Origin of the sequence: Chryseobacterium sp. CP-77, from assembly GCF_036362765.1 — a bacterium.
Taxonomy (GTDB): Bacteria; Bacteroidota; Bacteroidia; order Flavobacteriales; family Weeksellaceae; genus Chryseobacterium; species Chryseobacterium cupriresistens.
Genome location: NZ_CP143637.1, coordinates 1,211,102 through 1,268,772 on the forward strand (window position 1 = coordinate 1,211,102; position 57,671 = coordinate 1,268,772).

58 protein-coding genes and 3 tRNA genes (2 of these 61 running past the window's edge) are annotated in these 57,671 nt (G+C 36.4%); 28 read left to right on the forward strand and 33 right to left on the reverse strand.

Annotation, left to right across the window (positions count from 1 at the left end):
* Nucleotides 1-268: the 5' portion of a hypothetical protein gene (locus V0410_RS05370; RefSeq protein WP_330746616.1), read on the reverse strand. The gene continues 17 nt to the left of window position 1, outside the view; the window shows 268 of its 285 coding nt (coding positions 1-268); the start codon lies at nt 266-268; its stop codon lies beyond the left edge, outside the window.
* Between the two features lie 145 nt (nt 269-413).
* Here V0410_RS05370 and V0410_RS05375 point away from each other — a divergent pair, with 145 nt between their 5' ends.
* A complete protein-coding gene (locus V0410_RS05375) occupies nt 414-806 on the forward strand; it encodes a helix-turn-helix domain-containing protein (protein ID WP_330746617.1) in 393 nt (130 codons plus the stop codon).
* A 32-nt stretch (nt 807-838) separates the two neighbouring features.
* Here V0410_RS05375 and V0410_RS05380 read toward each other — a convergent pair whose 3' ends face one another.
* Nucleotides 839-1,663 (reverse strand): CvfB family protein, encoded by an 825-nt coding sequence (locus V0410_RS05380; RefSeq protein ID WP_202838803.1) that lies wholly within the window; start codon nt 1,661-1,663, stop codon nt 839-841.
* 134 nt (nt 1,664-1,797) lie between these two features.
* Here V0410_RS05380 and V0410_RS05385 point away from each other — a divergent pair, with 134 nt between their 5' ends.
* A complete protein-coding gene (locus V0410_RS05385) occupies nt 1,798-2,244 on the forward strand; it encodes a hypothetical protein (protein ID WP_330746618.1) in 447 nt (148 codons plus the stop codon).
* Between the two features lie 139 nt (nt 2,245-2,383).
* Here the strand turns inward: V0410_RS05385 and lpdA are convergent, their stop codons facing one another.
* From lpdA to recQ, 6 genes are all read right to left on the reverse strand, one after another.
* Complete coding sequence (lpdA, locus tag V0410_RS05390; RefSeq protein ID WP_047429636.1) at nt 2,384-3,787, reverse strand: dihydrolipoyl dehydrogenase; 1,404 nt, start codon at nt 3,785-3,787, stop codon at nt 2,384-2,386.
* Between the two features lie 121 nt (nt 3,788-3,908).
* On the reverse strand, nt 3,909-4,235 hold the full coding sequence (locus V0410_RS05395; RefSeq protein WP_330746619.1) for a hypothetical protein: 327 nt from the start codon (nt 4,233-4,235) through the stop codon (nt 3,909-3,911).
* A 65-nt stretch (nt 4,236-4,300) separates the two neighbouring features.
* Complete coding sequence (locus V0410_RS05400; RefSeq protein WP_330746620.1) at nt 4,301-4,648, reverse strand: hypothetical protein; 348 nt, start codon at nt 4,646-4,648, stop codon at nt 4,301-4,303.
* Between the two features lie 76 nt (nt 4,649-4,724).
* Nucleotides 4,725-5,807, reverse strand: coding sequence for a glycosyltransferase (locus tag V0410_RS05405; RefSeq protein ID WP_330746621.1), 1,083 nt, complete (start codon nt 5,805-5,807; stop codon nt 4,725-4,727).
* Nucleotides 5,808-5,817: 10 nt separating this feature from the next.
* Entirely contained in the window at nt 5,818-6,372 is a 555-nt protein-coding gene (locus V0410_RS05410; RefSeq protein WP_330746622.1) for a hypothetical protein, read from the reverse strand.
* Nucleotide 6,373: 1 nt separating this feature from the next.
* Nucleotides 6,374-8,578, reverse strand: coding sequence for a DNA helicase RecQ (gene recQ / locus V0410_RS05415; protein ID WP_202838796.1), 2,205 nt, complete (start codon nt 8,576-8,578; stop codon nt 6,374-6,376).
* Between the two features lie 158 nt (nt 8,579-8,736).
* On the opposite strand from recQ, the gene V0410_RS05420 reads away from it, so the two are divergent.
* The 5 genes from V0410_RS05420 (at nt 8,737) to V0410_RS05440 (ending at nt 17,600) form a co-directional block, all read left to right on the forward strand.
* On the forward strand, nt 8,737-9,696 hold the full coding sequence (locus tag V0410_RS05420; RefSeq protein WP_330746623.1) for a KpsF/GutQ family sugar-phosphate isomerase: 960 nt from the start codon (nt 8,737-8,739) through the stop codon (nt 9,694-9,696).
* Nucleotides 9,697-9,826: 130 nt separating this feature from the next.
* A complete protein-coding gene (gene tatC, locus V0410_RS05425) occupies nt 9,827-10,654 on the forward strand; it encodes a twin-arginine translocase subunit TatC (protein ID WP_330746624.1) in 828 nt (275 codons plus the stop codon).
* A 227-nt stretch (nt 10,655-10,881) separates the two neighbouring features.
* Nucleotides 10,882-13,842, forward strand: a complete 2,961-nt coding sequence (locus V0410_RS05430) for a reprolysin-like metallopeptidase (RefSeq protein WP_330746625.1) — start codon at nt 10,882-10,884, stop codon at nt 13,840-13,842.
* Between the two features lie 135 nt (nt 13,843-13,977).
* The gene (locus V0410_RS05435) at nt 13,978-15,609 is read left to right on the forward strand and encodes a M1 family metallopeptidase (protein ID WP_330746626.1); all 1,632 of its coding nucleotides are present in this window, start codon (nt 13,978-13,980) and stop codon (nt 15,607-15,609) included.
* Between the two features lie 134 nt (nt 15,610-15,743).
* Nucleotides 15,744-17,600, forward strand: a complete 1,857-nt coding sequence (locus tag V0410_RS05440) for a M61 family metallopeptidase (protein ID WP_330746627.1) — start codon at nt 15,744-15,746, stop codon at nt 17,598-17,600.
* A 139-nt stretch (nt 17,601-17,739) separates the two neighbouring features.
* Here V0410_RS05440 and V0410_RS05445 read toward each other — a convergent pair whose 3' ends face one another.
* The 4 genes from V0410_RS05445 to pepE all read right to left on the reverse strand — a co-directional run bounded on the left by V0410_RS05445 (nt 17,740) and on the right by pepE (nt 21,929).
* Nucleotides 17,740-18,909: a sensor histidine kinase gene (locus V0410_RS05445; protein WP_330746628.1), complete on the reverse strand. Its 1,170-nt coding sequence runs from the start codon at nt 18,907-18,909 to the stop codon at nt 17,740-17,742.
* A 6-nt stretch (nt 18,910-18,915) separates the two neighbouring features.
* Nucleotides 18,916-20,289: a D-alanyl-D-alanine carboxypeptidase/D-alanyl-D-alanine endopeptidase gene (dacB, locus tag V0410_RS05450; protein WP_330746629.1), complete on the reverse strand. Its 1,374-nt coding sequence runs from the start codon at nt 20,287-20,289 to the stop codon at nt 18,916-18,918.
* Between the two features lie 96 nt (nt 20,290-20,385).
* The gene (locus tag V0410_RS05455; RefSeq protein WP_330746630.1) at nt 20,386-21,237 is read right to left on the reverse strand and encodes a hypothetical protein; all 852 of its coding nucleotides are present in this window, start codon (nt 21,235-21,237) and stop codon (nt 20,386-20,388) included.
* The gene (gene pepE, locus V0410_RS05460; RefSeq protein WP_330746631.1) at nt 21,237-21,929 is read right to left on the reverse strand and encodes a dipeptidase PepE; all 693 of its coding nucleotides are present in this window, start codon (nt 21,927-21,929) and stop codon (nt 21,237-21,239) included. The genes V0410_RS05455 and pepE overlap by 1 nt, the downstream gene beginning before the upstream one ends.
* A 194-nt stretch (nt 21,930-22,123) precedes the next feature.
* Here pepE and V0410_RS05465 point away from each other — a divergent pair, with 194 nt between their 5' ends.
* Entirely contained in the window at nt 22,124-22,654 is a 531-nt protein-coding gene (locus tag V0410_RS05465) for a tetratricopeptide repeat protein (RefSeq protein ID WP_330746632.1), read from the forward strand.
* A gap of 332 nt (nt 22,655-22,986) precedes the next feature.
* Here V0410_RS05465 and V0410_RS05470 read toward each other — a convergent pair whose 3' ends face one another.
* The gene (locus tag V0410_RS05470) at nt 22,987-23,475 is read right to left on the reverse strand and encodes a YdeI/OmpD-associated family protein (RefSeq protein ID WP_330746633.1); all 489 of its coding nucleotides are present in this window, start codon (nt 23,473-23,475) and stop codon (nt 22,987-22,989) included.
* Nucleotides 23,476-23,753: 278 nt separating this feature from the next.
* On the opposite strand from V0410_RS05470, the gene fsa reads away from it, so the two are divergent.
* Nucleotides 23,754-24,407 carry a fructose-6-phosphate aldolase gene (gene fsa / locus V0410_RS05475; RefSeq protein ID WP_002978975.1) on the forward strand — a complete coding sequence of 218 codons (654 nt, stop codon included), beginning with the start codon at nt 23,754-23,756 and terminating at the stop codon, nt 24,405-24,407.
* A 62-nt stretch (nt 24,408-24,469) separates the two neighbouring features.
* Here the strand turns inward: fsa and V0410_RS05480 are convergent.
* The 5 genes from V0410_RS05480 to V0410_RS05500 all read right to left on the reverse strand — a co-directional run bounded on the left by V0410_RS05480 (nt 24,470) and on the right by V0410_RS05500 (nt 29,827).
* A protein-coding gene (locus tag V0410_RS05480; protein ID WP_330746536.1) for an IS3 family transposase occupies nt 24,470-25,722 on the reverse strand; the annotation gives its coding sequence in 2 pieces (ribosomal slippage) (nt 24,470-25,395 and nt 25,395-25,722; 1,254 coding nt in all).
* 109 nt (nt 25,723-25,831) lie between these two features.
* Nucleotides 25,832-26,398 carry a sugar O-acetyltransferase gene (locus tag V0410_RS05485; RefSeq protein WP_330746634.1) on the reverse strand — a complete coding sequence of 189 codons (567 nt, stop codon included), beginning with the start codon at nt 26,396-26,398 and terminating at the stop codon, nt 25,832-25,834.
* 190 nt (nt 26,399-26,588) lie between these two features.
* Nucleotides 26,589-27,491: a GLPGLI family protein gene (locus V0410_RS05490; RefSeq protein ID WP_330746635.1), complete on the reverse strand. Its 903-nt coding sequence runs from the start codon at nt 27,489-27,491 to the stop codon at nt 26,589-26,591.
* A 57-nt stretch (nt 27,492-27,548) separates the two neighbouring features.
* Nucleotides 27,549-29,456, reverse strand: coding sequence for a M56 family metallopeptidase (locus V0410_RS05495; RefSeq protein ID WP_330746636.1), 1,908 nt, complete (start codon nt 29,454-29,456; stop codon nt 27,549-27,551).
* Nucleotides 29,457-29,461: 5 nt separating this feature from the next.
* Nucleotides 29,462-29,827: a BlaI/MecI/CopY family transcriptional regulator gene (locus V0410_RS05500; RefSeq protein ID WP_202838784.1), complete on the reverse strand. Its 366-nt coding sequence runs from the start codon at nt 29,825-29,827 to the stop codon at nt 29,462-29,464.
* Nucleotides 29,828-30,161: 334 nt separating this feature from the next.
* Between V0410_RS05500 and V0410_RS05505 the strand changes: the two genes are divergently transcribed.
* Nucleotides 30,162-30,743: a hypothetical protein gene (locus V0410_RS05505; protein ID WP_227943778.1), complete on the forward strand. Its 582-nt coding sequence runs from the start codon at nt 30,162-30,164 to the stop codon at nt 30,741-30,743.
* A 346-nt stretch (nt 30,744-31,089) separates the two neighbouring features.
* Here V0410_RS05505 and V0410_RS05510 read toward each other — a convergent pair whose 3' ends face one another.
* Entirely contained in the window at nt 31,090-31,536 is a 447-nt protein-coding gene (locus tag V0410_RS05510) for a GNAT family N-acetyltransferase (RefSeq protein ID WP_330746637.1), read from the reverse strand.
* Nucleotides 31,537-31,720: 184 nt separating this feature from the next.
* Here V0410_RS05510 and V0410_RS05515 point away from each other — a divergent pair, with 184 nt between their 5' ends.
* From V0410_RS05515 to V0410_RS05530, 4 genes are all read left to right on the forward strand, one after another.
* Entirely contained in the window at nt 31,721-32,434 is a 714-nt protein-coding gene (locus tag V0410_RS05515) for a 2OG-Fe(II) oxygenase (RefSeq protein WP_330746638.1), read from the forward strand.
* 18 nt (nt 32,435-32,452) lie between these two features.
* Nucleotides 32,453-32,701 (forward strand): Ada metal-binding domain-containing protein, encoded by a 249-nt coding sequence (locus V0410_RS05520; RefSeq protein ID WP_330746639.1) that lies wholly within the window; start codon nt 32,453-32,455, stop codon nt 32,699-32,701.
* A gap of 304 nt (nt 32,702-33,005) precedes the next feature.
* On the forward strand, nt 33,006-33,287 hold the full coding sequence (locus V0410_RS05525) for a hypothetical protein (RefSeq protein WP_110010973.1): 282 nt from the start codon (nt 33,006-33,008) through the stop codon (nt 33,285-33,287).
* 75 nt (nt 33,288-33,362) lie between these two features.
* Nucleotides 33,363-34,214: a GLPGLI family protein gene (locus V0410_RS05530; RefSeq protein WP_330746640.1), complete on the forward strand. Its 852-nt coding sequence runs from the start codon at nt 33,363-33,365 to the stop codon at nt 34,212-34,214.
* Between the two features lie 155 nt (nt 34,215-34,369).
* Here V0410_RS05530 and V0410_RS05535 read toward each other — a convergent pair.
* The 3 genes from V0410_RS05535 to V0410_RS05545 form a co-directional block, all read right to left on the reverse strand.
* Nucleotides 34,370-34,442: transfer RNA gene (locus V0410_RS05535), tRNA-Met, on the reverse strand.
* 38 nt (nt 34,443-34,480) lie between these two features.
* Nucleotides 34,481-34,553, reverse strand: a tRNA-Met gene (locus V0410_RS05540).
* Between the two features lie 38 nt (nt 34,554-34,591).
* Nucleotides 34,592-34,664, reverse strand: a tRNA-Met gene (locus V0410_RS05545).
* Nucleotides 34,665-34,765: 101 nt separating this feature from the next.
* Between V0410_RS05545 and V0410_RS05550 the strand changes: the two genes are divergently transcribed.
* The 8 genes from V0410_RS05550 (at nt 34,766) to V0410_RS05585 (ending at nt 41,795) form a co-directional block, all read left to right on the forward strand.
* Nucleotides 34,766-35,377: an L-threonylcarbamoyladenylate synthase gene (locus V0410_RS05550; RefSeq protein WP_202838779.1), complete on the forward strand. Its 612-nt coding sequence runs from the start codon at nt 34,766-34,768 to the stop codon at nt 35,375-35,377.
* Between the two features lie 34 nt (nt 35,378-35,411).
* Nucleotides 35,412-36,116: a CPBP family intramembrane glutamic endopeptidase gene (locus V0410_RS05555; RefSeq protein WP_330746641.1), complete on the forward strand. Its 705-nt coding sequence runs from the start codon at nt 35,412-35,414 to the stop codon at nt 36,114-36,116.
* 4 nt (nt 36,117-36,120) lie between these two features.
* The gene (yaaA, locus tag V0410_RS05560; RefSeq protein WP_330746642.1) at nt 36,121-36,879 is read left to right on the forward strand and encodes a peroxide stress protein YaaA; all 759 of its coding nucleotides are present in this window, start codon (nt 36,121-36,123) and stop codon (nt 36,877-36,879) included.
* Complete coding sequence (gene prmC, locus V0410_RS05565; RefSeq protein WP_330746643.1) at nt 36,880-37,728, forward strand: peptide chain release factor N(5)-glutamine methyltransferase; 849 nt, start codon at nt 36,880-36,882, stop codon at nt 37,726-37,728.
* 29 nt (nt 37,729-37,757) lie between these two features.
* Nucleotides 37,758-38,780 (forward strand): serine hydrolase domain-containing protein, encoded by a 1,023-nt coding sequence (locus V0410_RS05570; RefSeq protein WP_330746644.1) that lies wholly within the window; start codon nt 37,758-37,760, stop codon nt 38,778-38,780.
* A gap of 2 nt (nt 38,781-38,782) precedes the next feature.
* On the forward strand, nt 38,783-39,142 hold the full coding sequence (locus V0410_RS05575) for a DUF4180 domain-containing protein (protein ID WP_330746645.1): 360 nt from the start codon (nt 38,783-38,785) through the stop codon (nt 39,140-39,142).
* Between the two features lie 531 nt (nt 39,143-39,673).
* A complete protein-coding gene (locus V0410_RS05580) occupies nt 39,674-40,246 on the forward strand; it encodes a hypothetical protein (protein ID WP_330746646.1) in 573 nt (190 codons plus the stop codon).
* A 7-nt stretch (nt 40,247-40,253) separates the two neighbouring features.
* Nucleotides 40,254-41,795 carry a lectin-like domain-containing protein gene (locus V0410_RS05585; protein WP_330746647.1) on the forward strand — a complete coding sequence of 514 codons (1,542 nt, stop codon included), beginning with the start codon at nt 40,254-40,256 and terminating at the stop codon, nt 41,793-41,795.
* 14 nt (nt 41,796-41,809) lie between these two features.
* Here V0410_RS05585 and V0410_RS05590 read toward each other — a convergent pair whose 3' ends face one another.
* From V0410_RS05590 to V0410_RS05625, 8 genes are all read right to left on the reverse strand, one after another.
* Complete coding sequence (locus V0410_RS05590) at nt 41,810-42,799, reverse strand: NAD-dependent epimerase/dehydratase family protein (RefSeq protein ID WP_330746648.1); 990 nt, start codon at nt 42,797-42,799, stop codon at nt 41,810-41,812.
* Entirely contained in the window at nt 42,796-43,581 is a 786-nt protein-coding gene (locus V0410_RS05595; RefSeq protein ID WP_330746649.1) for an SDR family NAD(P)-dependent oxidoreductase, read from the reverse strand. Before V0410_RS05595 ends, V0410_RS05590 begins: the two co-directional genes overlap by 4 nt.
* A gap of 159 nt (nt 43,582-43,740) precedes the next feature.
* Nucleotides 43,741-44,829, reverse strand: a complete 1,089-nt coding sequence (locus V0410_RS05600; protein ID WP_330746650.1) for a helix-turn-helix domain-containing protein — start codon at nt 44,827-44,829, stop codon at nt 43,741-43,743.
* A 30-nt stretch (nt 44,830-44,859) separates the two neighbouring features.
* Entirely contained in the window at nt 44,860-45,501 is a 642-nt protein-coding gene (locus V0410_RS05605) for a rhomboid family intramembrane serine protease (RefSeq protein WP_137905634.1), read from the reverse strand.
* Nucleotides 45,502-45,538: 37 nt separating this feature from the next.
* Nucleotides 45,539-48,130, reverse strand: a complete 2,592-nt coding sequence (locus tag V0410_RS05610) for a DNA gyrase/topoisomerase IV subunit A (RefSeq protein WP_410493551.1) — start codon at nt 48,128-48,130, stop codon at nt 45,539-45,541.
* Nucleotides 48,105-48,611: a hypothetical protein gene (locus V0410_RS05615; RefSeq protein WP_330746651.1), complete on the reverse strand. Its 507-nt coding sequence runs from the start codon at nt 48,609-48,611 to the stop codon at nt 48,105-48,107. Before V0410_RS05615 ends, V0410_RS05610 begins: the two co-directional genes overlap by 26 nt.
* Before the next feature lie 107 nt (nt 48,612-48,718).
* The gene (locus V0410_RS05620; RefSeq protein ID WP_227943794.1) at nt 48,719-50,605 is read right to left on the reverse strand and encodes a DNA topoisomerase IV subunit B; all 1,887 of its coding nucleotides are present in this window, start codon (nt 50,603-50,605) and stop codon (nt 48,719-48,721) included.
* Between the two features lie 316 nt (nt 50,606-50,921).
* Complete coding sequence (locus V0410_RS05625) at nt 50,922-51,473, reverse strand: DUF2867 domain-containing protein (protein ID WP_330746652.1); 552 nt, start codon at nt 51,471-51,473, stop codon at nt 50,922-50,924.
* Nucleotides 51,474-51,695: 222 nt separating this feature from the next.
* On the opposite strand from V0410_RS05625, the gene V0410_RS05630 reads away from it, so the two are divergent.
* A complete protein-coding gene (locus V0410_RS05630; protein ID WP_330746653.1) occupies nt 51,696-52,844 on the forward strand; it encodes a methionine aminotransferase in 1,149 nt (382 codons plus the stop codon).
* A gap of 451 nt (nt 52,845-53,295) precedes the next feature.
* Nucleotides 53,296-53,472, forward strand: coding sequence for a hypothetical protein (locus V0410_RS05635; protein ID WP_330746654.1), 177 nt, complete (start codon nt 53,296-53,298; stop codon nt 53,470-53,472).
* Between the two features lie 88 nt (nt 53,473-53,560).
* Here the strand turns inward: V0410_RS05635 and V0410_RS05640 are convergent, their stop codons facing one another.
* The gene (locus tag V0410_RS05640; protein ID WP_330746655.1) at nt 53,561-54,325 is read right to left on the reverse strand and encodes an SDR family NAD(P)-dependent oxidoreductase; all 765 of its coding nucleotides are present in this window, start codon (nt 54,323-54,325) and stop codon (nt 53,561-53,563) included.
* 89 nt (nt 54,326-54,414) lie between these two features.
* Nucleotides 54,415-55,353, reverse strand: coding sequence for a helix-turn-helix domain-containing protein (locus tag V0410_RS05645; RefSeq protein ID WP_330746656.1), 939 nt, complete (start codon nt 55,351-55,353; stop codon nt 54,415-54,417).
* Between the two features lie 279 nt (nt 55,354-55,632).
* On the opposite strand from V0410_RS05645, the gene V0410_RS05650 reads away from it, so the two are divergent.
* The 4 genes from V0410_RS05650 to V0410_RS05665 are packed head-to-tail and all read left to right on the forward strand — an operon-like array spanning nt 55,633 to nt 56,532.
* On the forward strand, nt 55,633-55,821 hold the full coding sequence (locus tag V0410_RS05650; RefSeq protein WP_330746657.1) for a hypothetical protein: 189 nt from the start codon (nt 55,633-55,635) through the stop codon (nt 55,819-55,821).
* Nucleotides 55,822-55,848: 27 nt separating this feature from the next.
* Complete coding sequence (locus V0410_RS05655) at nt 55,849-56,040, forward strand: hypothetical protein (protein WP_330746658.1); 192 nt, start codon at nt 55,849-55,851, stop codon at nt 56,038-56,040.
* Between the two features lie 54 nt (nt 56,041-56,094).
* Nucleotides 56,095-56,253: a hypothetical protein gene (locus V0410_RS05660; RefSeq protein ID WP_330746659.1), complete on the forward strand. Its 159-nt coding sequence runs from the start codon at nt 56,095-56,097 to the stop codon at nt 56,251-56,253.
* A gap of 33 nt (nt 56,254-56,286) precedes the next feature.
* Nucleotides 56,287-56,532: a bacteriocin gene (locus V0410_RS05665; RefSeq protein WP_330746660.1), complete on the forward strand. Its 246-nt coding sequence runs from the start codon at nt 56,287-56,289 to the stop codon at nt 56,530-56,532.
* A 159-nt stretch (nt 56,533-56,691) separates the two neighbouring features.
* Here V0410_RS05665 and ychF read toward each other — a convergent pair whose 3' ends face one another.
* On the reverse strand, nt 56,692-57,671 hold the 3' portion of the coding sequence (gene ychF, locus V0410_RS05670; protein ID WP_202838764.1) for a redox-regulated ATPase YchF. The gene runs 112 nt beyond the window's last position; the window shows 980 of its 1,092 coding nt (coding positions 113-1,092); the start codon falls outside the window, past its right edge; its stop codon occupies nt 56,692-56,694.

A 57,671-nucleotide genomic window follows, 5' to 3' on the forward strand; every position in this document is an offset into this window, starting at 1 on the left:
GGCTAACTTCAGCATTGTCACATTCATAACTTATCTCCATTGACCCTTGATACTCTAATTCTCCATCAACTTCATCAAAAAAAGCATGAATATCCGTACAAGTTGCTTTTAATAAATCTTCTTCAATAGAATTGATTTGATGAGCTTTTACAACTTGCTTTACTTCTTTTGCTGTTGTAGTTTTTACTTCATTTTTTTGCACATTATCTTTGGCGAAGCCTAAAGTCGCTCCTGTGAATAATAACGCAGTAAATAATTTTTTTTTCATAAAATGAATTTTAATTTGTAATAATTTAATACACTAAAAAAACATTTGTGCACTTGTGTTTTTCATAATCTAAACTAAACATATTGCTCAATGCAGAGAAATACTTTTAGTGAAAAATCTATACTTTTGAGAAAAATAAATACAAATGATGGAAATTGAAAAAATTATTGAGAAAATTGCCCAACAAAGGAGTAAAAAAGGCTATACTTTTGAAAACATGGCTGATGAGTTAGACATAACTCCAGCAGCTTACCGTAAAATAGAGACAGGCGAAACCAAACTAAGTGTAGAAAGATTAATAAAAATTTCTAAAATTCTTGAAGAAGACTTATTTAACTTTCTAAATGTCAATAGAAATACAACCCATAGTCTGACTAATGAAGGCAACAGTAGTTGTGGTTATGCTGAAGCTATTAATAATGACTACAAAGAGATAATTAAAGATATTAAAGAAGCCTATGACAAACTCATCCAGTCAAAAGACGACCAGATAGTCATGCTAAAAGAACAAATTTCATTTTTGAAAGAAAAAAAATAAAAACGGACAGAAATTTCTGCCCGTTTTTTGTTTTATAATAATTTGATTTTATCGTCTGAGATATCGATGATCTTATCTTTATAAAGTCCTCCGATTGCTTTCTTGAAGTTTTTCTTACTCATCTGAAGCTCATCTTTAATCTCTTCAGGAGAAGATTTATCGGATACATACAAAAGTCCGTAATTTTCTTCCAGTTTGTTCAGAATCTTTTGTTTGAACTCATCAATATTTTCAAAACCTTCCGGCTGTAAAGAAACATCTATTTTACCGTCTTCACGGATCGCTTTGATGTATCCTGTTTCTTCTGACAATGGATACAGCTTTTTGAAAACATCGGAAGCATAGATCAAACCAATGTATTTTTTGTTGATGATCACATTCCAGCCCAGTTCACTTTCGTTCATCATAATCAGATCTACTTTGTCTCCTTTTTTGAACGGAAGATCATCATACTGAGGATTTCTTTTGAATTTTGTAGTACCTGTAATCAGTTCCATATCTTCATCTACATAGATATATACCAGATATCTTTTTCCTTCGATGATTTTGGTTTTCTGCTGTTTGTAAGGAATAAATAAATCTTTAATGATTCCCCAATCCATAAAAGCTCCGCTAGGAAGGCTTTGTACACAGCTCATTACTGCAAATTCACCTACTTCAGCCAAAGGAATTTCAGTGGTTGCTTTTAATTTATCGTCATCCTGATATACAAAAACTTCAACTTCTTCACCTGTTTCTTTTTCTTCCTGAATAAAGATTTTAGGCAGAAAAGCCTTCTCACCGGATTCATCTACGAGGATCCATCCTGAATTAATTTTTTCTGAAATTGTTAAAGTTTGAGTTTTTCCGAGTTGCATTGATGATAAAATTAGCTGACAAAGGTACGGAAATTTGAAGATGCTAACCTAGTCAATGCTATTATAATTCTTTAAAGGTCCATCTTCATCTTTTGTAAAGCCTCTGAAACCTTTATATTTGAACAAAAATAATCATGAGAAAATTGATAATACTACCTCTTATTTTTTTAACGTTTTTTTCAAATGCTCAGCTGCTGGAAAAAACAGCATTGGGTATTTCCTATCGTTATACCGGAAGAAATGTTCTTCAGGCAGGATTGGAATACAGATTAGGAAATAATTATGTAGGTTCTATTATCCTTGGCCCTTCTTTACTTTATACCCATGTTAATGATAAAGATAAATTTATTCCTGAGATCAATGTCAATATTCTTCGTGCCGGGCTTTTGATCGGAGTCTCTGCTAATCCCTATTCATTGGAACCGAGAATAGGTTTTTCCTTATTTAATGCGGTATTTCTCAATACAGGATATGCTTTTCCCATTCATAAAGAAAAATATTTTAAAGGGATAACCTTTGGGATCCAGTTCAACATTGCACCAAAAGATTCTAAGTTTTATGACCATCTGAAAATGATGTAAACAGTTATTGGCTTATAGATGATTTTTTTTTCCAAACCAGGTTTCGTTCTTTACAGCAAAAATCTATAAAAAAGGCTGTCTCCAAAAGAAACAGCCTTTAATTTTAAATATTTAAATGATTAAATCTTTTAATCAGATATTACATATGAATAGGTCTTTTTGCTGTAGCATCCAATGCAGCTTCTTTGATAGCTTCTGCATAGGTTGGGTGAGCGTGAGAACTTCTTGCGATGTCTTCAGCGCTTGCACGGAACTCCATAGCAATTACTCCTTCTGCAATAAGGTCAGCAGCTCTTGCTCCTACGATGTGCATTCCTAAAACCTCATCAGTTTTTTCGTCTGCAATAATCTTCACAAGACCGTCGATATCACCACTTGCACGGCTTCTACCTAAAGCTCTCATCGGGAAAGATCCTACTTTGTAAGCAACACCTTCTTCTTTTAGCTGCTCTTCAGTTTTACCAACTCCAGCAACTTCCGGCCATGTGTACACAACACCAGGAATCAGGTTATAGTTGATGTGAGGTTTTTGTCCTGCCAATGTTTCAGCAACGAAAACTCCTTCTTCTTCAGCTTTGTGAGCAAGCATAGCCCCTTTGATAACGTCACCGATCGCATAGATATTAGCAACATTAGTCTGCAGGTGATCGTTTACTTTTACTCTTCCTCTTTCGTCAAGCTCTACACCTGCCTTTTCAAGACCAAGACCGTCTGTGTAAGGTTTTCTACCTACAGAAACCAAACAGTAATCTCCTTCTACAACTACTTCTTCACCTTTTTTATCTTTAGCCGTGATCTTTACAGTATCTCCGTTTCTTTCAACTGCAGAAACCGCAGTAGAAAGCATAAACTTCATTCCTTGTTTTTTAAGAACTTTAGTCAATTCTTTGCTTAAAGCTCCATCCATTCCAGGGATGATTTTATCCATAAATTCAACAACCGTTACCTGAGCTCCCAATCTTAGGTATACAGAACCTAGTTCAAGACCAATAACTCCACCTCCGATTACAACTAAATGCTTAGGAATTTCTTTAAGGTTTAAAGCTTCCGTAGAAGTAATCACTCTTTCTTTGTCTAAAGAGATGAAAGGCAGTGTAGATGGTTTAGAACCTGTTGCAATAATGGTATATTTAGACTCGATCGTTTCTGAAGAACCGTCGTTTTTAGTCACTTTAATCTGAGTAGCAGATTCGAAGCTTCCTACTCCTTCAAAAACAGTAATCTGATTTTTGTTCATCAGGTAGCTGATTCCGTCAGTATTCTGCTTGATCACTTCGTTTTTACGTTCGATCATTCTGGCAATATCCGCTTGCGGCTCGTTGATGATGATTCCGTGACCTGCAAAATTATGTTTTGCATTTTCGAAATGCTCAGAGCTGTCAAGAAGTGCTTTTGACGGAATACATCCAACGTTAAGACAAGTTCCGCCTAAAGTTGAATATTTTTCAATAATTGCTGTTTTGAAACCTAACTGTGCTGCACGGATTGCAGCAACATAACCACCGGGACCGGAACCTATTACGGTAACATCGAATTGACTCATGTTATTGTATGAATTTGTTTATTATTATCTATCTTAATTCTCACAAATTTACATATAAATTACCAAGCACCAAAGTGAGTTTTATCAATTTTATTGAATTTCATATTTTAAAAAATAACTTTTATCTATTGGCTTTTATCCAGATAATCACCGCCAAAAAAATTAGAATCATTCCCATTTTAATCCCTCCCAAAACCATCATTATTATCCCTGAAAAAATAACTATGATTCCTGCTATATATAACATGATACTGATAACAGAACGATATTTATTTTTTTTCTTTAACATCTCCTGCTTATCAGTATGGATACCTTTCATTACTTCATCTACAACTTGTTGGTTGTAGCCTTCCTGAAGAATTAACCGATAAATATATTTTTCACTATAATTTTCGGCTACATAGCTATTATATTTATTAAATATTTCTCTTTTTAATTCGTCATTCATGGTTAAATATGGTTAATTGGTAAAGTAAATTTCTATTTTTTTCTACATATTTTGTTAAAGAGCTGCTAATCCAACCTCAGACTTCCTTGTCCAATGGTTCCCGTACTTTCAAAAAATGAGCCTCCATAGACATACCATTCAAGGCTTTCCAGATATTCCACAGCGTTTTCAGGAGTAATGTGAGGGCGGTCTTTTTTCGAAACAATGCCTTTGTACCATCTTCCTGATTTGGAATAATGCTCATATTCCACAAAATAATGAATCCAGATTCTCTGGCACAATTTGCACTGTTGGATAGACACTTCTCCATATCTTCCGTTGGTATGATCGGTCCCTAATTCTGAACTCCTGAACTCCGTATAATGGAAATCAGGTTTCTCACAGGCACATCCTAATTTTTGGATTTTATTCATGAATAAAATGGGTTTTCAGATAAAATTGACAGCCCCAAAAGTAAGAAATTAACAGTCTATAAAGCAAATGGAGTCATCAGGGTTTGATCAGATCCAATAAGACCTTTTCATATTTATCCAGAATAATATTTTTTGAGAACCTTGATTTAATGGAATTTTTTACAGCATCCCGATTATAATTGCCCTGAAGTATCCTTACAATCTCCTGGGCAAACCTGTCATGATTCTCAATATCTGCAATCTCTCCGTTTATATTATGCTGGATAATCTCGTTGATTCCACCGGGACAGTTATTGGCTAGGGAATAAGTTCCGCAGGCACCAGCTTCCAGAAGAACGTTGGGGAACCCTTCGTATCGTGAAGAAAGCACAAATAAGTCCGCATATTTAAGATACTGGTAGGGATTTTCCTGTCTGCCATGGAAAATCACCTTTTTTAATCCTAAAAGTTCCTTTGTCTGAAGCAGAAGATCTTTGTCTTTTCCATCACCCAGAATATGAAGCATAATATTTTCATTCTTCAGTCTTGAAAAAACCTTCAGCAGGTTATCAAACCCTTTTCTGGAAGACAGATTCCCAATGGCCACTACATTTTTATAATTGTATTTGAAGCATTCGGGTTTTAAAGACAAGGCCATTTTATCTTCAATGAAATCAAAGTCTACAGGATTATTGATCTTGACAATTTTTTTCTTTTTAATATTAAAATTATCGACAAGATCTTTCATCATATCATCGCTTTGAGCAATGATTTTCTGATAGTTGTTGTAAAAATTATAGAAAAACTTAATCTCTTTGCGGGTTACATGCTGGGTGACAACATTAGTTTCCCTCGCAATAAATTTCGTTCTTGGAAACAGTTTTATAAACAGGGATAAATAAGCATTTACCTCACCAAAACCTGAAAAGACTATATCCGGTTTTCTTCTGTAGATCTCTCCTAAAATAGGTCTTAATGAATGTCTTATTCTTTCAGTATTGATATCGATAATTTCAACATCTTTTTTCAGAAAATTCAAATATCCGCCTTGTTTACGTAACAGCAAAATCTTAGGCTCGAACCGATCTCTGGAAAGATGATTCGCTATTGTGGTAACAATCCTTTCTGCACCCCCGGTTTCTAAGTCCGGCAGAATAAATATGACAGATATTTTTTTCATCAATGTAAAGTTAGTAAAAAGTTTTGTTAACCTTTAATCCCATTTCGTTAAATAAAGGAATAATTTCGTTAATATTTTCAACACTTAGAAAGGCATATTTATCTTCAGTAAAATTAACACCTCTTCTTTTAAAAAAAGAAAAACTCTCATCATCTTTACCCAAAAAAGTCTCAGGTTCACCAAAAATAATATTACCAAAATGTTTAGTATTCATTTCGGCATTTACTTCCTTTATTTCATTCAATTCCTTATACTTTACAATCTTCCCATTTGCCTTTTCAACAATAGCTATTCTTTGATTTGTAATGACATAATAATTGTTTTTCAGTCTCCAATACTTTACAATCCATCTGAAAAAAGCAACATATAAAGCATTACAAAAAACACCAAATCCTATTATTGAAAAAAGCCAAAAGCTGGAATTTAAACTACTTGTAATGAAAAACATACCTATTGCAAGGTAGAATATAGAAAAAGCTATCCTCAACTTTTCTGTCATATTAAAAAAGAAACTCTTCTTAGGAAGAATTTCTTTTAAAATTATTTCGTTATTGTTTAGAATCATTTTAGTTCGCTACGTCACTGATGAATTTAATTCTCAACATTCGCACTTCTTCATCAGACAGCTCATCCCCGAATTCGTCCAGCAAAACTTTCATGCTGTCGCTTTCAGATTCGTTCATGAATTCCATGAATCCGTCTACAATGTCTTCATCAAAGTTGTCTTCAATATAATAATCGATATTGAGTTTGGTTCCCTGGTAAACGATCCTTTCCATCTCTTTCAGGAGTTCATCCATAGAAAGGTTCTTAGCTCTTGCTATATCTTCAAGATCAATCTTTTTATCAGTGCTCTGGATAATGAAAACTTTATGGCTGGATTTATTGGCCACCTGCTTCAATACCATATCCTGAGTACGTTCGATATTGTTATCTTCTACGTATGTTTTGATGTAGTCTGCGAATTCTTTACCGTATTTTTTGGCTTTTCCTTCTCCTACACCATAGATTTTGGTGATCTCATCTACTGTAATCGGATACTGAACCGTCATATCCTCCAAACTTGGGTCCATAAATACGGTGTATGGTGGAATTCCATGTTTTTTGGCTACTTTCTTTCTTAATTCTTTCAACAGGTTAAAAAGATTCTGATCCAGACCACCTCCGGCCTGCTGCTGTACCTGATCACTCTCAGCTTTCGCCTGGGTAAGATCAAATTCTCTGTCTTCAGCAATTAAAAAAGTATCTTTAGATTTGCCATTCAGAACACTTTTCCCTTTCTCTGTAATTTTTAAAACCCCATAGGTTTCAATATCTTTCTGTAAAAAATTCTGAACAGTCGCCTGTCTTAAAATTGTTTTCCAGTAGTTATCTTTTTCATCCTTTCCAAAGCCAAAGTGAGAACTTTGTTCAAGCTTATAGGATTTCGTCACCGCATTTTCTTTTCCTACAATGACGGATATCAGATCTTTTGATTTGAACTTTTCGCCTGTGTCTCTAATAAGCTCCAACGCCTTTTTTAAATCGGCAGTAGCATCTTTCAATTTTGGTGGATTGGATGAGTTGTCACACATCTTTGCTCCGTCTCCGTTCACAGGATCGAAACTTTCTCCAAAATAGTACAGGATATATTGTCTTCTGCTCATGGAAGTTTCGGCATAGCCTACCACTTCATTCAGAAGCTGTAATCCGATTTCTCTTTCTGAAACAGGCTTCTGAGCCAGGAATTTTTCCAGTTTTTCGATATCCTTCGGATCATAGAATGCCAGGCAGTGGCCTTCTCCTCCGTCTCTTCCAGCTCTTCCTGTTTCCTGGTAATAACTTTCCAGTGATTTCGGGAAGTCGTAATGGATCACAAAACGTACATCCGGTTTATCAATTCCCATCCCGAAGGCAATGGTGGCTACAATAACATCTACCTCTTCCATCAGGAATTTATCCTGATTCGCTACTCTCACTTTTTGGTCAAGACCGGCATGATAAGGCAGAGCGTTGATTCCGTTCACCTGCAGAAGCTGGGCAAATTCTTCCACTTTTCTACGGCTCAGGCAGTATACAATTCCTGATTTTCCTTTATGCTGATTGATAAATTTTACGATTTCCTTATCTACATTGATTTTAGGACATACTTCGTAATAGAGATTAGGACGGTTAAAGCTTTCTTTAAACACCAATGCATTGGTCATTCCTAAAGTTTTCTGGATATCATCCTGAACCTTAGGAGTAGCAGTAGCCGTTAAAGCAATCACCGGTACATTGGCGATTTTGTCTATAATCTGTTTCAGATTTCTGTATTCCGGTCTGAAATCATGTCCCCACTCTGAAATACAGTGAGCCTCGTCGATAGCAAAGAAAGAAATTTTCACTTCTTTCAAAAAATCCAGGTAATCATCTTTAATTAATGATTCAGGAGCTACATACAGAAGCTTGGTTTTGCCGCTTTTGATATCGTCAAAAACCTGTTTGGTCTGCGTTTTGTTTAATGATGAATTCAGTACATGTGCTACCCCATCATCAGATGAAAGGCCGTTCACGGCATCTACCTGATTTTTCATCAACGCTATCAGGGGCGAAACTACTATTGCCGTTCCTTCCGAAATAAGAGCCGGAAGCTGGTAACATAATGATTTTCCGCCACCTGTAGGCATTAAAACAAATATATCCTTCCCATTCAATAGGTTATCTATAATCTGTTCCTGCTGGCCCTTAAATGTAGAAAACCCAAAATACTTTTTCAATTCGCCTGATAAATTGGCTTTTTTTGCGCTCATCTAATTTTCTATTGCTAAATTTGCATCTCACCCAAAGTTATAAAAATTCTGCTTAAAATAAAAGCGAACGAATTTATAAAAAATAAAATTTATATTAAATATTCTTTTTAAAATATAACATTTTTTAGGAACTTTTTTGTATACCTTATCATCGTAAAATGGATAGAACCAACATTATATCAATTGCAAAAAGCACTTTAGAAATAGAAATTTCTGAACTTGAAAAATTAAAAAACAGAATTGATGACGAATTTGCCCGTGCAGTAGAGATCATTCATTCAGCAAAAGGGAAGCTCATTGTTGTAGGAATCGGAAAATCGGCACATGTGGGTAACAAAATTGTTGCTACATTAAACTCAACAGGTACGCCTTCACAGTTTTTACATGCTTCGGAAGCGATTCATGGTGATCTTGGAGTTATTCAGAAACAGGACGTGGTTTTGTGTATCTCGAATTCAGGAAATTCTCCGGAAATTGCCAATCTGGTTCCTTATTTAAAAGATTACTCTTCTTCTTTAATTGGAATGACCGGAAACAGATCCAGTAAACTGGCAGAATTTTCCGAAGTTATTCTGGATACTCATGTTGATATCGAAGCCTGCCCGAATAAGCTGGCTCCCACCAGCTCTACTACAATACAAATGGCATTGGGCGATGCGCTGGCTGTTGCTTTAATGGAACTGAATGATTTCAAAGCGAATGATTTTGCCAAATTCCACCCGGGAGGAAGTTTAGGAAAAAACCTGACATCAAAAGTAGAACAGTTCCTTTCTTCCCAAAAGCCTCAGGTTACGGAAGATTCTTCAATAAGAGATGTCATTATTTCCATCAGTGCTTCAAGCCACGGAATCACGGTGGTAACGAATGGAGACCAGATTATTGGCGTTATTACAGACGGAGATTTAAGAAGAATGCTGATGAAAGGAGAAGATATTGGTAAGGTGTCAGCTAAAGATATCATGTCTGCCCGTCCGAGAACAATTGAAAAAGGTGCTTTGGCCAAAGAAGCCATGAAAATTCTGAAAGAAAATAACATTGGTCAGCTTGTTGTTACAGAAAACGGGAAGTATTTCGGAATTATCGATCTGCATAAACTGTTAGACGAAGGGATTAATTAGAACTTATAAATCAGAGCAGATGTTAAACTGAGGGATGATTTTGCAGATTACAAGTAAAATCTAACTAATCATTCACAGACTCTTGCTTCTGTCATTTTTTTTATAAATTTGCGCTTTAAAATTTTATTCTGTGAGTGAAGGTAAAGACATGTCCTTTCTTGGGCATATAGGAGAATTAAGAGGGCACCTGATCCGATCGATTATTGCTATCATAGTTGCCGCTTTTGTGGTAGGCTTTAACATCAACTGGATTATGGACCATATCTTTTTTGGGCCTACCAGAAATGATTTCCCTACCTTCAGACTTGTTAATCATTTTTCAAGAATGATTTTAGGTGAAGACAGTATTCATCTTCCAAAGGACTTTCCTGTTCGCGTACAAAGATTGTATCAGCAGTTTAATGTCATGATGGCTGTTTCAATTTTTGGCGGGATGGTAGCGGCATTTCCTTATATTGTATGGGAACTGTGGCGTTTTATCAGTCCGGCTTTACATCCGAGAGAGAAAAAAAATTCTATTTATATTATTAATGCGGTATGGATGCTTTTTATGACCGGAGTTTTATGCGGTTATTTTTTAATCCTTCCGTTTGCAGTCAATTTCGGGGTTATTTTTAAAATCTCAGATATTATTGTTCCCCTTTATGATTTAAGTGATTATACCACATTATTTTTACAGGTGGTTTTGGGTATGGGTGTTATTTTCCTTTTCCCGATTCTGATCTATTTCCTTACCAGCATCGGAATTCTTACGCCTACGTTCATGAAAACTTACCGTCGCCACGCTATTGTTTTAATTATGGTAGTAGCTGCAATCATTACTCCGGCAGACGTTTTAAGTATGCTGATGGCTGCATTCCCGCTGTTGATTTTATATGAATTCAGCATCATGATGTGTACGTTCACTTATAAAAAAGTACAGAAAAACAACGCAAATCTTCCTGCAGTACAGAAATAAACAGTGTTTTTTACTCATAAAAGCATAAGCGCTACTATTCAGTTGAATAGTAGCGCTTATTTTAGATAAAAATATTAATCTTAATTAGATTTATTCTTAATTTAATTAAAAACAACAATAAAATTCAACCAACAATATAAAGTTTGGAATAATTAACACAGTTATATCAACATTTCTTTTAAAAAAATACGCTATCTTTAAAAACTTTAACAACAATCAATAAAAATATGAAAAAGAAAATTATTTTCGTCTGTGCACTGGCTTTAAGTCTGGGCGGTTTGCAGGCACAACGCTGGGAACCTGTCTCGGAAAAAATTACCCCGATAAGAAAGGAAGTAAAGGTAGAATATGCCTACAAATTTGACCTTTCTGCATTAAGAAATCAACTAAAGGATGCTCCTGAAGCAGGAAAAGGTGGAAACGCTGTAATCGTTTCTATCCCTACAGCAGATGGAAGAATTGAAAGGTTTTCGGTTTACAGTTCACCCGTAGTTGAAAAATCTATGGCAGACCGATACGAATTGGGAGCATATGCCGGTATCGGGTTAGATAATCCACATAAACAAATCCGGTTCAGTACAGCACCTAATGATTTCCAATCTATGACATTCGATACTGATTCAGGAAAATACGAATTCATAGAACCTATTAATAAAGAAAAGGATGTATACGGAGTCTTTTTCAAATCCAACAAATCCCATGAAGACCCTTTCGAATGCAGAACTGCTGAGCCTGAGAAGGCAAAGAAAGAAATGAATAAGCTGCTTAAAACAAAAAACGTTTTAAAGGGTTTAGGGAGCGCTAATAAAAGTAACGAGCAAAAATACAGAACCTACAGAATTGCGATCTCCGTAAACGGTGAATACACGCAACTTGCCGGAAGTGTTCCTGCAGCAGCAGCCCGTATTAACGCTACAATGAACCGTGTAAATGGTGTTTTTGAAAAAGACTTCGGAATCCATATGATTGTGCAGGATCTTCCACAGCTCATATTTCCCAATCCCGCTACGGATCCTTATTCGGATGTAATAACCAATACAAATGGTACCTATAGTGCTCCCGCAGCATGGAACCTTCAGCTTCAGCAAACTCTTACCAATACCGCTGGTGTAGGTAACGCAGCCTATGATATAGGACATTTCTTTGGCCACAGAGGTGGCGGCGGAAGTGCCGGAGATGTAGGAAATGTCTGCAGAAACCCTGCAAACAACAATGATGCTACTTCTAAAGGAGCAGGAATAACTTCTCCTTCTACTCCGGATCAGCCTTTTGGAGATAATTATGATATCGATTTTGTAGCGCATGAGATTGGCCACCAGTTCGGTGCTGCACACACCATGTCTATTGCTTTGCACGGAGCCCACATGGAACCGGGATCAGGATCTTCTATTATGGGATATGCCGGTATTACCAACTATAATGTTCAGATGCATTCTGATGCTTATTTCCATACCAAAAACATTGAAGAAGTAGGAGCCTACGTTAATGCTCAGGACTGTGGAATTATTACGAATGTGGCAAATACACCACCTTCTATTCAGCCAATGGCTAATAAAATGATCCCTAAGGGAACAGCTTTTGTGTTAACAGCTTCTGCAACAGATACACAAAATGATCCGATGACCTATACCTGGGAACAGTATGATCTGGCTACATCTGCTTTTGGTCCGGTAAGTGCAACCAGAAATAATGGTGCGAATTTCAGATCTCTGATGCCTACCACTTCCCCTACCCGTTATTTCCCTAAATTCACCAATGTTCTTAATGGTACTCTTACCAGCCCTACAGACTGGGAAACGGTATCCAATATCCCAAGAACGATGAATTTCAAGGTAACGGTGAGAGATAACAATCCGGATGTTGCACAGCAGCAGACACAGAGCAGCCTGATGAAGGTGGACATAGGAAATGAAGGTCCTTTCAAAGTGACTTCAACCACCGTTTACAATAATACACCGGGAGCTGTTACCTGGGATGTCGTAAACACTAATAATGCTCCATACAATGTTCAGAATGTTAAAATAGATTATACTACAGATAATGGAACGACATGGACAGTTATCAGCCCATCTACTGCCAATGACGGATCTGAACCGTTTTCATTCTCTTCTCTGGCTACAGGTACAGGTGTAAAAATAAGAGTAAGTGCCATTGACAATGTATTCTATGCCATTGGGAATGCCACTGTTTCCGCATCAGCCGGCGCCTGTACAACATCTGCTCCTGCAGGAGTTACGGTAAGTGGTATTACCAGAACATCTGCATCTGTAAACTGGACAGCGTTAATTGGAGCAACGTATTCTGTACAATACAGAAAAGTGGGGACAGCCACATGGACTACTGTTCCTGTTTCAACAAATTCTTATAATATTTCAGGGCTTACAGAAGCTACTCAATATGAAGTACAGGTAGCCAATGTTTGTAGTGCTTCGGTTGGTTCTTATTCAGCTTCAACGAATTTTACCACATTATCTTTTGCTAAATGTTCAATCACCGGAACCAATGCCGCTGACGAGTATATTTCCAATGTTACGGTAACCGGCGCAGGAATGAGCCCCGTTTCAAACACCAGCAGCAACACTCCTTACACAGACTACACTACTGATCCATCGAAACTGATTACCCTTATGTCCGGATCTTCAGGGAATAATATAAGCATCACCAAGGCGTGGACGAGCTCACAGTATAACGATGGAGTAACCGCCTGGATCGATTTCAACAAAGACGGAGTATTCTCTTCTTCTGAAGTAATCTACACCAGCGCACCAAGCATAGCAACACCGGTTTCCGGAACATTCTCCGTACCTGCTGATGCTTATACGGGTGGCAACGTTATTATGAGAGTTGTATTAGGATATGAAAGCCAGCCAAGCAGCGGATGCAGCAACCAGCAGTATGGTGAGGTTGAAGATTATCCGGTATTGATCCAGCAGCAGCTTTCCACCAGTGAGACAGTGAAGGATAAGAGTCCAATTCAGATCTACCCTAACCCGGCAAGTGATGTATTGAATGTAACTGAAATCTCATCTAAAGCTCAGTTTATCATTACGAATATGGCGGGTCAGAAAGTTATGAACGGACCTATTAATGATAATAAAATCTCTGTTTCAAAATTAACGACAGGAACTTATATTATTTCAATTGAAGACAAAGGAACAACTTCAAATCTGAAATTCATCAAAAAATAAAACCTAACCCGTTTTTACAGCCCGGCAATGACCGGGCTTTTTTTATGCCTTCCTAAAATCTGTATTTAATTTGATTTCCGGCATCGGGCTATTAATTTAATTTTATACTTTTGAAAAGATTTAATAACAGTTTACATGAAAAAATTGTCATACACACTCTTATTTGCATCAGGACTGGTTTTCGGACAGTTCTTTGAAAAAGATAAGACTTTCACCAAACAGGATACTTTAAAGGGATCCAATACCGAGTTCAGAAATTTTTGGGATGTCAAAAAATATGACCTTTCCGTAGAACCGGATTTTGAGCAGAAAAGTATCAAAGGAAATAATAAAATCAGTTTTGAGATTACAAAAGATATTACCAATCCTGTATTTCAGATTGACCTTCAGCAGCCTATGAAAGCTGAAAAAGTGGAAGGAAGCTTTCCTATCGCGAATTACAGACAGGATGGAGACTTTATTTTCATTACAGCGAATAAAAAATTCAAAAAAGGCGAAAAATATACGATTAACGTCATCTATTCCGGAAACCCAACCATTGCTAAAAATGCGCCCTGGGATGGCGGATGGGTTTTCACTAAAGATGAGAAAGGAAATCCATGGATGACTGCTGCAGACGAAGGCATAGGAGCTTCCATATGGCTTCCTACCAAAGATATCTGGAGTGATGAACCTGACAACGGAATCATCATGAAAATTATAACTCCTAATGATCTGGTAGGTGTAGGTAACGGCAGACTCACTGATAAAAAGACAGCCGGAAATAAAACTACTTATACCTGGGAGGTTAAAAATCCTATCAATGCCTACTCCATTATCCCGAGTATAGGAAAATATGTAAATTTTAAAGATGTATTTGAAGGCGAAAAAGGAAAACTGGATCTGGATTACTGGGTAATTGACTATAATCTGGATAAGGCAAAAAAACAGTTTCAGCAGGTGAAGCCTATGCTTTCCGCATTTGAATACTGGTTTGGCCCATATCCGTTTTATGAGGATTCATACAAACTTGTAGAATCTCCTCACCTTGGCATGGAACATCAGAGTAATGTAGCCTACGGAAACAAATATCAGAACGGCTATTTGGGCAGAGATCTTTCCGGGACAGGAGTGGGACTGAAATGGGATTTCATTATTATTCATGAAAGCGGCCACGAATGGTTCGCCAATAATATCACAGCAAAAGACCAGGCTGATATGTGGATCCATGAAAGTTTCACCAATTATTCCGAGACTCTTTTCACCGAAAAATATATGGACAAAAAATCTGCTGACATTTATGTTCAGGGAATCAGGAAATTGATAGATAATGACATTCCTATCATCGGCCGTTATGGTGTAAGAAATGAAGGCAGCGGAGATATGTACCCGAAAGGGGCCAATATGCTTCACACGATAAGACAGGTCATCCATAATGATGAAAAATTCAGACAGATTTTAAGAGGTTTGAATAAAGATTTTTATCATCAGACGGTTACCACACAACAGGTAGAAAATTATATCTCCTCAAAATCGGGAATCGATTTTTCAACAGTGTTTGATCAGTACCTGAGAACAATAAAAATTCCAACCCTTGAGTATGCTCAGGATGGTGATGCTTTAAAGTTCCGGTATACCGATGTGGTAAAAAACATTAAACTGCCGATAATCATCAATGGTGACCAGACCATAAATCCAACGGAAGAATGGCAGACTGTAAAGCTTAAAAAGAGCTCTCCTGTTGAGCTTGACCCTAACTATTATATTAATTATAAAAATATTAAATAAAGAAAAAGGCAGATTTGCAAACAGCAGATTTGCCTTTCATTTTTTTGATCTTAAAATTTTAAGAAAAGTTTAATACTTTTTCTCGTAACAAATTCAGAAAAAAAGCAACTATTTAACTATTAATTTTAAACCTAATGAGAAAAACAGTACTTAGCCTTGGTATTTTTGCTGCTTTTTTAGCAAATGCGCAGTCTATAAAAACCACTATTGACCTTGTCAATGTAAAAGATGATAAAGTAGCCGTTACCATGGAGTTCCCAAAAATGAAATCCGGTGACATCAAATTTCATTTCCCTAAAACAGTTCCGGGCACTTATTCTGTAGACGACTATGGAAGATTCATCGAAGGAATCAAATTTTACGATAATAAAGGAAAAGAGCTTACTTATACTAAAGTAAATGACAATACCTATTCATTGAAAAATGCTCAGGGTCTTTCCAAAATCTCTTATCTTGTGAATGACAGTTTTGATGATGAATTGGATACCTCAAAGCATAAAGCCGTATTTTCTCCTTCAGGAACTGATATTGAAGCCGGAAAAGTATATATGATCAATACCCACGGATTTATCGGATATATCGATAACATGCAGGATGTTCCTTATCAGCTTGTCATTCAGAAACCAACTGATTTCTACGGAACCACAGCACTGGTAGATCAGGATAAATCTGAGAATACAGATACCTTTACTCTTGCCAACTATGCTAAAGTGACAGACTCTCCATTGATGTACACCAAACCGGATTACATTACCTTTAATGCCGGAGGAATGGATCTCGTACTGGGCGTTTATTCTCCCACAGGAAAATATAAAGCAGCCGATTTCAAAGAAAATCTTGAAAAAATGGTGGTTGCCCAAAAGAAATTCCTGGGCGATATGAACACGAATAAAAAGTATGCTATCATGCTTTATCTTTCCGGTGGTGACGGACCTAGCATTAAAGGTTTCGGAGCATTGGAACACCACGAATCTACAAGTGTAGTACTGCCTGAAGCAATGCCGAAAGATGCTATTGACAATACCATTACAGATGTGGTTTCCCACGAGTTTTTCCATACCGTAAACCCTCTGAAAACCCATTCCGAAGAAATTCATTATTTCGATTATGCAGATCCGAAAATGTCTCAGCACTTATGGATGTACGAAGGCGGAACGGAATATTTTGCCAACTTATTCCAGATCCAGGAAGGCCTGATCAGTAAAGATCAGTTCCTTCAGAGAATGGGAGAGAAAATTGCCAATTCCAAGAGCTATGACGATACAATGCCATTTACAGTAATGAGTAAAAATGTATTGGTAGAGCCTTATAAAGATCAGTACAGAAACGTCTATGAGAAAGGAGCTCTTTTAGCCATGTGTTTAGACATCGAGCTTAGAAAATTGTCCAACGGAGAAATGGGATATCGTGATATGATCAGAAAACTGTCTCAGAGATTTGGTGAAAACAAACCTTTCAAAGATGATAAACTGATTGACGAACTGGTAACAATTACCGGATATCCTCAGGTAAAAGAATTCTACAACAAATATATCGCAGGAAACCAGCCAACACCTTATGCACAATATCTGAGCATGGTAGGGGTGGATATTAAAAAACAGGAAAGCCAGCCTTTGTTCTGGTTTATCAAAGATCCGAACCAGACAGGTTTTGATGAAAAGACCAATGCCTTTGCTTTTGATGAACATTCTGCACTGTCTCCATTTGCAAAAAGTATCGGATTTAAAATCACAGACCAGGTGCTTGCTTTAGATGGAAGAACGGTAGATATCAAAAAGGTACAGGATTTTATCGGATATACCAGAACGATCAAGGACGGACAGGAAGTTACGGTAACCATTCTAAGAGACAATGCCGGCAAAAAAGAGAAAATGACATTGAAAGGAAAAGCAATTCTGGATAAAATGACCATGGAAACACTTTCTTTCAAAGCGAATCCAACACCGGAAGAACTGAAACTTCAGAATCAGTGGCTTACAGGTAAAAAATAAAGAGAAAAGCGGGGAAAATTTCCCCGCTTTTTATTTTCTCAAAGTTGAGCTTTCTAAACAAGCCTAAGATTACTTGATGCAAACCTAACAGGTTTTCAAAACCTGTTAGGTTTCTTATTTACCTTAATTTCACTAAGAATCAATCCTCTTTTCTGATTGTAATCCTGAAAGTACTTCCCTTTCCTACTTCAGTCTGAGATATTTTGATATCTCCGTTGTGGTATTCATGAATTACCCTTCTTGCTAATGACAATCCTAGTCCCCAGCCTCTTTTCTTGGTAGAATAACCAGGATTAAAAGCATTTCGTGCCTGCTGTTTGGTCATTCCGCTTCCGTTGTCTTTTACCTCAATGAGAATATTTTTATTTCTTTCAAAAACAGACATGGTGATAGCCCCTTCTCCTTTCATAGCATCTACGGCATTTTTTACCAGATTTTCGATCACCCAGCTCATCAGAATTTTGTTGTGAGGAACCAGAACGGTATACGTAGGAAGATTAAGCGTAAAATTGATCTTTCTGGAGATCCTTGTTTTCAAATAGTCATAATTCTCCTGAATGGTTTCATTAAAATTTCTGTCATTCAGTTCGGGGACAGAACCTATTTTTGAGAATCGCTCTGAGATCGTTCTGAGTCTTTCAATATCTTTTTCTATTTCATGTACTCCTTCCGAATCCGGATTATCAAGCTTCATAATTTCCATCCACCCGATCATGGATGATAAAGGAGTTCCGATCTGATGCGCGGTTTCTTTAGCCAGACCCGCCCAAAGATATCCTTCATCCGTCTTTTTAATGGTCTTGAAAAACCAGAAAGAAAAACCAAAATACAGCAGAATAAACAGCCCTAAAATATAGGGAGAATACCGGAGATTATTAAGAAGACGCGAGTTGTCATAATAGACAAACTGATTATTTCCATCCGGCACTTTGATCTCAATAGGATCATAATTTTTTTCCATATTGCGGATCAGATCCTGCAGTTTTTCAGGACTTTTAATCGTACTTTCAGGAATATTTCTGTAGTATCCGAGGTCAAGAATCGGGTTTTTATATTTATCTGTTACAATGAACGGAATGGTATTGTTAATGTTCAGAATATCCGGCAGCAGATCCAGCACATCAGTATCCGGAGTTTTAACCTCCTGTTGTATTCTTATCGCTTTGGAAAGAAGACTGATCCTTTTGATCTCCTCTTTTCTGAGAAAATTAATAAGCGATGTTGAAGCCACTACAATGGCGATCACCAAAGTAGTCATCACAACAAAAATAATCCAGTTATTCAGTCTGGTGAGGATGGATTTTCTCAAAGTATTTTATTTTAAAACATTCAGGATTTTCTGCAGCTCAGTATTTCCGCTTCCCTGATAGTTGTTGATGATAATCGAAAATACATATTTTTTCCCATCTTTTGCGGTGTGGTATCCGGCAAATGATTTGGTATCTCTCATCGTTCCGCTTTTCATTTTCATTCCATTATCCTGAACCGGAAATCCATCGTAGTATGTTTCAAACCATGATTGTTTTTTAGCATATAAAAGAGCCTGCACTTCTGCTTTTGCGGACACATAATTCTGAGGGGAAAGCCCGCTTCCATCTGCAAAGTTGATCATATTAGGATTGATCCCTTTTGATTTCCAGAATTCTTTCAGATAGGCAACTCCGCTTTTGAAGCTTGAATTTCCTTTTTTCTCTTTTCCTAACGTTTTAATGAATGTTTCTCCATACAGATTGATACTTTTTCTCAGAAACCAGTACACAATTTTATCAAGAGTCGGAGATTGATAAGTCAGGATAATATTATTTTTTGGGGCTGATAAAGGATTTTTTCCTTCTATTTCAAGCTGAGAATTCGTTACAGCTTTTCCAGACAGTTCAATTCCTGACTCCTTCAGCCATTGTTTTACTTCTGCTGCCAGCTGCAGCGGCGGATTGGGAGCAGAACCGGAAACAGTAACTGTTTTTCCAGCCGGAAGCATTCCATTAATCAAAGCGACATCAGAATGAGGGGCGGTAAAGATCAGGCTTTGATCCGAGTTTCCTCCTTTTTTCAGGTCATTCAGCCACTTTACACCTTCCAGCGGATAAGAAAAGCTTTTAAAATCGGTTCCATTAATATTGATATCAAACTGGTTCTCTTTCCAGTTGATTCCCCATACACCCGCACCATAGTAATTCCCCAGGTCATCCCACGGCCAGCCTCCCGGAATCGTTTGATGGTCAAAATAAGAATCATCAATGATCAGATCTCCTGATATTTTTGTTATCCCTGAATTTTTGATAGCATCAATCAGTTTCTTTTTAAAATTTTCGGGTTTATAGCCATCATATCTCCAGCTTCCCAAAGTAGGGTCGCCATTGGAGTTGATGAAAAGGTTTCCATTCAGCGTTCCTCCGGAGATATTTCCGGAATAGCTTGAAGTGGTGGTAAAAGTATAGTTTTTTCCTAAAGTTTCCAGTGCAGCTCCTGCTGTGAAAATCTTTTGTGTAGAGGCAGTAGAAAGACCTTTATTTCCCTGATATTCATATAAAAAGTTCCCGTTTTCATCGGAAACATAAAAAGATAAGCTGGAAGATACTGCTCCTGAAGAATCCATAAGATCCTTTGTTACTTTATCTAATTTTTGGGCTATATTCTGTGCAGCAACCATCTGTACAGAGAGTATGAGAACTGCAAATGTTTTTTTCATTACATTGTTATTTGGGTCTGCATGCAAAGGCTCCAATACAGTTTACAAAGAGTATCCGGACCTTTTTCTATTGATTTAAATTCTGATCAAATATAGTTAAAATAAAAGCTTTTCATACTCACTGAGCTCTTCGGAGGTGAAAAGTATCTGATGGCCAGGAGATTTTTCAAACGAACGATCATGTTTGAAATATTTCTCATAATCATCTTCATCTATAAAAATATCCATCTGGCATTCCTTTATATAGTTTGATTTTTCCCCGTAATCCTGAATAAAATATCCTGAATCATTCCAGGGTTCATGATGACAGCGCAGACAATTTCTTTGGTGCACAGCTTTATAACCGCATATTTCACAATTCCGGAGGTCCTGAAATACTGCTGAGATTTCATTCCGGCTCTCTTCTGGAAAAAAAGAAAGGGGAACGCTTCTCAAAAGCAGATAATAATTGGGTTCCTGCCATGAAAAGTAAAATCCCTCTTCAGGATGGGTATAAAGCCATAAACTCTTAAGATCATATTCTACCTCGGCTTTAACAATATTCTGAATATTCAGAACAATCTCATTGCTTCTTTTGACATTCTGTTTGTCATCAATTTCAATAACAGGCTGTTGTTCCAGAAAATGGTTCAGGCACAATGTGGTCTGCCAGGAGCCTATTGCTCTCATTTTACCTTCTTCTCCACAGATTTCACAGGTCTTGACAGAAAGTTCCGAATATTTACTTTTGATCTTTTTAAGTTTGTCATTAAGCGTTTCATCCTCAGAATAGGTATAGCATCTCAATTCGCCAAACTTCTCCTTTCCAAAGACACGGTGTTCCATATTCCAGCCTGCCAAAGCAAATTCATACAGCAATTTCCGGATCAGTTCATTCCATCCGGTACTGTTCACTGAAAAATTAGTGAGATTGCGTTCTATGAAAAGATTAATTTCATTTTCGCTCATTAAAGTCTGCTTCCTGCTTCTATTTCGTAAGGCTCTTTTCCTTTTTCAAAAATCCTTGTCAGCTCACTTCCTTCCACAGTAATGGAATCATTGGTTCTTCTGATCCAGTTCCCTTCTCTTAGACCAACCACTTTGATATCATTCTGGGTAAGAAACTCCTGAATACGGGTTTCTCTGGTTTCTCCGTTATGTTTTAAGTCGGGATTAGGATCAAGATAGTGCGGATTAATATTGAAAGGCACCAATCCCATACAGTCGAAACTTGGCGGATATACAATCGGCATATCGTTCGTTGTCTTCATATTCTGGCCTCCGATATTGCTTCCTGCGCTGCATCCGAGATAGGCTTTTCCTTTTGATACATTTTCTTTCAGGACAGACATCAGCCCTTCTTCGTGTAATGTTTTAACCAATAAAAAGGTATTTCCGCCTCCTGTAAAGAAACCTTTTGCCTGATGAATGGCTTCCTTTTTATCTTCAAATTCGTGAAGACCTTTCACTTTTATATCGATGGTTTCAAAGAAAGAACGTGCTTTTGCAGTATAATTATCATGGGAAATTCCGCCTGGTCTTGCAAAAGGAATAAATACAATTTCATCAATTCCGTTATAAAGTTGGATTAATTCTTCTCTTAAGTATTCCAGATATTCTCCACCAAAAAGTGTAGATGTTGAAGCTAATATGATATTCATACCACGAAATTTATAAGTATTATTAAAAACGAATCACAAAGATAGCCTCAAAGATCAACGAATCAAAAATTAAATTAAAAAAAACATCAATCCCGTTAATATTTTCTAAAAAAACTTAAAGCCTCTAAAATTTACGGTTTTGTGGAATTATTATTGAATTTTAGATTTTGACTTTAAAATATAAGATTATGAAAATGAGTAAAATTAATAGCCTGTTTTTAGGCTTAATACTAGCAGGAAGTGTAAGTCTTGTAAATGCACAAACGACTCAGCCTGAAACTTCAGCAGCAACAAGTCAAACAACTAATCCAACTATCGAAGATCTTAAAAAACAGATTGCGGCCAATCCAAAGGATGCAGAATCATTAGCAAAACTGGCTAATGCTTATCAGGAGGCTTCAGACTGGCCCAATGCTATTGATACCTGGAAAAAAGTATCAGTTTTATTACCGGACTGGGCTCCGGCTTATTACAGCCAGGCTTATGCCTATCAGTCTGCAAAAGATGATGCCAACGCAAAAATTGCTTACGAAAAGTATATTGCAGCCGTAAAACCTGAAGAAGTGGAGCAAAATAAGAAAAATCTGGCGTACGCTTATTTCTATCTTGCCTTTACAGAACAGAAAACTGATCCCAATAAAGCAAAAGAACATATTGCGAAATCGATACAGTATGATCCTACCAACCAGGATGCTGTGAAGCTTAGCAAAGCATTAAATTCTTAGTAAAAAAGAAAATGCCGGAAGTTTTTCCGGCATTTTTGTTTATTTACATATGTTTTAATATCAAAAATCATGATTTAAATTTAACGCAAAGATCAAGTAAATGCTGTTAAATTTTTGAGGAAGCCAAGGATGGAATCAATTTCATTGATCCTTTCTAAGCGCATGTATACCATAAAGCTTCATCAGCAACATTGTTGCTTTCTTAGCACACTTAGGAATAAGAGAATTTAAGCTAATCTTTGCATTAAATTTAAAATATATTTTTTGCAGAGTTAATCTTTTATAATTCCAGATTTCCGGTAATTATTTGAAATTTTTGTCTTGCTATGATCCTACTCAATCATCTTTCCGAAAAAATCTGTTTCACCATGTAGATGCCTGATGATTTTCTCAATATTTCTCTGAATACTGGCTTCGGTTTTTAAATTATTAATATACCTTACCAGCTCATTTTTTCTTGAAGGAATCAGCTTTTCAAAATTTTCCGCAGCTAAAGCACTTTCTTTGATTGCCTTTTCTAATTGAGGATGAATAGGTATACTTCGGTCGGAATCATCATATTCCAGAACAACTTCAATAATTTCCCCGATTCTTTTCGGTGAATTTTTCAGCATAGTCAGATTCACGTAAAGCCTCCACTCACCTAAATATTTCATGAGGTTTTGTTTGAATTCTTTCCCGTTCACCGTTCCTTTTACAGCGATTGGGCTCTTATTTCTTCCGGATTTTTCAAAAATCGTGTCCAATATTTCTTCCGGAACAAATACAAAAGGATTAATTCCTATGATTTCCAAAGTGGCGCTGAAACTATTGTTTTTCATGGATGGTAATTTAAGTTGGTCTGGCTGGAAGCTAGAAGCTAGAAGCTAGAAGCTAGAAGCTAGAAGCTAGAAGCAAAAATAACAGTTTGACGAATATCTAGGGAATTTCTTTTTTTATTATTTCAAAACCATTACTTTCATACACTCCCACAGCCAAACCCGTTTACCCTCAAACCCTCTCACTCTACCACTGCAAGCCCAAAACCCCGTAACTCAAAATTCATACCTCATAACCCAATTAATTCCCTATATTTGTATCAATAAATCTATTTATCAAAATGAAATTTTTTATTGACACAGCTAATTTAGAGCAAATCAAGGAAGCAAGAGACCTTGGAATTTTAGATGGTGTAACAACCAACCCTTCCCTAATGGCAAAAGAAGGTATTCAGGGAGCTGAAGCCATCAAAAACCATTATAAAACGATCTGCGAGCTTGTAGACGGAGATATTTCTGCGGAAGTTCTTTCTACAACGTATGAAGAAATGATTAAAGAAGGAGACGAATTGGCTGCTATTCACCCGAATATCGTTGTAAAAATTCCGATGATCAAAGATGGAATCAAAGCTTTAAAATATTTTTCCGATAAAGGTATCAAAACTAACTGTACATTGATCTTCTCTCCGGGGCAGGCTCTTTTGGCAGCTAAAGCGGGAGCAACTTATGTTTCTCCTTTCTTAGGAAGATTGGATGATATTTCTACAGACGGCTTGAACCTTATTCAGGAAATCAGATTGATTTTCGATAACTATATGTACGAAACTGAAATCCTTGCAGCTTCTATCCGTCACTCGATGCATATCATCGACTGTGCTAAGATCGGAGCTGATGTTATCACATCTCCACTTCCTCCGATCCTGAGCTTATTGAAGCACCCATTAACAGACAGCGGATTGGCTCAGTTTGTTGCAGATTCTCAGAAATTAGCATAATCACTGATCCTTATTATGACTAGTCCTGAAAAAGGTTGACTAGTTTAATATTTCAAATATACTTAAATCAGAGTAGGAATTTTCCTATTCTGATTTTGTTTTTTGTATGTTTTTAATTTCACGTTATTTTTCATATGCACTTGGCTGGGGATGTTATAATTTAGGGAAAAATGAGGTCTTAAATTATTATAATAATAAATTGATTGGTCAAGCTGCTGTGAGAGATTCTTAAAGTTTTCAAAAGTATCAATCAATCCAAACTCATATTTTAGAATGCCGTTTACCCTCTCTGCTACAGCATTCTCATAAGGATCCGAGTTCTCGGTCATACTGATAAGAATATCATTTTTCCTTAACGTTTCAGTATATTCTTTACTACAATACTGCAATCCTCTGTCTGAATGATGAATTAAAGAATGTTTATACACCCTGTTCTTTAGGGCTTGTTTTAATGCTTTCAATGTGGAGGCAGTCTGTAAATTATCACTTAGTTCATATCCTACAATTTTCTTTGAATAGGCATCGGTAATCAAATGAAGATAATAATTTTTCTCTTTGGTCTTCAGATAGGTAATATCTGCAACCCAAACTTTTTCTGAACATTTCAACTCCTTTTCTTTAATAATATTCGGGTATTTCTTCATCCAATGTCTGGAATTGGTTGTTTTAAAATAACTGTGTCTTCTGGGAATTAAAAGATAATTCGATCTTAAAAGTTGAAACAGCCGATCTCTTCCTATACGAAGATCCTCTTTTGAAAAATCATTTTTAAGTAATACATAAAGTTTTCGAGTCCCTATTTTAGGCATCTTTTTACGAATTGATAATACCAGTTCTATAATCCTTTTTTGATTATTGATAGAATCAGGCTGTTTCTTCCTTTTATAATAAGCTTGTTTACTGTATCCAAACAATCGGCAGATATCTTCCAGTGAAAGATTTGTATACGGCCTTATTTCCTGGATTGATTGGAACCAGACTTTTTTATAATTTCAATCTTCAACTCACGCTCTGCGATTTCTATAAATTTCTTAAACACTTTGAGCTCTTCTTCCTTTTTGGATAAAGCAGCTTCAAGCTCTTTAATCTTTTGTTTCTGTGGATCTTTCATAGGTCTGCCTTTACTTAATTGTTTTTCATAAGTAAAGTTACCATATTTTATTAACCAACTAGAAATGCATGAATTACCCCGAATATTGTATCGAGTTTGCAATTGGGATTTTGTATATAATCCCCGTTCATATTCAGAGACAACTTGCCGTTTGAATGCCTCACTGTATTCTTGGACAGGGGGCGATGTTTTTTTTAGATTCATAAGGGTGACTAATTTTATGGTTTTTTAGTCAACCTTTTTCAGGACGAGACATTACATAAAAAATCCCGGAACATTGTTTCGGGATTTTACTTTATAATGATTCTGCATATTATTCTTTGGGAATATTTTTCACCATTTTACACGGATTTCCCACGGCTACTACATTCTCAGGAATATCTTTCGTTACCACACTTCCAGCTCCAATCACAGAATTATTTCCGATAGAAACACCCGGAAGTACAACAACGTTTCCTCCCAGCCAAACATTGTCACCTACTTTGATGGGATGTGCATATTCCAGTCCTTCATTCCTTTGCTTTGCATCAAGAGGATGGCCTGCGGTATAGAAACTGCAGTTGGGACCGATAAACACATTATCACCAAACTCTACTTTGGCACAATCCAAAATGACCAGATTGTGATTGGCGTAGAAATTCTCTCCTACGGTTATATTATATCCGTAATCACACCAGAAACTGGGCTCTATACAGATAATATTCCCTTTGATACTGCCGATAATGCTTTTAAGCAATCGGAATCGGTTTTCGGAATCGGAATTTTTTAGAGCATTATATTCCTGACACAAATCTTTGCATGCAATGCGTTCTTCTATTAATTCTTTATCGTAGTTGGCATTGTATAAAAGTCCGGCTGCACATTTTTCCTTTTCTGTCATAAGATATAAAGTTTATTGCTTATTGCTTATTGCTTATTGCTTATTGCTTATTGCTTATTGCTTATTGAAAGATAAAAAAATATATTATAACATCATGAATTGATATTTGTCACATTTTATTTGACTTCTTTTGTCAAACAAAAATAGGATGACACGTATGCCATCCTGCAGATATTAGAAAATATAATTTTTAATTTACCAGATCCGGTTCAATCGGATTGTTATCTTTTTTAAGGGCTTCTTTAGTATTTTTTTCTATTTCCCTAAGTACCTGATTGGGATCTGAGATTTCTTTACCGTCTCCTGTTCTCAGCTTGAAACTAAATTTGGTATTGCCATCACCATTTTTCATCAACATTTCTCTCATATTCTTTGCTGGATCATTTATATAAGCCTTCCATACTTTTTTAAACTGATCTTTTGTGACTTCCAGCTCTTTTCCCCCTATTCCCAACACTTTTACATGATCAGGCATCTGCATTTCCGAGTCAGCAGCCGGAGTATTAATCGTTTTATTACCTATCATCGTCATGATATGAGATCCGGTGGTGTCCTCAATCTTTACGATAAGACCGGGAAGACCGTAAAAGACATAAGGCCCATCCTGAAAAGGAAGATCTGTTGCAAACCAGGCTATCCATTCCCTTCCTCCAAAGCTGGCAGTGGCTTTCTGAGCCTGATACGCTCCTATTTTTTGTTTCTCGGCCAATATTTTCCATTCCGGTTTCTGATCTTCTTTTATTTTATATTTATCTGTGGAAATGCTTCTGAAAAGATAGGTTTTGAAATCAGGATATTGTTTGGTAACTTTATAAGAAACCTGCCCGGGCTTTTCCCGTCTGTTAACACTGATATTTCCACCTCCGGCTTTTAACTGTTTTTCAAGTTCTGCCTTTCCAATAGAATCTGATACAAATTTATCACGGCTGTAATAGCTTGATCCCTCTTTATCAATATCAAGCAACATCATTTCTGTCTTTACATCTTCCTTGTTATTGGAATCCGGAATAAATTTGTATTCATAAAAAAACCTGTTGACCTGTGCACTGACAAGCACACCCAGAAATAAAAAAAATAGAATTTTACTTTTCATAATGTATGTTTAAAAAAAGGCTTTGCCAATCTGAAACTGACAAAGCCTGATGGAACTTTATTTCTTTGTTTCGATTCTTATTTCCCCTTGCTTAACATCTCCTTTTTTCTGAGTATTGACATTAACTTTCGATATATTGCTTGTATCCAATGAGTTTACATCATCCTTAGAAACTTCCCTTCCGTCAATATAATACTTGTATTGTACATCATCATTACCGCTTATTCTGAAATTTTTCACCCCATTCATGGCAATATTTCCGTTGCCATCTTTTTTGATAAAATCAGCATTCATTACAATTACATCAGGTTTACCGTCAAATTTAATAAATGCTCCGTTTCTAAAGCTGACAGATCTTTTCTCTGCTTCTGCACGGGCTTTTTCAACTTGTTTTCGGATTTTTTCCCCATCAATTCTGATTCTTTCAGCCTTCACTCTGATTCTGTCTCCTTCAGCTCTTGCTGTTTCACCTTCCACTCTGGCTTTTACCGCTTCTTTCATCGCATCTCTGGCTTCTGCCATTGCTTTGCGTACTTCTTCTTTTTCTTTAGCACTCAGATCCTTATAATAAACAGTGTTATTATTCTTAAAGTAAACTACTTTGGGAGCCTTTGGGGCTAGTGGAGCTTCTGGAGCAATTGGCGCCAGAGGTGCATCCGGTGCATTAGGCGGTGTGGGCGGAACGATGTGTTTCACTGCTCTTGCAGCCTCTCTTCCCGCTTTTTTAGCTGCTCTTTTTATTTTGCGAAGTTCTTTCTTATCAAGAGGGTCCATATTTTCAAGTTCCTTCATCTGATTTTTCCATTCAGCAGAATTGAAATATTTATCAACTTCAACTTTGGCCGCCATCTCTCCTATTTCTGATGCCAGATTACTTATTTCTTCAATTTTATCACTGAAGGCATCACTTTCCGGATCCAATCCTTTCAGTTCCTTCTCTTTTTCTTTTATCTTTTTTTCAAGATCAGTCAATTTTTTGTGTTCACCAGGTGATAAGGTTTTTAATTCCGGGATATTTCCCTGAACCGATTTTTCAGGTCTGATGGTATCTTTTTTTATTTCTGAAACTGCTTTTTTAATAGAAAGATTGGTTTCTTCGATTTCTCTGTTCTTCGCATTTACTAGATAAGCAAACGCTACGGTAAATAAAACCGGCAATGCAAGAATTCTTCGCGCATATCCGAACTTGGTTTTTGGTTTTTGTAACATTTTAAGTCTTTTTTTAAGGTTTGAACTTAGAAACGGACTGGCAGCAGGCAACTGTGTTCCGGAAAAGTGGCTTGCTAAAAGCATCTGCGCAAATGCTTTGGTGTCCGACTGCTGTACGGCTTTTTTATCCGCCAGGTATTCGTGGATGAGATTAATTTCTTTTTTGATGATATGAAAAAACGGATTGAACCAGAACACAGAAGTAATAATCTCAATAAAGATCTTATCAAAGGAATGTTTCTGCTCAATATGTACCATTTCATGCTTTAAAATCTGTTTTCCGATATCAGAATGCAGGGTAATTGTATTCTTCCAGAACAGGTTTTTAAAATAGGAAAATGGAGCTTCATTAAGGTCTGTACGGTAAAAGTTGATCCCGTCAAAGCTTTCTTTCTGAAATTGATTTTTAAACTGCTGGATTTTAAAAATCCCATACAGCAGCCTTCCTAGAAAATAGAAAGAAACCAGTCCCAGAGCTGAAAAAATAATGTTAAAATAAAGGTTACCATTGTTTATATTTTTTTCTGAATTAAAATTCTGAATTTTGTCAAGAAGCATATATATATCATTATTCACCTCTATCGTAAAATCATCTACTCTGATGAGTGGCAATAACAGGGATATCACAATTGCTGCCAGCAGATAAAATCTGTTATAATGATGGAATGTCTTGTCCTTTAAAGACAATTGATAATACAAAAATGTTACACCCGAACATAAAATAATTTTTCCAAAGTATAAAAGTATTGCTTCCATAGGTTTTAGTCTTTATTTTTGAGTTCGTCCAATAGCATCTCAAGATCTTCTACCGTCATTTCATTTTTTTCTACCAGAAATGAAACGGCACTTTTGTAAGAGCCTTTGAAATAGTTCTTTACAAGGCTTTTCATGGTTTTCCCGGAATACTGTTCTTTTGAAACCAGTGGAAAATACTCATGCTGTCTTCCATGTACACGATAGTCTACAAATTCTTTGTCTTTCAACACTTTTAAAATGGTAGATACCGTATTGGTATGGGGCTTGGGTTCCGGAAAAAGATCAAGAACATCCTTAAGAAATCCTTTTTCTATTTTCCATAAATACTGCATTACCTGTTCTTCTGCTTTTGTTAAAGTCTGAATTTTCATATCCTGTTCATTTATCATTTATCGTGATATAAACCTTTTGACTCTATATCACTAAGAAATTAGTTATACAAATGTAGAAATAAAATCGAATCAAACAACTATTTTTTTAGTGATAAACACCAGCAAAACATTAAACATCTGATAATCAATTGAATAAAAATAGTTAAAATATATTAAATTTTTAAGAGAGTGAAAATATAGCCTGCTTAATCGATAGAAAAAGAAGCAATTCAGAGGTAAATTCTTAAAACTTGTTAAATTTTATTAAATAAAATTAAAATGAATTTGTTTTAACCGGGAAATTATATTTATTTTAGTGCTTTAAAAATTTCTCATGAAAAGATATAATTTACTGATTGTACTATTACTGCTTATTTTTAATGTTACTACAGCACAAAAGAAGGGTTCTCCTGCTGCCGATCTTAGCATACTGAAAGATACAAAATCAAAAATCGAAGCTACCGTTCCATTGGTTATTCAACATCTTCAGACGATCGCTACAAAAGAAGGCGATAATAATATTGTGAATAACGGAAAGATTGCTTTGGGTAGAGAATATGGTATTGTAGAATCTGAATGGTTTTTATACAGAAACAACATGAAAAATTGTATCCTGAACAATTCATCTAAAAAAGCTAAGAAATGTATGGAATACCATAACAATATGATGAGAGGAACAATGATCAATTACAACAATTATATTACCAACCTTACAAGAAAAAACGGTTATCTTGGAGTTGAAGGAGATACAAAATTCGATTTCAAACCTGCTGATATCGCTACAAAACTAAGTGAAGCTTATTTCAATGCGAATGATGCTGCAGGCAGAATGAAAGCGGATCAGAAAAGAGACTTTCTGGGACAGACGATGTCTGATGACAACAAGCTTACTCCATACACTCAACTGGCTCAATAATATTTAAATATATTTTAAGAATACAAAAAGAGAATGACGATCGTCATTCTCTTTTTGTATTCAAAAGCAAAAAATCTCCGCCGGAAAAAGCAGTTTTGTGGTACTAATCATAAAACCTTGGGGAAAAAGTAGAAAATAGGCAGAGATTTTTTTGCATACGCTCTACAGATCAACTGTCCTACCCATGATCTGTAAGAGCTTTACAAAAATAGGATTATACCCTTCTGCTGGCTGAAAATACCTGTAGAATTAAACGTTCAGAACTGTAGAACTAATACTACTTGTCCTTATAGAAGTAAAAATAGCTGAAAAAGCTGCGCTATGATCAGTACTGAATAGCCTTATTCTACTTCCACCAGTGGTAGTAATTATGCAGTCCGTCATATTCAAACCCACAGCGCGGGTACAATGTGTTTCCTATATCATTCGTTTTTTCGGTTTCAAGCATAAGTCCACACGCTCCTGTTTCTTCACACCATTGTTTACTTCGGTCAATTAATGCTACAGAAAGACCTTTTCCTCTATAGTCCGGATGAACAAACAGATCACTTAGCAGCCATTGTTTTTGTAATTTGGTATAGTGAAATAATTTGTAAAGCTGCACGAATCCTACGGCTTTTCCGTCCGCTACTGCTAGAAAAATATTGGATTCACTGTTTAAAAACCTTTCTTTGAGAAAAGCCTTCCCCTTTTCAACATCAGATTCCTGTCTGTAAAAAACACGATAAAGATTGAACAATTCAGCTGTTTCATCAAGATCCTCAAGACTTGCCTTTTTAATAATGTAATTCATCGTTATATCTATTTTATTAACAGGGCAAAGGTAGCCTTAAACAGGACCAGTGGTATCATCCAGAAATATATTAAATCAATAGGCCAGATATTTTATAACTCTTTATTCATCGATAAAAATACCGCATGTTTCGGATTGTATTGTTCTGAAGAACTATGGATTTTTGCAGAATAAAATCAAAATAATGAAAGATATCATTCATACAATCAAAAATATTGACTGGGAAAGCCTTACGGAAACAATGCATCAAAACGGCTATGCCATCATTGATAATCTGCTGTCAGAAAACGAATGTGAAAAACTGAAATTGGATTATGATCATCCAGCTTTTTACCGGAAAACAGTTGTCATGGCCAGACATCGTTTCGGATTGGGTGAATATAAATATTTTAACTATCCATTACCTGAAATTATTCAAACCATACGAAAAACTATTTATCCTTATCTGGCGCCTGTCGCCAATGCATGGTTTAAAGCTTTACAAACAGACACCCAATTTCCTTCAGATCATCAGGAATTCTTAAACCAATGTCATCTTAACGGGCAGCAAAAAGCGACGGCATTAATTTTAAAATATGGAAAAGGAGGATTTAATACGCTGCATCAGGATTTATATGGCGATATTTATTTTCCCATTCAGATTGTTTTAATGCTCAGCGAACCCGGCAAGGATTTTACGGGTGGTGAGTTTGTGCTTACCCAGCAGATTCCCAGAGCTCAGTCAAAGGCTATTGTTCTGCAACCCAAAAAAGGGGATGTACTTATTTTTACGACTCAGTTTAAACCAGAGAAAGGAACCAAAGGCTATTACAGGGTCAATATGAAACATGGTGTAAGTGAAGTTAAAGAAGGAAACCGCTACGCGTTGGGTATTATCTTCCATGATGCGACTGCTTAATTATTCAATAAGTAAATCATGATTCAGCACTCTCAGATCCCAACCGAAAGTCTAAGAAGTAAAATCCATCACAGAGAAATTCGTTTTGGAGGAAATAAAAAACTGAAAATCTATGGATTGCTCTGCTGCCGCTCAGGAAAAAGAATGAAGAAAGAGAACAGGGTTTTCTTCACAGATGAGAAAGAAGCTTTAGAAAATGGTTATCGTCCCTGCGGGCATTGTATGAAAGAAGCTTATAAAAAATGGAAGGAAATGAATATGGAATGATTCAAATGTACACCAACATCGTTTTGTCTGCAATGACCAGAGAATAAAAACAGAATTCTATAAAATTTAAGCTGCTATAAAAAAATTTTATATTTTTCCTTATGGAAAACCGTAATCAAATTAATTAATGGTTATATAAATTTGATTATTACGATAGTATTTAAGCAGTTATCAGAATATCATTTTTGAAACATATATTAGAAGTAGTAATGTCCTAGATTTACAAAAATGAAAACAGAAGAGAACCTTTGACAACAAAGACGCTCGGATATTCGCGACTCAATTAATTTTAAATTTTAAAACCATGAAAAAAATTATTTTAATCGCTGGAATTCTTACAGCGGGAATCATGAGTGCTGCTACAGCTCCATCTAAGAACGAGAAATCAACTACGTCTAAGATTCAAAAAGAAAACCGAATAGAAGTTTTGAAGAAAGATTCTAAAACAAAGAAGAAATATTCCAAATTTTATCCAATCTATTATACTACAAGCTGTGGTGTAGCTGCGGTAACTAATCAGTCTAACTGGAGTGAAGCACAGATAATGGCATGGACAGAAGCTCTTGAAGCAAATTACTGTAATTAATTTTTTAATTATATCTTGCACTTACAGTAATAATAACAATAAACTGTAAGTGCAGTTTTTATTTATCATAATATCATGAGTAACTCTAAGAAAATTTCTTTATTTTTTTCCTTCTTTTTATTTGTATTATTTTATTCTCAGACAGAAAGAAAAGAAGCCCTTGTTGCGGACTTCACCTATTTATTAAAAGGGAAAATAAACAAATCAACCCCCAACTATATACATGAAGAGTTTTTCTCTTTACAAGTCTTGAATGACCGGGCTTTTTTTATCAGTGAAAAAGCTGTAAAATTTGATTCTGTGTTTCAAAGTGAGTTTAAAAAAGCTACTGTAAACGGATATTCAAATATAGATTTTAGGGGAAAATCTTTCCCAAAAACCAAATTCCCGTACACGATTATCCAATCGAATCAGAACATTCAATATTTTGAAAATATCGGGATGACATTACTTTCCTATAAAGAACCTATCATAAACAACTGGAAACTTATTAATGAGTCCAAAGTGATAAAATCATTTAACTGTAAAAAAGCTGAACTTAATTACAAAGGACGAAACTGGATCGCCTGGTATTCCACCGATATTCCCCTCTCGTACGGCCCTTATAAATTTACAGGATTACCGGGATTGATTATTAAAATATCGGATCAAAATGGGGATTATGACTATGAACTTGTAAAATCTGTATCAAGCGAGAAACTGAAGGGTATGGAATTGACAGTAAGGAAAAAAAGATATGAGAATTCTACGGAAACTTCTATAGCCGGCTTACAAGAGGCGAAAAAGAATTTCATTAATAATATGATCGGATCACTTTCAAACTCGGAGACCACTATAACATCAGAGTCTATGGAAACGGTACGAAATATACAAAAGCAAAAACTGCAAAATTTAACAGATGAAAATTCAATTGAACTAATTCAATAATTATGCAATATCATACTATCGGATACCATCAACAGATCTTAAAAATACTATAGAATTTACAAGCTTAATTAATATGTTCATTTAATTAAGCTTTTTTTTAGACAGAACATATAAAAAATCGGTATAACAATAAGTCATACCGATTTTTCGTTTAGTAGCGGGAACCGGACTCGAACCGATGACCTTCGGGTTATGAGCCCGACGAGCTACCTACTGCTCCATCCCGCGGTATATTTTTAGAGTGTTTACCGAAAACACTTGCTTAGTAGCGGGAACCGGACTCGAACCGATGACCTTCGGGTTATGAGCCCGACGAGCTACCTACTGCTCCATCCCGCGGTGTATTTTTAGAGTGTTTACCGAAAACACTTGCTTAGTAGCGGGAACCGGACTCGAACCGATGACCTTCGGGTTATGAGCCCGACGAGCTACCTACTGCTCCATCCCGCGATATTGGATTGCAAAGGTACGAATAATTTTTACAAATCCTAATTTTTCTTTTAAATAAAGGACTTTTATAAAAACTATTTTATTATTTGTATCTTTGTTTTATGGCAAAAATATTAAAAATTTATCCAGACAACCCACAGGAAAATCTTGTGAATGAGGTTATTAAAACATTAAACAATGGCGGGCTGATTATCTATCCTTCTGATACGATTTATGCTTTAGGCTGTAATATTTTTGATATAAAAGCCATGGAAAAGCTGGCTCAGCTCAAAAAAATGAAGCTCGACAAGTCTAAATTCTCAATTATCTGTAATGATCTCAGCCATCTTTCTGACTTTACAAGACCTATCGATACGTCAGTTTTCAGATTTCTGAAAAGTCATCTTCCCGGGCCGTTTACCTTCATTCTTGAAGCCAACAAAAGTTTACCTTTAGCCTATAAAGGCCACAAAACAATTGGTATCCGTGTTCCGGATCATCCGATTCCGCAGCTTATTGTTGAAAAACTGGGCCATCCCATAGCATCCACTTCCATTAAAGATGATGATGAAATTATCGAATATTCTACCGATCCGGAACTTATTGCTGAAAAATATGATCATCTGGTAGATATCGTCATTGATTCAGGGTATGGTGACAATGTAGCTTCTACGATTGTAGACCTTACTTCAGGAGAACCGGAAATCATCCGTCAGGGAAAAGGGATCATTTAATTCAAAGTTTAAAGTTCAAGGTTTAGGGCACTGAATGATGAATCTTACCGGGAAATATGCTGTAGGAATTTTACTCACTTTTGCTATTTTAGCTGCAGCCATGCTGTATTCTTTCCCTGCTGTCACCACAATAACAGGAGTAAGAGGAATAACTGAAACCAATTTCTTTCTCAGCAGAATTATACTATGGATAGTTCTTATCACTGTATTTCTATACAATGTCTTTATTGAGAAAAGTGCTTTTTTTCTTAAAAAGGAGAAGAAATATTCCGCAACATTTTACATCAAAGCTGTTGTGAGCTTATATTTTATCTGTCTGATTGGCGGAGTGATTCTGAATGCAGTCGTCATGTTCGTTACACAGGAAAAAATAAGTGAGAAGCTTCTCAACCTTGTTCCCATTCTTAGAAATAATTATTTTTTAGTTATTTTTACATGCCTTACGGCTGCTATTGTAGAGGAATTTCTGATGCGGGGCTATATCCAGCCCAGGATTGAAAAAATATATAATAACCCGACAGTTGCCATTGTTATTTCAGCTGTTTTATTTGGAATTCTGCACAGCACTTACGGTACCATAAGCCAGGTTCTTGGACCTTTTTTTATCGGAATCGTGTTTGCTGTATTTTATAAACGCTATTCAAATATTAAAATTCTGATCATCTGTCATTTTATGATTGATTTTATCGCAATGATGGTCATGAATTGTATTGATATTAAACACTTATCTGTATTTTAACATTATGAAAATTATAACATCTCCTGCCAAATTAATGAAAACGGAAAATTCAACGGATCTGTTGAAAACCACTACTCCAAGATTCATTGAAGATGCAGCATTGATACAATCTTATTTAAAAGAAAAATCACCCAAATACCTTTCCGAGCTTATGGAAATATCCCCAAAGCTTGCTGATGAAAACTGGGAAAGAAATCAAAAATGGAAGTCCAAACCTACAGCAAAAGAATCTGCTCCTGCTATGTTTGCCTTTACAGGAGAGGTTTACAGAGGCCTTGATGCTAAAACACTGGATAAAAATGCTGTAGATTACCTTCAAAAAAACTACAGAATCCTTTCCGGGCTTTACGGTTTACTGAAACCATCTGATAAAGTAATGCTTTACAGGCTTGAAATGGGCCGTCCTTTTGAATTTGAGCAATACAAAAACCTATACGAATTCTGGAGAGAAAAGATTACAGAGCAGTTGAATGCTGAAATGAAAAAAGGAGAAATCCTCCTTCACCTTGCCAGCAACGAATATGGAAAAGTAGTCGACAGAAAGAAACTGAACCATACAGTAATTGATTTTGATTTCTATGAATTAAAAGACGGAAAACTGAAGACCATCGTGGTATATACAAAGCATGCCAGAGGTCTTGTGGTCAGATTCTGTGCAGAAACCAATGCCAAAACACTGGAGGATGTAAAAGCATTCAACTATGAGGGATACAGAATTGATGAAGAAAAGTCAACAGATAAAAAACTGGTTTTTACAAGATAAATGACAATTTCAGCATTTAAAAAATATTTCAAAACAGAACTTTCCGATCTTTATACAGACTCGGAAAGTGTGTTTTTATCGTCTTTATTCATTCAGCAGATCGTAGGTTTCGATTCATTTCAGCAAAGAAGATTTGCTGAGCAGGAACTTCTGATGGATGATGAAGAAAAACTTGATCATATTGTTTCAGAACTTAAAACCGGTAGACCTTATCAGCAGATATTGGGTGAAACAGAATTTTACGGAATGAAATTCTTTGTGGATGAAAATGTTCTGATTCCCCGCCCTGAAACAGAAGAATTATTGGAATTTGCTATCAGGGAGATTAAAGGTTCAGAGTTTAAGGTTCAAGGATTAAAGATTTTGGATATAGGAACCGGAAGCGGAGTTATTCCATTGGTTTTAAAGAAACATTTCCCGGAAGCAGAGGTTTCATCTATTGATTTTTCTGAAAAAGCTTTGAAGACAGCCCAAAGAAATGCAGAGTATCACCAGTTGGAAATCCGGTTCATTCATGCCGACTATCTTAATTTTGATCTGGCTGAAAATTATGACATCATCATTTCAAATCCTCCCTACATCGGGATTGAAGAAGAGATCGAAATTGTTGATTCTGTGAAAGAATTTGAACCTAAAATGGCCCTTTTCTCCCCTACTTCGGATGCTTTGATCTTTTACAGAAAAATTGCGGAAGATGCTGAAAAGTATTTGAATGAGAACGGACTTTTGTTTCTTGAAATCAATCAGAAACTGGGTCCTGAAACGCTGGAATTGTACCTGGATTTTTCTAATGCTCAATTATTGAAGGATTTATCTGAAAATGACCGATTCATTTATGGAAGGAAATAAGTAATTTTGTTTTCATACACACCTAACCTATGAAAACTTTACTATGGAACATCGTTATTTGTCTTTCACTGATTATGCAGCTGGTATCCTGCCAAAAGCATCCTCGGGATGTGGTGAGTAAATATTATAGTAAAGGAGAGTTCAACGGTTCCGTTTTGATTGTGAACAACGGCAGGATTGTTTGCGATACGGCTTTGGGTTTCCGCAACTTTGAAAAAGGGCTGAAAACAGATAAAAATACCTCATTTTATATTGCATCCCTCAGTAAACCCTTCACTGCAGCAGCTATTATCATGCTGGAGCAAAAAGGTTTGTTGAAGTTTGATGATAAAGCGTCCCGGTTTATAACGCTTCCTGAATATGCCAGAAACATTACGATCAGACAGCTTTTGCATCACACTTCAGGAATCAGGGATTATGAAAACCTGTTTTCTAAAAGAGGATTAACGAATCAGGAGGTAATAAACTGGCTGTTTAATCTTAAAAATCTTGATTTTGTTCCGGACAGCAAATTTAAGTACAGCAATACCGGATATATCATTCTATCCCTGATTATTGAAAAGGTTTCAGGTAGATCATACAGTGCATTCATCAATGAACAGATTATTACTCCATTAAAAATGAATAACACTTATGTGTATGAACATGGGACAGTTATTCACAATAGAGCATCGGGATATAATGAACAAAAGCAGCCTGATGATTATTCAATTTTAACAACCGGTGACGGTGGAATCTACTCTACTCCTGAAGATCTCTATAAATTTGATCAGGCTTTGCGAAACAATTCTTTTATTAATAAAGAAAATATCAGTATGATGTATTCTCCTTTCCAGTTATCTGACGGACAAATATCAAATTACGGCTTTGCATGGTATATAGAGAATAAAAATGGAAAAAAATCAGCAATGCATACAGGTGGCCTGAACGGTTTTAGAGCTTTATTCTGGAGAGATTTGCAGCATAACAGCTGTATAATTGCACTTACCAATCAGGGAGATGCATTTCTGCCTGGCAACTTTCTACAGGACATAAAAAAAACAATACGATAAACATGATTATTCAGCAACACGAAATCAATTCTATAAAAATTGCAGAAATTATTTCTGACGACATCATTATCCGGTCTGCACAAGACGGGTTGGATCTTATGGGAAATATCTATTATCAGGGGTTTGACAAAGTTATTCTTTACGAAAAAAATATTACTCCTGAATTCTTCGATTTAAAAACAAAAATTGCCGGAGAAATTCTCCAGAAGTTTTCAAACTACCGCATAGGATTGGCTATTGTTGGCGATTTCAGTAAATATGAAAGCAAAAGTATGAGGGATTTTATTTTTGAAAGTAATAAAACAAATCACATTAATTTTGTACCATCATTGGAAGATGCTTTAGTTTATTTTTCAAAATAGACGATTTCTCAATTCTTTAGATACAAAAACCGAAAGCTTTTTTCAATTTGAGATATCACGGTCTCGACATCTTCTGTTTTTTAATTCCTTACCACAGTACAAAGATTTACATAATAAAAATAACCTTTTAGATTTATAAGTTTATGTAAAAATTCAATTCAAATTATGTTAATCATTAAGAGAAGGCTAGAATTAATTCTATAACCATAAAAATCCGAACATTTCTTTGTATATTTGCAAAAAACACGAGGGAATATGAATCTTACTTATTTAGAAGCTTATACGGCTACATAATTCAATTTAATTTTTCGACCAACCAGGTAGGCATAGGATCTTTCTTTATGAAGCATGCTTGCTATATCTGTTCATGAGCTTTTGAACAAAGGTCTCGTCTGGCTATTATTTGAGCAGAACAATTCATTGTATTAATGAACTTGTTGATTATATCTTTTGCCTTTATGAATTAAGCCTCTTAAAGATTCCTTCCTACAAAAAACAAAAAATACACAAATAAAAAATTATTAAGACATCATGATTAAAAAATTATTTCTACCAATCGTTTTAGTAAGTTCTCTGACATTTGCTCAGATAGGGATTAACACATCCAATCCTGATGGCAGTGCCGCTCTTGATGTTTACAGTCAAAGTAAAGGGTTATTGATACCAAGACTTACTACATTACAAAGAGATGCCATTGCCAATCCTGCCAACTCGCTTCTTATCTACGATACTGATAAGAAATGTTTAAGTCAGAATATCGGTACTCCTCTCAAGCCGGACTGGCTTTGTATCAGCAGCAATGCCGTAAAAATGTTTTATATGCCTAGTGTTTCTTTTGACACTTCCATCACAGCCACTGGCCGGACTAAAGATTTGTATACATTGTATAAAACCCAGTTTGGATCTCCAAAAGCAAAGAGTAGCAGTGCTCCAGCTTCTATTCCTTTTTTCCCGTCCAGTAAAGATCTGTACTATTACGTAACCGATGCCGACCCTAATGTATTCAGTAATATTTCTATTTCTGATGACGGAGTTATGACTTATGATGTAAAAGCTGCAGCTACTGACTGTTCTTTTATCAATATTGTTTTTGTTGTTAAATAATTGAGTTATGATAAACAGCAGCTCAATTTTACGGTACAAAAGGTTTTTGTTTACCTTTTCCTTATTTGCCTGTTCTCAAAATATCCAGGCTCAGAACGAACAGGGAACGGGTTATCCTTATTTTGTAAACTTTACTCAGGGATTACAGCCCCAGGAAGCCTATAAGGTAGCTACCAGCGGTGTTCAGAATGACGCAACCTTTACTACAGACGGGCTAAGGCTCACCCGAAGTGTGAATAATATTTCAGGAGGAGTGATATTGGCAGATAAAATATTCAAAAGTGATCAGGGAATCAAATTTGAGTTTGAATTTGCCATTTATGGAGGAAATACCAACGGAGGAGATGGAATTTCCATATTCCTGGTAGATGGTTCTATTCCTAAAGATCAGCTTAACCTTGGATATTTTGGGGGAGGATTAGGATACAGTTTTGTACGCGGAGGAGAATCTACGGAAGGACTGAGAGGTGGTTACCTGGGAATAGGCCTGGATGAATACGGAAATTTTAAAACAAGTTTTAACCAAACTGAAAGGATCAGAAACGGAATATTTGGGGTGGGACTGGCAGATGGGCGCAGCAACGTTTCATTAAGAGGAAAGCGTGGAAACCAATATCTGTCTTCAGCTGAGCCTGCAGGATATAACGGTTATCCGCTGCTTTACAGTATCGCCACCAATGCTTTACCAACCAGCAGCAACCGATCTGCTTATCTGGATACGGCAACAGGGAAATATATCGGGATTAAAAATACAGCACTTCAACAGTTCAGCATCGAAAGTGGCGGAACTACAATTCCTCAAAACGAAAATGATGCAAGATTCCGTAAAGCATATGTTACCCTTGTCCCCAATTCGGCCGGCGGTTACAATATAACCCTGGAAATCCAGCACGGAACGGTGAAAGAAAAAGTGATTGACAATTATTACTACCCTACTTCACTGAAATATACCGAGACTACCATTTCCAACACTACGGTAAGGACTCTGGATACTTCGCCTCCTTCTACTTTCAGAATTGGATTTGCAGCATCTACGGGAGCTGCCAAAAATATACATTTACTGAAAAATTTAGGGGTTACAAGACCTTATGCTGCCGAAGTAACAGATGATTTGTTTGCAGGCTGTCCAGGGATAAAGTCGACGTATTATCCTTTGCTTAATGATGCGGCTTATTCTTCAGCTAATGGCCAGAATCCTCCAACCCTTTCCTATAATAACCTTGATTTTAATTCATTTCGTTTTTTAGATAATAACGGAGCTGTAATTCCCAATATAACAGGCGGTGTCTACACCAATAGCCAGGGAACATGGACCTATTTCCCAACTACCGCAGCGCTTTCTTTCAAACCTGCGGCAGGATTCACAGGAGTAGCCCAGATACAGTATGATATTAAAGGAGGTGGAAGCAATGGTACTGAAGCGCCTTACAATAGTGAAGAATACAGATCATTACCGGCATTGGTACAGGTTAATATTTCAACTGCCAATAACTGCAGCAAAGCCTGCGTTATTTCCAATAAAAATGTAACTCAGAAAATAACAAGATAACTTGAAACCAGCTTTTAAGAGCTGGTTTTTTTATTATTTACGGGGTTTTCAATAAAATACCGGACAGCATCCTCAATTGCCCTATCAACAGATTGATATTGAATTCCCAATTCGTCTGCTGACTTCTGATTAGAATAATAATTATAAATCTGCAATGCTTTCATATTGGGGGTACTGAGGTTTGTTTTTATTTTTAATATCCTTAAACCATCACCAATTAATCCAATGAGACTCAAAAGCGTGTTGGGAATAGTAATCATAACCGGGTTCTGATTGGTAATCCGGTTTACTTTTTTAAAAAACGCTCTGTAAGTCAGATTTTCATTGGCCAGGAGATATTTTTCTCCGGTTCTTCCGTATTCAACAGCATTTACTATTCCATTGGCTGCATCTTCCACGTGTACAAAGTTCTTACCTCCTTTCGGATAAAATACCAGTTTCTTTTTCCATGCCCAGAAGATTATTTTCCCGGAACTTGGCTTGCTGTCATATGCTCCGATCATCAAGGTTGGATTAACAATAATAACCTCTGTGTTCTTACTGTTCTTTAAAAGATAATCTTCCGCAGCCTGCTTGCTTTGAGCATACAGTGAATGGGTAAAAGGATAAATTTGCGGTGCTTTTTCAGTTCCCCGGAATGCGGTGTTTCCAAATCCTAAGGTATTGGCAGTACTCACAAACAAAAACTTTTTTACGCCCATCAATTGTGCATGGGTAAAGAGATTTACAACGGCCTCGTAATTCACTTTTCTGTATTCATCATAACGGATAAGATTCTGACGTGTTTCTGCTGCCACATGAATAATACAGTCAATATCGGTCAGCTGCCCAGAAATATCGCACAGAAGATCCGCTTCCACAAGCTTCAGATTTTCGTTTTCTTCGCCCAGCCAGCTGCTTTTCTTACGCACCAGAGCAATAACAGAATAACCATTTTGTAATAATTTAAGGATAACATTAGTTCCCAGAAGCCCTGTTGCTCCGGTTACACATACTTTTTTCATGCTTCGATCTCTCTTTTTATAGCCTGGGTCATCAATGGCAGTTTGATCCATATGGGTAAAATTTTCATCACCAGCCAGCTGATTGGGTTCACCATAATTACGGAATCTTTTTTAAATAATTGCCGGATGCAGTATGAAGCTACTTTATCAGGATTCAAAAGTGTTAATCTTCCCATCAGACCCTGCTTTTCTATTCTTTCACACACATCCTTATTGGTTTTCATTGCCCCGGGATTCACAACACTTACAAAAACATTGGTATCTTTCAGTTCTTCATGCAGTCCTCTTGAAAATGAATGGATAAAACTTTTGGAAGCTGGATATACGGTTTTAAAACCAATCGGAGAAAAAGCAGCCATACTTGAAACATTCAGGATATAGGCTTTGGGTTGTTTTAAAAGGTTAGGAAGCAGCTGATGCGTCATCAGTGAGGTGGCCGCCACATTCACCTGTAGAATAGTGTTGATATAATCCGACGAGGCTTCCGTAAATTTTTTCGTTCCTCCAAGCCCTGCATTATTAATCAGAATATGAACATCAAAAGAACGGTTGAGCCACTCTGTAAGCTTCATTACATTTTCATTAACAGAAAGGTCTGTTTCATAGTAATGAGCCTTTATTCCATACTGTTTCTCCAGCTCTCCGGATAATTCTCTGAGATTCTGATCCGGAAGACTTATAAGAATGACATTGATTTTTTGTTTTGCAAGATGTTCAGCAAATGATTTTCCAAGTCCCTGGCTTGCACCCGTGACGACCGCATATGATTCTTTGGTATCCATAAGTTTAAATTGTATGGTACAAAGCTATCGCAAAGAGGATGTCTGAATGTTCCGGATTATCTGAGCGAACTGATTTTAAGAAGGGGAAATCAAAACAAACAACTACGTGAAAATCAATTATTTAAAACAAGTAAAAAGTAAAAGTTTATAAACCTGAACTTATTTTCTGAACTCAGAAGGTGTTTGTCCGGTCACTTTTTTAAAGGTTGTATTAAAAGAGGTTTTAGAATTGAATCCGGCTTCATAGGCAATCCCCAAAACAGACAATTTACTGTTGGGCTCTTTCAGAAGTTTTTTGGCATACTCAACTCTAAACTCATTGACGTATTGGAAGAAGTTTTTTCCGAACCCTGTATTGATAACATAAGAAAGATGGTGGGTAGAAACGGACAGCATTTCCGCCAGCTTGATCAGGTTAAGTTCACTGTCAAGATAAGGTTTCTGAAGCTCCATGATTTCTTCCAGCAAGGTTTTAATCTTTAATAGTTCTTCATCGGATATCAGTTTTTTCTTTACTTCTTCCGGACCGGAATCTTCATCAATAGAGATCAGCTCCTGTCTTTGTTTTTCTTCTAACGGATAAATTTCCTTCTGCTTCAGAGAATAGTATCCCACGCAGTAGATAACGGATAAAAAGACCGCATTGATAAAGAAATTCAGTGATTTCGGATCATAGAACAGATTATAAATTACATAGATAATATTCACGATAAGCAGTACCAGAATGATATATTCCAACCAGTTCAGATTGATTCCTTCGGTATTGGATGAGAACTGCTGAATTTTCTTTTGATGTTTTCTGATGGTAATATAGGAAAGCCCCGTATAAAAGAGAGCCTGGATCAGGATCAGAATAATACTGAGATATGCAAATGGTTTTTCGTACCCTGATTTTACCAGTATGAGACACAGCACAAAAGCTGCAGGAAGTATCAAAAATCTACAATCTTTAGTTTTAAAAGTAAAAGACGGATTAGTATAGAACAGTACACTAAAGTAAAAAACAATAGGTGTAAAAAACTGAATAACTCTGACTAAAAACAGGGAGTGGAACTCTATTACTGAACCGGTAATGAGAAACAGCACTTCATCCAGCCAGAAGGTAGACCATAAAAAGAGAAATATCCCAAACCAGAAATTGGCCTTATGGTTTACTTTTAAGGGGTTGGCCAGCTTCAGCAGAGAAAGCAAAACCAATGAACCATAGATAAGTATCACGATGAAACTGTTTAACTCTGATGTGTTCATTGGTTTTAATGTTTGATTATAAATAGTCTTTTATCCTATTCGCTTTCTTACAAAAATTTCATATCCTAAATAGATGAGCGGAAGTGACATGATTCCCAGGAAAAGAATATTACTCATAGCGAGCTGCGGATGCATTACAATTGAGTAAACCAATCCGAAAAACGCTCCCCCAAGGTGAGCAGCATGCCCCAGGTTGTCCCACTGCTTTGGATTCAGCATCATGTATACAGAATATCCGAAATACAGTGTTCCGAATAACCATCCCGGCAAAAAGTTGACACTGATCTCATTCGGAGCCATAGCTATGGAGGCAAAAATAATTCCGGAAACCGCACCTGATGCTCCAATTGCAGAATACCACGGCTGCTTTTTATAAATCTGCAGGCTGAATAGGTTTCCAAGGATCATGGATCCGAAATAAAGAATCAGGAATCCTATTTCTCCAAAGAAACTAATAACCACGCCCTGGAAAAAATACAGGGACAGCATATTAAAAAACAAGTGCATAAAGTCTGCGTGCAAAAATGCAGAGCTGATCAGCCTTACATATTCTTTACGATTCGCAATCGCTCCGACGTTGAATTTATATTTTTCAAATAATGCTGTATTATTGAAACCCATGTAGCTAAAAATACATGTGGCTGCAATGATAATGATAACAACTATATCCATTATGTTCTTTTATGTTATAACTGAATAAACATGCAATCTATTCATTTTCATTATTCCCGTTATCTTGGAAAAGATCTCCGATCATTCCGCCGTCTTCATCGGTTTCGCCGGCAGGTTCGGGATCTTCGTATACTTCAGGCTCCTCTTCTACCGGTTCAGGAATGGTAATATTAATGGCCTTTACTTTGAATTTTGTAAACTGGTTTCCGATGGCTTTTATTCCTTTTACCGCTATGAACTCATCAATATTTATCGTTTCCGGATCGCGTTCTTTTCCTTTATCTTTTGCAAAAATGATTTCTGCAGTGGCATCGTTGGCAACAATTACATTTTCAATGAATGATTTCGGATGTTCAGATGGCATAAAAGTCTGTACATTAACTGTATTTTCCAGTAAGAATCTCTTAATGAAATAAATATCTTTTTCTCCATCGTAATAGATGCAGGTAATCGGCTGTGCAGGTCTCCATTTTTCCAATACCAGGTATTCATCATCAAAACGATTACCAAGGTCAAAAGATACCAGTTTTACTTCACCGTTTGTATTGATGGTCAGAATCTTATCATCTCCTTTGAAGCTTCCCAGCAGTGTTCCTCTTGCATCGGCATTCAGTCTTCTTACCGTATCATCAAACCAGATTTTTCTAGGGGCCAGAGTAGAAACTCCTTCTTCCTTCATATCTACTTTCTTGACAGCGTACTTAGTTACCAGATTTCCTTTGGAATCACGTCCTTTGATGGCCAGATCGGAGAAATTAATCTCCATTTTGTTCTTTCTGATTCTTGGGTTTGGTTTTAAAAGCACGGTTACCGTTTCTGCTTCTCCATTAGGGTTGGCTGAGAAATAGAGTGTTTCAGAACCCTTTTTATCTGAAGCTAGCGGATAATCTGTATTTCGGGTTACTCCGGTTACAGAGAATCGTTTCATATAATAAGGTCCTTCCCTGCCTTCACGGTAGATCATATTATACACTGTCCTTTTATCATTTTTCTTCCATACGGCAACATGGAGGATATCTTTTCCGATGAAAGTTTTCGCTTCCACTTTTACAACCTTCATACTTCCGTCTTTTCTGAATGTGATGATATCATCAATATCAGAACAGTCGAACAAATACTGATCTTTCTTCAAAGATGTTCCGATAAAGCCTTCTTCAAAATTCGCGTAGAACTTTTCATTGGCTACGGCTACTTTTGTAGCATCAATGGTATCAAAGATTCTGAGTTCAGTCTTCCTTTGTTTGTCTTTACCGTATTTCTTCTGAATATTTAAGTAATACTCAATGGCATAAGCGATCAGGTTGGCCAGATTGTATTTCACCTGTTCTATTTTACCTTCCAGCGAAGCGATATTTTCCTTAAACTTATCCAAATCGAATCTTGAAATTCTCTTGATTCTGATCTCTGTCAGTTTTAAGATATCTTCTTCTGTAACGGCTCTTAAAAGATGTTTGGTGTGCGGTTTTAATCCTGCATCAATGGTCTTCAGTACATCTTCCCAGGTTTTTACCTCTTCAATATCGTGGTAAATTCTGTTTTCGATGAAAATTCTTTCCAGTGAAGAGAAATGCCAGCTTTCCTGAAGCTCATGAAGCTCAATTTCCAATTCTTTCTTCAGCAATGAAACTGTATGATCCGTATTCGTTTTCAGAATATCGGATACCGTAAGGAACATAGGTTTATCCCCTACAATCACACAGGCATTGGGAGAGATGGTCACCTGGCAGTCTGTAAATGCATAAAGAGCATCAATAGTTTTATCCGGTGAAACATCATTATGGATATGAATAAGGATTTCTACTTTGTCTGAAGTATTGTCCTCAATCTTTTTGATTTTGATCTTTCCTTTCTCGTTGGCCTTTAAAATAGAGTCAATAAGATCAGTGGTTGTTTTAGAATAAGGAAGTTCGGAAATCACCAATGTATGCTTATCCGTCTGGGTAATTTTGGCTCTTGCTCTTACTTTTCCTCCTCTTTGACCGTCATTATATTCAGAAACGTCAAGATAACCGGCTGTTAAAAAATCCGGATACAGTTCAAATTTCTTACCTTTCAGGTAGGCTACAGAGGCATTGATAAGTTCATTAAAGTTATGAGGAAGAATTTTAGTGGAAAGCCCTACTCCAATACCTTCTACTCCCTGAGCAAGAAGCAGAGGGAATTTTACCGGTAAATCGATAGGTTCATTATTTCTTCCGTCATAAGACTTTGTCCATTCTGTAGTTTTAGGATTAAATACTACTTCCAGAGCAAAAGGTGTCAGTCTAGCTTCAATATATCTCGCAGCGGCTGCAGAATCTCCTGTATAGATATTACCCCAGTTTCCCTGTGTATCTATTAACAACTCTTTCTGCCCGATCTGCACCATGGCATCTGTAATGGAAGCATCACCGTGCGGGTGATATTTCATGGTATTTCCCACGATATTGGCCACTTTGTTGTAACGGCCGTCTTCCAGCTCCCGCATGGAGTGCATAATTCTTCGTTGAACGGGTTTTAAACCATCATATATTGAAGGGATAGCTCTATCCAGAATTACATAGGAAGCATAATCAAGAAACCAGTCTTTGTAGAGACCGGAGACTTTTTTTAAGCTTTCACCCTCATGCGAATATTCTTCTGTCATCATCTAGTTTATCTTTTTTCTCTTTATTAGTTTTCACTACTTTGTTCAGAGAGAGTTTTAAATCGTTTACTTGTTTTCTGTTCAAATAAGAGATCTGGTACTTCAGGATAGTAGAACCATTATTCTTACTTGAAACGGTGATGTATAATCTTTTGAAAAAGAGAATACTGACTACATCATATTTGATCAGTTTGTATTTTGGAAATTCGTCGTGAAGAGGCTTATCCAGAAATGGAATGATATTCCTGTTTTTAAAATTCAAAGCTTCTCCATCGCTGTCATATTCAAAAATCTGTCTTCCGCTGATGTAAAAGATAATCAGCAGCAGAGCAGGAACAATAATCAATAAATAACTTTCTTTCCCCACTGCATTAAACCTATATTCATTAGCAGCAAATGCGATGATGCCAACCACGGTTATCATCAAAAGCAACGTGCATAAAAAATTATAAATTGATGCTTTATTACGGTTACTTAGTCTCATTTTATTTTTTTTGGCTGTGTAAGTACTATAATTCCTACTTCATCCAAAGTTGTGCTTTTTTCAGTCTGCAATGGCCTTACAACCAGTTTTTTAAAGTTACAGTTTTTTTAATTTTCTACTTCATCCAGGAGTTCTTTTTTATCAATATCTGTATCATCCTCTACCACAAGATTTTCAAGAATAAAAGTCTGTCTGTCCGGAGTATTTTTCCCCATATAAAATTCCAGAAGCTGATCAATCGTCTGGTCTTTTCCTACTACTACGGGTTCCAGGCGGATATCTTTACCAATAAAGTGCTTAAATTCATCAGGAGAAATTTCTCCTAATCCTTTAAATCGTGTGATTTCAGGATTTTTCCCCAGTTCATTTAATGCTTTTACCCTTTCTATTTCTGTATAGCAATATCTTGTTTCTTTTTTATTTCTAACTCTGAATAACGGAGTCTGAAGGATATAAAGGTGTCCGTTTTTAATAAGATCCGGGAAGAACTGCAGGAAGAAAGTAATCATCAGCAAACGGATGTGCATCCCGTCAACATCGGCATCGGTAGCAATAATTACCTGATTGTATCTCAGGTCTTCCAGACTTTCTTCAATATTTAAAGCTGCCTGAAGAAGGTTAAATTCTTCATTTTCATACACTACTTTTTTGGTAAGACCATAACAGTTCAGCGGTTTACCCTTCAGTGAAAATACAGCCTGAGTCTCTACATCTCTGGATTTTGTGATCGATCCCGATGCAGAATCTCCCTCGGTAATAAAGATCTGAGTATCTCCTTTTCTTTCGGCTTTCTGGTCGTTATAATGCTGCCTGCAGTCACGAAGTTTTTTATTGTGAAGAGATACTTTTTTTGCTCTTTCTCTGGCCAGTTTCTGAATTCCGGATAGCTCTTTTCTTTCTCTTTCGGAAATTAAGATTTTTCTCTGAATTGCTTCTGCTATTTCCGGATTTTTGTGTAAGAAATTGTCCAGTTTACTCTTTAGGAAATCAATGATGAATGTTCTTACGGTAGGTCCGTTGGGTCCCATGTCATTGGATCCTAATTTTGTTTTGGTCTGGGATTCAAAAACAGGTTCTTCCACGTTGATGGAAATTGCGGCAATGATCGACTTTCTGATATCAGAAGCATCAAAACTTTTATTGAAAAATTCACGAACTGTTTTCACATACGCTTCACGGAAAGCATTCAGGTGTGTTCCTCCCTGCGTTGTATTCTGTCCGTTAACGAAAGAGAAATAGGTTTCTGTCTGTGATTTGTCGGAATGGGTAATGGCAACCTCAATATCATCATCCTTCAAATGAACAATCGGATAAAGGATATCGCTTTCCAGCTCTTCTTCCAACAAGTCTTTAAGACCGTTTTCAGAATAGTAGGTTTCTCCGTTGAAGAGAATTTTGAGTCCCGGATTCAGGTAAGCATAGTTACGGAGCATTCTTTCGATATACTCTTTTCTGTATTTGAAATGCAGGAAGATCTCTCCATCAGGAATAAAGGAAATTTCGGTACCGTTTCTGTCCGAAGTTTCTTTCTCGTCAAAGTTCTCTTTAATCATCCCACGGGAGAATTCGGCAGCTTTCATTTTTCCGTCACGGAAAGAACGAACTCTGAAATAATCTGAAAGGGCATTTACCGCCTTGGTACCGACCCCGTTCAGTCCTACAGATTTCTTAAACGCCTTACTGTCGTATTTACCTCCGGTATTCATTTTTGAAACCGCGTCTACCACTTTTCCTAATGGAATTCCACGACCAAAATCACGGATGGTAACTTTACCGTCATCCAGCTTGATTTCAATTCTTTTTCCTGCTCTCATCCTGAACTCATCAATAGAGTTATCAAGAATTTCTTTTAGCAGGATATAAATACCATCATCAGCAGAAGAACCGTCACCGAGCTTCCCGATGTACATACCGGGGCGCAGACGGATGTGTTCCTGCCAATCGAGGGTTCTGATATTATCTTCGGAGTAGGTTGGATTTATTTCTTGTGACATATATGATTTCAGCAAACATACAAAAGTACAAAATTGTCCAAAATTATCCGAATTTTTTCAACGTGTTTTTTTCAATATTCTACTACAAACATTGTAGTATTTTTAATCAAATTATATATTTACGAAATTATCATTATCAAGTGAAAAATTTCTTTACTTTCCTCATATTCTTTATAATTTTATTCTTTTCAACCTGTTTTTATCACAGATCTCAGGGATCATCAATTAAACAACCTGGATATTGAGTTATTATTAAACTTTATCCCTTAAAAACAATGGCCATCCTGTGATGAGTATGGTCATTTTATATCAATATCTACACGGTATGCAATTTCTTCTTTTCCAGCTGCCCGATCATATTTTTCAGCATAGCCGGAACAATCAGCTTATGGAAAGGGCGTACAGGCAGAAAATAAAGCACACCCAGCCAGTTATGATACTTTACGGTAGTGGAAATGGTAAGCGAATTTTCATCAGGATGCACCTTACTCTTTTCAACTAAGAGAGATACTCTGAAATCCAGGTGCTTATCATCTTCTCCCAGAACAATTTCGTTGCTGGTTTTATCAAACACCTTAAAAAGCCCCATACGTTCTCCTACTTCACATTTAAAATCCTTTTCCTTTTGCCGTGTTTCAGCTTCAGATCCGGTCTTCAGCCCGAATATTCCCACTGCTTTATTTCTGAAAGCAAACATTTTCTTTCCCCATTTTGGCCCGCTTGTAAAGAATGCTTTTCCTACTTCTGAGATATCGATATTCCGGCCTCCATCCGCAAATTCTCCTTCAAAACTATCGATATAATTGAAATCTTTTTTTCCCGGAGATAAAATAGATTTTTCAGGAAATTCTGTCTTCTTAATCTTCATTGTCATTGTTTTTATGGTTGTTGTCTAACAAATGTAAGTATCTTTCCATTAACTCAAAAGGAAAATTTAAACAAATGTTTAGATTTATTTTATACTATGAAACTGACTATTTAATTTACAATTTCCATCATTCTCTTTAAACCTGCTATTTTCTAATTTTTATTACCATAAGTTCAAACTGTTTTAAATATTTCATTAAATTCGGTCAACAAAACTGCTTTTATGATACAACTTCCTTTATCAAAACTTTCCAACGTAGGAACTACTATTTTCAGTCAGATGACTCAGCTTGCCAATGAAAATGAGGCAATCAACCTTTCTCAGGGTTTTCCTGATTTTATGCCAGATCCGGAATTACTCAATGATGTGGATCACTTTATCAAAAAAGGGTTCAATCAGTATGCTCCTCTTGGCGGAATGATTGGCTTAAAGGAAGAAATTGCACGAAAAATTGAAAACAGCCATCAGGCAGTATACCATCCGGATTCTGAAATAACAATTACCGCAGGCGGCACCCAGGCCATTTTTACCGCTATCGCCTCCTTTATTAAAAGGGATGACGAAGTGATTATTTTTGAACCGGCTTATGACTGCTATGAACCTACTGTGGAACTTTTCGGAGGAATTATAAAGCGCTTTGAAATGAAAGCTCCGGATTACGAAATCGACTGGGCTGCCGTAAAAAATCTTGTCACTGAAAAGACCAGAATGATTATTCTTAACAATCCCAACAACCCTTCAGGAAAAATCCTGAAAGAAAATGATATACAGGAACTTATTGAGATTGTAAAAGGAACTTCCATTCTTATTTTGAGTGATGAAGTGTATGAAAATATTGTTTTTGATGGAAAACAACATGTAAGCATCTGTAAATACCCTGAGCTGAAAGAAAGAAGTCTTCTTGTAGCCTCTTTTGGGAAGCTTTTCCATGTTACCGGATGGAAAGTGGGCTATTGTGCTGCACCAAAAAACCTAACAGATGAATTCCGAAAGGTTCATCAATTCAATGTTTTTTGCGTAAATACTCCCATTCAGCTCGCACTGGCAGAATACATGAAAAATGATGAACATTACACCCATCTTAATCAGTTTTTCCAGGAAAAAAGAGACTTTCTGAGAAAAGGCCTTGCGGGCACACCATTTGAACTTCTGGATTGTGAAGGAACTTATTTCCAGGCAGTAAAATATGATAAAATTTCAGATAAAAATGATTTTGATTTTGCTTCAGAACTTACCATCAACCATAAGGTAGCCAGCGTTCCTTTCTCTTCATTTTATAAAAACAGGCTGAACGAGAATGTGATCAGATTATGCTTTGCCAAGAAGCAGGAAACACTGGAAAAGGCTCTTGAGAATTTATCAAAGATTTAACAGTAATCTATTTTTCACCCACCTGATTCCTGTTGATTTTTCAGATTGGCAGATCAAAACTGTCGGTCTTGTCTGTTTAATCTGCGGAGTATTTATTTATAATATTATTCCTGTCCGATTAAATTAAAGCATGAGTATGAGGTGCTCCCCTGGAGCTATATTTAAAACAAATACGTTCTATTAGCAGTCAGTTCCCATAGGAGCTGGATTTGATCCCATCGGAATCTGCTGTTAGTAGAAAAAAAGTGAAGTCCCTGCAAAAAAATAAAGCTCCGGAGGAGCGGCCTGTTAATGATACGTAAATATTGATATTTAAATGTTTTTATAGTTTTATCGATAATAATGTTAGTATATATAATCATTATTTAGTGATTTATTTAGTTTATTTTTCCTATTTTATCTAAATCAAAAAAAAAATAATAAATCAATAATTACCAAAAATAAAACTACCATGAAAAACAAGAATTTAAACAAAGGAAAAAAATTAACCAGAAAAGAACTGCAAACATTCAACGGAGGATTGGGCAACATAAGATGCACCAATTCTTCAGGCTACTGTATCTACATCGGACCCGGCTGTTCAGAACAAAAATGCCAGCTGCCGGAACCTCTTGAAGCTGTTGAATAAAATACATTACTCCATATCCGGAATCGGCCGGCTCATTCTGAGCCGGCCGATTTATTTAAAGATAATAATTCACCAAGGTTATGACACTTTATAAGAACATTCCTCCTGAAACTTCAATTCTTTGCCCGTTGATCCATCTTGCATCTTCCGTACACAGGAATGCCACCACTCCACCAATATCATCAGGAAGACCTACTCTTCCCAAAGCTGTAGCACCAGCTACCATGGCATTGATCTCTTCATTATCTCTCACCCTTCCGCCGCCAAAATCTGTTTCAATAGCTCCAGGAGCTACAACATTGGCTTTGATTTTTCTTGAACCTAATTCTTTCGCCATATATTTTGTCAGCATTTCAACGCCTGCTTTGATGGATCCGTAAACAGAAGATCCCGGTGTTGCGAATCTTGCCAAGCCTGAAGACACGTTGATAATCCCTCCTCCGTCATTGATAAATGGCAATAATTTCTGAGTCAGAAAAAATACGCCTTTAAAATGAATGTCCACCACATCGTCCAACTGTTCTTCTGTCACTTCTGTAATCGGTGAATATAAAGCTGTTCCTGCATTATTGATCAGGTAGTCAATATGAGTGCTTCCTGTATTTTGCTGCAAGTGATCTGTTACGTTTTTCACAAAAGTATCAAAGCTCTTAGTATCTTTTGTGTCAAGCTGAAATGCAACAGCATTCCTTCCCATTGATTTGATCTCATTCACAACAGCTTCTGCTTCTTCTTTATTACTTCTGTAGGTAATAATAACATCCAATCCTTTTTGAGCAATTTTAAGTGCTGAGTTTTTCCCTAATCCACGGCTTCCTCCGGTTACCAGTGCAATATTTGTTTTTGTGTTCATTGTATTTTGATTATTTTGATGGTACAAAGTTGGGAAATTTTCAGACTGAAGGGTTTGCTTGAATCAATCTGAAATTTGCAAAATTCAAATCAGGAACGGAATTCCAATGGAGTAAAGGAAGTTTTCCTTTTAAAGAAATTGGAAAAGTGGGCAATTTCCTCAAATCCCAGCGCATACGATATTTCTGAAACATTCCATTTCGTCTGTTTTAAAAGTATTTTAGCTTCCTGAATAATCCGGTCCGAAATAAACTCCGTAGTAGTTTTTCCTGTGCTTTCCTTTAATCTTTTGTTTAAGTAATTGACATGAACCGCCAACCGCTCTGCATAATCTTTTGCAGTCTTCAATTGCAGTCTCTGTTCCCAGGATTCTATAGGGAACTGTCTTTCCAGCAGCTCTATAAACAAAGAAACCACTCTCATGGATGCATCATTTGATGATGATATTTTAGAAGCAGGCTGTAATTTCTGTCCGTAATGGATTAGCTCCAGAACATAGGTTCTGATCAGATCATATTTAAACACATAATCTGAATCAATTTCCTTTTTTATCTTTTTAAAAAGGTTTTCAATCTCTTCTGCCAGTTCACCATCAATTTCGAAGATCGGCACTCCACCTGGCTGGAATATAGGAAGATCTTCGAGGTTGTAATACGATTTATCCTTGATGAAAAAGTCTTCGGTAAAAACACAGAAACTTCCTGACTGATCGGGATCTTCAGGAACCCAGTGATAAGGCACTTTAGGCGTTGCAAATAACAGAGCGTTCTCTTTAATTGAAATGACCTTGTCGGCATATTCTGCTCTGTTCCGTCCTTTTATAAAGCTGATCTTATAATACTTCCTTCTGTTATAAGGCATTTCAGAAGTGCTCTTTGCTCTTTCGATTGTCTGGGCAATATCAAAAACATTAAAATGACCAATGTCTTTGTGAAGTCCCTTTGGAAAAATACTTTCAAGATCTTTGCCCAGTTTGGCAGCCATCTCTTTATAAAAATCTTCCAGTGAAGTACGGGCTAATTTTTCCATCTCAGATGATTTGTAAAATTCAAATATACAAACTTATCAACCAATATTTTTTGAAATGAGTCCAGATTGTTTGGCGAAGCAAAAAAGTCTTTTTAAATCTCAAAAATATAACCTTATTAACTTATTGAAAAATTCAATGTATTTGCCGATTGTAGTTAATATTCACCATCAATATCATAATAAAATATTTAAAAAATCCCCAATTTTTTCTAACGACAGTGATATACTTCATTTATTTTTATTACTTTCGTTAAAACTAACCCATTAAAAATCAAATCAATGAGAAATCAAATCAGTCAAATTGGAAAAAAATTAAACAAAAAAGAATTAAGAACAATCAAAGGAGGTCTTATTAACTGTATGGAACCTGTTTTATGTCCAACACCATGTGAGCCATCTTCTGATCCATACGGATGTACAATCATTTCTCCTAAATGTGCACAAAAAGAGTGCAGACCAGAATTATAAAGAAAGTATCATTTTAAACAAAAAACTATGAAAAAGATTGAATTAAGCAAAGGTAAAAAGCTTGAAAAAAAACAATTAAAAATGATTCACGGGGGCTTGCTGGATTGTATGGAGGCAGTTCCGTGTACAGAGTTTCCTTGCGAAACTTATCCACCTGGAGATATTAGAAACTGTACTATATTTTCTCCAAGCTGTGCACAGAAAATTTGCAGACCGTAAGACATCATATTTCTTGAATTCTAATTTTATCAATAATCATTAAAATCTAACATTATGAAAAATCAAAATTTAGCTAGCGGAAAAAAATTGAATAAAAAACAATTAAGAGTAATTACTGGTGGAAAAGAAATGTGCTTGCTTCCAGACCTTACTTGTAAGAAATATTCTTTTACCTGTGCAGAAATTCAGTGCCAGCCTGGTATTGAATTGTAGCCAATAAAAAACTAAACCATAAGACTTTAACGAATGAGAAATCAACATGTAAATAATGGTAAAAAACTCAATAAAAAAGAGTTGAAAACCATTAAAGGAGGTGTGATGATATGCAGCCATCAAGGTATTTGCGCACAGATTCATCCTTCATGCTATGAACCGGAGTGCCGAACTGGACAGGCGCAGTTAAAATGTACAGATACCATCAATAACTGTGTAGTTTTCTCTCCATCCTGTATCGAGCCAAAATGCCGGTTTGATATAGGTATTCTACTTTAAAAATAAAAATACTGCTCTCTACTTCAGGGAGCAGTAATTTTTAGTACCTGTCCCAAATATCAAAATATAAACAGACAGCCTACATTATTAATTTTACGCAAAAAACGCTCCCAAATACATGGAAGCGCTTTTTTAATATAACTAACTTTAATACTTTTCTTATACGTTGAATCTGAAGTGCATGATGTCACCATCCTGTACAATATATTCTTTACCTTCTACAGAAAGCTTTCCTGCTTCTTTTACCTTTACTTCAGAACCATAATTTACATAATCATTATACTTGATTACTTCTGCACGGATAAATCCTTTTTCAAAGTCTGTGTGGATTACTCCTGCAGCTTGCGGAGCCGTCCATCCCTGTCCGATAGTCCAGGCTCTTACTTCTTTTACTCCGGCTGTAAAGTATGTTTGAAGTTTTAAAAGATCATAAGCTTTTCTGATCAAACGGTTAACCCCTGGTTCTGTAAGTCCCAGCTCATCAAGGAAAATTTCTCTTTCTTCGAAAGTTTCAAGTTCGTTGATATCAGCTTCAATCTGTGCTGCCAATACTACGACTTCAGCACCTTCACCTGCAGCCATTTCCTCAATCTTGGCAATCCATTCATTTCCGTTTTTGATAGAGTTTTCGTCTACATTACAAACATAAAGAACCGGCTTATTCGTCAACAACTGAACTTCTCCGATAATTGATTTTGTAAAATCATCAGCAGCAAATTCTCTTGCATTTTTACCATCTTCAAGGAATTTCTGTAAATTCTGAAGTGTTTCGTAAGTAAGAATATCCTCTTTCTTCCCTGATTTGATGAATTTTTTAGCTTTTTCAACTGCTTTTCCTACCGTTTCAAGGTCTTTCAGCTGAAGTTCTATATCAATAATTTCTTTATCTCTTAACGGATCTACTGAACCTTCTACGTGAACGATATTTCCATTGTCAAAACATCTTAAAACATGAATAATCGCTTCACACTCGCGGATGTTAGCCAGAAACTGATTTCCCAATCCTTCTCCTTTGCTGGCTCCTTTTACAAGACCTGCAATATCAACAATTTCAACCACAGCTGGTAAAACTCTTTCAGGTTTTACGATTTTCTCCAGTTCAAACAATCTCTGATCCGGTACAGAAACCGTTCCAAGGT

What these genes read in the sequence shown, in the direction of transcription:
- V0410_RS05375 (WP_330746617.1), top strand. Translation starts at nt 414, where the DNA reads ATGATGGAAATTGAAAAAATTATTGAGAAAATTGCCCAACAAAGGAGT.
- V0410_RS05380 (WP_202838803.1), bottom strand. Translation starts at nt 1,663, where the DNA reads ATGCAACTCGGAAAAACTCAAACTTTAACAATTTCAGAAAAAATTAAT.
- V0410_RS05385 (WP_330746618.1), top strand. Translation starts at nt 1,798, where the DNA reads ATGAGAAAATTGATAATACTACCTCTTATTTTTTTAACGTTTTTTTCA.
- lpdA (WP_047429636.1), bottom strand. Translation starts at nt 3,787, where the DNA reads ATGAGTCAATTCGATGTTACCGTAATAGGTTCCGGTCCCGGTGGTTAT.
- V0410_RS05395 (WP_330746619.1), bottom strand. Translation starts at nt 4,235, where the DNA reads ATGAATGACGAATTAAAAAGAGAAATATTTAATAAATATAATAGCTAT.
- V0410_RS05400 (WP_330746620.1), bottom strand. Translation starts at nt 4,648, where the DNA reads ATGAATAAAATCCAAAAATTAGGATGTGCCTGTGAGAAACCTGATTTC.
- V0410_RS05405 (WP_330746621.1), bottom strand. Translation starts at nt 5,807, where the DNA reads ATGAAAAAAATATCTGTCATATTTATTCTGCCGGACTTAGAAACCGGG.
- V0410_RS05410 (WP_330746622.1), bottom strand. Translation starts at nt 6,372, where the DNA reads ATGATTCTAAACAATAACGAAATAATTTTAAAAGAAATTCTTCCTAAG.
- recQ (WP_202838796.1), bottom strand. Translation starts at nt 8,578, where the DNA reads ATGAGCGCAAAAAAAGCCAATTTATCAGGCGAATTGAAAAAGTATTTT.
- V0410_RS05420 (WP_330746623.1), top strand. Translation starts at nt 8,737, where the DNA reads ATGGATAGAACCAACATTATATCAATTGCAAAAAGCACTTTAGAAATA.
- V0410_RS05430 (WP_330746625.1), top strand. Translation starts at nt 10,882, where the DNA reads ATGAAAAAGAAAATTATTTTCGTCTGTGCACTGGCTTTAAGTCTGGGC.
- V0410_RS05435 (WP_330746626.1), top strand. Translation starts at nt 13,978, where the DNA reads ATGAAAAAATTGTCATACACACTCTTATTTGCATCAGGACTGGTTTTC.
- V0410_RS05440 (WP_330746627.1), top strand. Translation starts at nt 15,744, where the DNA reads ATGAGAAAAACAGTACTTAGCCTTGGTATTTTTGCTGCTTTTTTAGCA.
- dacB (WP_330746629.1), bottom strand. Translation starts at nt 20,289, where the DNA reads ATGAAAAAAACATTTGCAGTTCTCATACTCTCTGTACAGATGGTTGCT.
- V0410_RS05455 (WP_330746630.1), bottom strand. Translation starts at nt 21,237, where the DNA reads ATGAGCGAAAATGAAATTAATCTTTTCATAGAACGCAATCTCACTAAT.
- pepE (WP_330746631.1), bottom strand. Translation starts at nt 21,929, where the DNA reads ATGAATATCATATTAGCTTCAACATCTACACTTTTTGGTGGAGAATAT.
- V0410_RS05465 (WP_330746632.1), top strand. Translation starts at nt 22,124, where the DNA reads ATGAGTAAAATTAATAGCCTGTTTTTAGGCTTAATACTAGCAGGAAGT.
- V0410_RS05470 (WP_330746633.1), bottom strand. Translation starts at nt 23,475, where the DNA reads ATGAAAAACAATAGTTTCAGCGCCACTTTGGAAATCATAGGAATTAAT.
- fsa (WP_002978975.1), top strand. Translation starts at nt 23,754, where the DNA reads ATGAAATTTTTTATTGACACAGCTAATTTAGAGCAAATCAAGGAAGCA.
- V0410_RS05485 (WP_330746634.1), bottom strand. Translation starts at nt 26,398, where the DNA reads ATGACAGAAAAGGAAAAATGTGCAGCCGGACTTTTATACAATGCCAAC.
- V0410_RS05490 (WP_330746635.1), bottom strand. Translation starts at nt 27,491, where the DNA reads ATGAAAAGTAAAATTCTATTTTTTTTATTTCTGGGTGTGCTTGTCAGT.
- V0410_RS05495 (WP_330746636.1), bottom strand. Translation starts at nt 29,456, where the DNA reads ATGGAAGCAATACTTTTATACTTTGGAAAAATTATTTTATGTTCGGGT.
- V0410_RS05500 (WP_202838784.1), bottom strand. Translation starts at nt 29,827, where the DNA reads ATGAAAATTCAGACTTTAACAAAAGCAGAAGAACAGGTAATGCAGTAT.
- V0410_RS05505 (WP_227943778.1), top strand. Translation starts at nt 30,162, where the DNA reads ATGAAAAGATATAATTTACTGATTGTACTATTACTGCTTATTTTTAAT.
- V0410_RS05510 (WP_330746637.1), bottom strand. Translation starts at nt 31,536, where the DNA reads ATGAATTACATTATTAAAAAGGCAAGTCTTGAGGATCTTGATGAAACA.
- V0410_RS05515 (WP_330746638.1), top strand. Translation starts at nt 31,721, where the DNA reads ATGAAAGATATCATTCATACAATCAAAAATATTGACTGGGAAAGCCTT.
- V0410_RS05520 (WP_330746639.1), top strand. Translation starts at nt 32,453, where the DNA reads ATGATTCAGCACTCTCAGATCCCAACCGAAAGTCTAAGAAGTAAAATC.
- V0410_RS05525 (WP_110010973.1), top strand. Translation starts at nt 33,006, where the DNA reads ATGAAAAAAATTATTTTAATCGCTGGAATTCTTACAGCGGGAATCATG.
- V0410_RS05530 (WP_330746640.1), top strand. Translation starts at nt 33,363, where the DNA reads ATGAGTAACTCTAAGAAAATTTCTTTATTTTTTTCCTTCTTTTTATTT.
- V0410_RS05550 (WP_202838779.1), top strand. Translation starts at nt 34,766, where the DNA reads ATGGCAAAAATATTAAAAATTTATCCAGACAACCCACAGGAAAATCTT.
- V0410_RS05555 (WP_330746641.1), top strand. Translation starts at nt 35,412, where the DNA reads ATGATGAATCTTACCGGGAAATATGCTGTAGGAATTTTACTCACTTTT.
- yaaA (WP_330746642.1), top strand. Translation starts at nt 36,121, where the DNA reads ATGAAAATTATAACATCTCCTGCCAAATTAATGAAAACGGAAAATTCA.
- prmC (WP_330746643.1), top strand. Translation starts at nt 36,880, where the DNA reads ATGACAATTTCAGCATTTAAAAAATATTTCAAAACAGAACTTTCCGAT.
- V0410_RS05570 (WP_330746644.1), top strand. Translation starts at nt 37,758, where the DNA reads ATGAAAACTTTACTATGGAACATCGTTATTTGTCTTTCACTGATTATG.
- V0410_RS05575 (WP_330746645.1), top strand. Translation starts at nt 38,783, where the DNA reads ATGATTATTCAGCAACACGAAATCAATTCTATAAAAATTGCAGAAATT.
- V0410_RS05580 (WP_330746646.1), top strand. Translation starts at nt 39,674, where the DNA reads ATGATTAAAAAATTATTTCTACCAATCGTTTTAGTAAGTTCTCTGACA.
- V0410_RS05585 (WP_330746647.1), top strand. Translation starts at nt 40,254, where the DNA reads ATGATAAACAGCAGCTCAATTTTACGGTACAAAAGGTTTTTGTTTACC.
- V0410_RS05590 (WP_330746648.1), bottom strand. Translation starts at nt 42,799, where the DNA reads ATGAAAAAAGTATGTGTAACCGGAGCAACAGGGCTTCTGGGAACTAAT.
- V0410_RS05595 (WP_330746649.1), bottom strand. Translation starts at nt 43,581, where the DNA reads ATGGATACCAAAGAATCATATGCGGTCGTCACGGGTGCAAGCCAGGGA.
- V0410_RS05600 (WP_330746650.1), bottom strand. Translation starts at nt 44,829, where the DNA reads ATGAACACATCAGAGTTAAACAGTTTCATCGTGATACTTATCTATGGT.
- V0410_RS05605 (WP_137905634.1), bottom strand. Translation starts at nt 45,501, where the DNA reads ATGGATATAGTTGTTATCATTATCATTGCAGCCACATGTATTTTTAGC.
- V0410_RS05610 (WP_410493551.1), bottom strand. Translation starts at nt 48,130, where the DNA reads ATGATGACAGAAGAATATTCGCATGAGGGTGAAAGCTTAAAAAAAGTC.
- V0410_RS05615 (WP_330746651.1), bottom strand. Translation starts at nt 48,611, where the DNA reads ATGAGACTAAGTAACCGTAATAAAGCATCAATTTATAATTTTTTATGC.
- V0410_RS05620 (WP_227943794.1), bottom strand. Translation starts at nt 50,605, where the DNA reads ATGTCACAAGAAATAAATCCAACCTACTCCGAAGATAATATCAGAACC.
- V0410_RS05625 (WP_330746652.1), bottom strand. Translation starts at nt 51,473, where the DNA reads ATGAAGATTAAGAAGACAGAATTTCCTGAAAAATCTATTTTATCTCCG.
- V0410_RS05630 (WP_330746653.1), top strand. Translation starts at nt 51,696, where the DNA reads ATGATACAACTTCCTTTATCAAAACTTTCCAACGTAGGAACTACTATT.
- V0410_RS05635 (WP_330746654.1), top strand. Translation starts at nt 53,296, where the DNA reads ATGAAAAACAAGAATTTAAACAAAGGAAAAAAATTAACCAGAAAAGAA.
- V0410_RS05640 (WP_330746655.1), bottom strand. Translation starts at nt 54,325, where the DNA reads ATGAACACAAAAACAAATATTGCACTGGTAACCGGAGGAAGCCGTGGA.
- V0410_RS05645 (WP_330746656.1), bottom strand. Translation starts at nt 55,353, where the DNA reads ATGGAAAAATTAGCCCGTACTTCACTGGAAGATTTTTATAAAGAGATG.
- V0410_RS05650 (WP_330746657.1), top strand. Translation starts at nt 55,633, where the DNA reads ATGAGAAATCAAATCAGTCAAATTGGAAAAAAATTAAACAAAAAAGAA.
- V0410_RS05655 (WP_330746658.1), top strand. Translation starts at nt 55,849, where the DNA reads ATGAAAAAGATTGAATTAAGCAAAGGTAAAAAGCTTGAAAAAAAACAA.
- V0410_RS05660 (WP_330746659.1), top strand. Translation starts at nt 56,095, where the DNA reads ATGAAAAATCAAAATTTAGCTAGCGGAAAAAAATTGAATAAAAAACAA.
- V0410_RS05665 (WP_330746660.1), top strand. Translation starts at nt 56,287, where the DNA reads ATGAGAAATCAACATGTAAATAATGGTAAAAAACTCAATAAAAAAGAG.